Source organism: Nonomuraea sp. NPDC026600 (assembly GCF_040638335.1).
Classification (GTDB): Bacteria; Actinomycetota; Actinomycetes; order Streptosporangiales; family Streptosporangiaceae; genus Nonomuraea.
Genome location: NZ_JBEZYD010000020.1, coordinates 113,555 through 168,321, shown reverse-complemented (window position 1 = coordinate 168,321; position 54,767 = coordinate 113,555). Strand labels below are relative to the sequence as shown.

Here is a 54,767-nt window from a genome sequence, read left to right as displayed (position 1 = left end):
CCTCGTCGAGGATGTAGCCGACCGGGTTGTTGGGGTTGCAGACGTAGATGACCGAGGTGCCGGGGACCGCCAGGTCGCTGAGAGCCTGCAGATCCGGCCGCCAGCCGCGCTCGGGGTCGAGCCGGAAGGCGCGCACGTCACAGCCCCGGTTCCTGGCCAGGCCCCAGACCTGCTGGTATCCCGGCTCCATGACGATGACCCGGGAGCCGGGCGGGCAGTAGGCGTCGACGATGGCGGCGTTGGCCTCGGAGGCGCCGACGGTGACCAGGACGTGGTCCGCCGTGAGGTCGCTGCCGGGATAACCGGCCGCGATGAGCTCGCGGAGCTCCCGTTCGCCGTTGACCTCGGGGTAGTACAGCTCGGTGGCGAGCAGCGCCCCGAGGTCGGCGTCGGGGCCGAGGAGCTCGGCGAGCGAGACCGGGTCGATGGTGCTGTCGGAGAGGTTGAACCGTACGGTCTGCTCGTGGTCGGACTGCCAGTTCTCCAGCTCGAAGCGCTGGTATGGCGGCGAGGTGTTCACCATGCGTATGCCTCCGGTGCGGGGCCGGACGCGGGGAAGACGGCGTCGAGCGCGGCCAGGTCTGAGGGGGACAGGTTCAGTTCGGCGGCGGCCAGCCCGTCCCGCAGGTGCGCCAGGGTGCGGGCGCCGACGACGGGAGCGGTCACTCCGGGCTGGTGGCACAGCCACGCCTGGGCGACGGTGGCGGGCGGGTGACCGAGTTCGCCGCACAGCGCCTCATAGGCGGCGATGCGGTCGCCCCACCGGTCGAGCTGGGTGGTGGCCCGCGAGCTGGCGCTGCGGGCGGCGGTGCGGGTCTTGGCGAGGATCCCGCCGAGCAGCCCGGAGTTGAGCGGGCTGTACGGGAGCACGCCGATGCCATAGGCGCGGCAGGCGGGCAGGACCTCCAGCTCCGCCGCGCGCTCCATGAGGTTGTAGATGCTCTCCTCGGCCACCAGGCCGAACAGCCCGCGGGCCTGCGCCGCCTCCTGCCCTTGCACGATCTGCCAGGCGGCGAAGTTGCTGGTGCCCGCGTACCGGATCTTGCCCGCCTGTCGCAGGTCGGTGAGCGCCTCCCAGATCTCCGGCCAGCCGGTGGCGCGGTCGACGTGGTGCAGCAGGAAGATGTCGAGGTGGTCGGTGTTCAACCGGCGGAGCGACGCCTCGCAGGCTCGCCGGATGTGCCGGGCCGACAGGTACATGTCGTTCGGGCCCGGTCCCATGCGGCCGTACGCCTTGGAGATCAGCACGATCTGGTCGCGCCGGCCCGGACGGTCGGCCAGCCAGCGGCCGATGATCTGCTCGGTGAGCCCCTTGGCGGGATCGTGGTCGGCGATGGTGCGGTTCGCGTCGGCGCCGTAGACGTCCGCGGTGTCGAAGAGGTTGACTCCCGCCTCGACGGCGGCGTCCATGATGAGGCGGGCGTCGTCCTCGGAGGTCTCGGGGCCGAAGTTCATGGTGCCGAGGGCGATGGGGCTGACGCGCAGCCCCGAGCGGCCGAGAGGGCGGTACTCCACGGTCAGCTCTCCTTCCCGGCGAAGCGATCCGGTGAGAACCGGTCGAGAGGGATGTCGCAGGCCCCGTCGAGGGCGAGGTCGACGGTGATGTCCCCGATCCCGGCGGCGTGCTTGAAGCCGTGGCCGGACATCCCGCCGGCCAGGACCAGGGTGGGACCGCCGGAGGGAACGCCGATGACGAAGTCACCGTCGGGAGTCTTGGAGTTCATGCAGGCGGCGGCGGCGACGGCACGCGGGGTGAGGCCGGGGAACGCGGTCCGGCAGAACTCCTCGGCCGGCCGCAGGTCGCTCTCGCTCACCGGGTAGTCGTTGTCGCGGGCGTGGTCGAGCCACCGCTTGGGCGCGGTGGGACCCGCGCCCACCTTCACCCCTCTGCCGTCGACGTCCGGAATGCCCCAGCCGTCGACCGTCCCGCTCTCCCGGATGAAGACGGGAAACACCTCGGGCCGGTACGACTCGCGGTCCGGGCCGGTGAACCAGGAGAGCAGCGAGCGTTGCACGCGCAGCGGAAGGGCCAGGTCGGGCAGCAGGTCGGTGAACCAGGCCCCGGTGGCCACGATCGCGCGCCGGGCGTGAAAGGTGTCCTCGCCGGTCTCCACCCGTACACCGCCGTCGTCGTGACGCAGCGCCGTCACCTGGGTCTGGAAGTGCAGCCGGGCGCCGGCCGCCTCGGCGCGGAGCAGGGCGGCGGCGATGGCCGCCTCGGGGTCGAGGACCCCGGCTCCGGGCTCCAGCACGGCCACATCGTCGGCGATCGTGGCGTGCTGGGGGTAGCGGGCGGCGAGTTCGTCCGGCTCCAGCAGCAGGTGTTCGATGCCGGCCTCCTTCGCGCAGCGCAGCGCGTCTTCGATGAGCGCGCCGTCGCGGGGGCCGATGCACAGCCCGCCGGAGCGGCGGAACAGCGTGGTCCCCGACTCCGCCTCCAGTTGCTGCCAGAGGGTGTGCGCCCGCTCGACGACCGGGATGTACTCGCGGCCTTCGAAGAGGGTCTTGCGGAAGATCCGCGAACCGCCGTGCGAGGAACCCCGGTCGTGGGCGACGCCGTACTGCTCTATGCCGATCACCGAGGCGCCCCGGGCGGCCGCGCGCCAGGCGGCCATGGAGCCCATGGCGCCGAGCCCGAGCACTGCTATGTCGTAGGTGTTGCGGATGGTCATGAGAGAGGACTCCTGGTGGTGCTAGAGCACTTTGGACAGGAACGCCTTGGTCCTGTCGTGCACGGGACTGCCGATGACCTGCGCGGGCACCCCGGATTCGACGACCACGCCGTCGTCCATGAAGACCAGGGTGTCGCCCACCTCGCGGGCGAAGCCGATCTCGTGCGTGACGATGATCATCGTCAGGCCCTCGCCCGCCAGGTCGCGCATGACGTCGAGGACCTCGCCGACCAGTTCGGGGTCCAGGGCCGAGGTGGGTTCGTCGAACAGCATGAGTTTGGGGCGCATGGACAGGGCGCGGGCGATGGCGACCCGCTGCTGCTGGCCGCCCGACAGCCTGCGCGGGTAGGAGTCGAGCTTGTCGCCGAGGCCGACCCGGCGCAGCAGCTCCACCGCCCGGGCGCGGGCGGGCTCCCGCGACTCCCCTCGCACCATGACGGGGCCGGCCATCACGTTCTCCACGGCGGTGTAGTGGGAGAAGAGGTTGAAATCCTGGAACACCATGCCGATCTCGGCCCGCTGGCGGCTGAGCGCGCGGGCGGACAGCTCGTGCAGCCGCTCTCCCGACTGGCGGTAGCCGATCAGTTCGCCGTCGACCCAGATCCGGCCGGACTGGATGCGCTCCAGGTGGTTGACGCACCGCAGGAAGGTGCTCTTCCCCGACCCTGACGGGCCGATGACGCACATGACCTCGCCGCGACGGACTTCCAGGTCGATGCCCTTGAGCACCTGGTGACGACCGTAGCTCTTGCATACGCGCTCGGCCCGCAGCAGTGGTTCGTCGGTCATGTCAGTCCCTCCTGGCGAGGCCGCGAGCGGCGGAAGCGCCGGTCCGGGCGGTCGGCGTCGGGCGAGAAGTGCCGCTCGACGTAACTCTGCGCGACGGTGAGCAGGGAGGTCACGAGCAGGTACCACAGACTGGCCACGATCAGCAGCGGGATGGTCTGGAAGGTTCGCGAATAGACGATCTGGGCGCTGTAGAGCAGGTCCGGGATGGCCAGCACGCTGACCAGGGAGCTGGTCTTGAGCATGGAGATCGTCTGGTTGCCGGTCGGCGGGATGATGACCCGCATCGCCTGGGGAAGGACGATCTTCCGGGTGGTCTGCAGCCCGGTCATGCCCAGCGCGTTGGCCGCCTGGATCTGGCCGGGCGGCACGGACAGGATCCCGGCCCGGACGATCTCCGCCATGTACGCCGCCTCGTTGAGGGCCAGGCCCAGGATGGCCGCCGTCATCGGGGTGATGACCTGGTTGGCGTCCAGGGAGAGCAGATCCGGGCCACCGAAGGGAAGGCCCACGGCGATCCTCGGGTACAGCGCGCTGATGTTGAACCAGAAGACCAGCTGGACCAGGAGCGGGGTGCCGCGGAAGAACCAGATGTAGCCGCTCGAGGTGCTGGCCAGCAGCTTGTTCTTCGACCCCTTCATCACGGCGAGGACGATGCCCATCAGGACGCCGATCACCATGGACACACAGGTGAGCTGGAGCGTCAGCAGCAGGCCGGAGATGATGGTCCCGTCCGTCAGCCACCGCGCCACCACGTCCCACTGGTAGCGGGGGTTGGTGAAGGCGGAGGACACGACGCCGACGATCAGGACCGCGGTCAGTCCCGCCGCCAGCCAGCGGAAGGGGTGCCGTTGCGGGACCGCCTTGATGGTGAGGTCGGGGCGATCTGATGGGTACGCCATGGCCTAGGCGCAGCCCTTCATCACCGGCTGGAAGTAGTACGTGTGGCCGGCCTTGATCTCGTCGGGATTGGTGAAGATCTTGGATTCGATCACCGTCCCGTCCGGTCCCACGCCCCAGGGAGCCGACACCTTCTCGTAGTCCGCGCTCAGCGTGGCCCCCTCGACGGCGACACCCGTGCCCCAGGTCTTGGCGATCTCGGCGTAACCGCCGGATTTGATCAGGGAGTTGATGCTCGCCTGCAGGGCCTTGAGCAACGGGGTGTTGCCCTTGGGGACCGCGATGCCGGCGATGCTGTGGCTGGTCTGGTACGTACTGATCACGCACATCGCGTTGCCGGAGTGAGCTGCGGCGTATTCGACCTGTGGCTTGTCTCCGACCGCGATGTCGGCCCGGCCGGACTGCAGGGTGAGCACCACGACGTTCTGGTCGGGGATCTGCAGGACCGTGATGGGCTTCTTGCCGTTCTTGGTACAGGTGGCGCTGGCGTCGGTGACCGCGTCGACCTGGCTGACCCCCTTCTGGACCGCCACCCGGTAGCCGCAGAGCTGGTCGAAGGCGTTGACCTCGATGCCCGAACCCTTCTTGACGAGGAATCCGCCGCCGGACAGGTAGTAGGAGACGAAGTCCATCGCGTCCAGCCGTTCGTGCTCGACGCTGAAGCCCGCCATGCCGACGTCGTACTTGGCCGCCTGGAGTCCCGGGATGATCGAGTCGAAGGAGATGTTCTCCCAGCGGGCCTTCAGGCCCATGGTCTCGGCGATCGCGGTCCCGAGGTCGATGTCGAAGCCGGTGAGGGTCTTGTTGTCGTCCTTGAAGAACTCAAGCGGCGCATAGGGGGCATTGGTCGCGAAGACCAGCTCGCCGCTGGACTTGTACTTGTCGGGGACGAGCGCCTGGACCTCGGGCACCGCCGCGCTCTTGGGCGCGGCGGCCGACGATGATCCGGTGGCCGAGGCGGTGCCGGTGGCCGGTGAGCTGCCGGCGGGTGCGCCGCAGGCGGTCAGGGCCAGCAGGCCGGCGGCGGTCAGGAAGGACAGGGAACGACACCTACGCTTGTGGGACATGGTGCTTACTCCTTGGGGGGTGTGGGACTTGAAGCAGAGAGGCTCCTGCGCCGTCGGCTGGACTGTTCGCGTCGCGCACCGGCGCTCGTGCGCACGTCATGGTTGGTGATCGGGGTCTAGGGGAGTCTGAAGTCGAAGGGGGCGTCGCGGTCGCAGCTCAGCCGCCCGTCCTCGACGCGCAGGAGAGCCGCCTGGGCGGCGGAGGACTGGGAGGAGGTCGGGACCTGGTCGCCGAAGCTGTCGTGTCCCGACTGGGTGTAGTAGACGAGATAGGCGGCCGAGTCGCCGACCGGGATCACGTCGGGGGAGCGCACCGGCCCGCCGTCCCCCAACCGGCTGCCCGAGGTCGCGACGAACGCGCCGCTCTCCTCCCAGGTCAGCGCGTCATCCGACCGGTATGACGTCAGGCCGGCCCGCGACTCCGCGACCAGCCACCAGAAGCCGCCGAGCCGGAACACCACCGGGCTCTCGTGCCACTGCGGCAGCACGGTCACCGGGGCGGACCACGACGCGGGCGCCAGCGCTTGGCTGCTGACCGAACGCAGGGCCCCGCCCGCCGCCTCGTCCTTGAACCACAGGGTCCACAGCCCGTCGGGGGTACGTGCCACGCACGGGTCCACGGCGTGGTCCGTGCCGAGATCCAGCCGCCCGTGATGCCGCCAGGTCCACAGGTCGGTGCTGCTCAGATGGTGGATCCGGCGCAGCCACGGGCTGGGGCGGCCGTGGGTGTCCCACGCCGGGTCGTCGGGCACACCCCGGATGAACGTGGTGAACAGGTGATACGTGCCGTCGTCCGAGGTGACGACCGCCGGGCCCCAGAAGGTGTTGTGCCCGGGCTCGATGGGCAGGTCGAGGGTTCCCCGGTAGAGCCAGCTCGCGCCGTGGTCGTCGGAGGACGCGAGCCCGAGCGGCGTCCCGTGGCACCTGCCGATGGAGGCGGGGCCGGACAGGCGGACGTTGGCGCGGCGGTGGGCGAAGACGCACCACCACGTGGACGTGGCAGGGTCGCGCACCAGGACCGGGTCGGTGACCCCGTCGAAGAGCGGGTCGGTGATGAGCGGCGCGAGCGGCGGCGCCGCGGTGGGGGTGGTCACTGGTCGGGTGCCTCTCTGTGCGCGTACGCGTCTCGCGCGGCCGCCTCGTAGCCGTTGGTGGTGGCGGAGGTCACGGCGGGGGCGAGCGAGCCGTGAAGGTTACGTGCGACCGCCGTCTCGTTCCAGGACAGACCGGCGACGCAGCGATCGGCGAAGATCCGCGTGGCGGCGCTCAGCGCTGGTAAGCCGGTCAACAGGTTCAGGGTGACCACCGGGGCCATCGCCGAGACCTCCAGCTCTCCCGCGCTGACCGCCAGATGGGCCGTTGTCGCCGCGCCGGCCAGTTGGAAGGCGGTCTGCATCGCCAGCTCAGGGATGACCGGATTGATCTTGCCCGGCATGATCGAACTGCCCGCCTGCATGCTGGGCAGGATCACCTCGCCGATGCCGCCGTCCGGCCCGGAGGCCAGGAGCCGCAGGTCGGTGGCGATCCGGGCGACGACCCGGCCGGCCCGGCTCATCGCCTCCGTCACGGCCGCCAGCGACTCCAGCGACGCCAGCCCGTAGTACGGGTCCTCCGCCCGGCGCACCGGCTTTCCCAGGGCCGCGGCCAGGTTCCGTACCGCCAGGTCCGCGAAGCCGTCCTCGGCGCCGAGCCCCGTGCCCACCGCCGTCCCGCCCAGCGGGACCGCGAGGAGCCGCTCCGCGGTCAGGACGAGATTCTCCACCGCCTGGCCGACGCCGTACGCCTGGGACCGGTGCACCGCGCTCACCGGGAGCGGCACCGCGTCCTGCAGGCAGGTACGGCCCAGGTGCTGGAGCGTGTCGTACTCGTGGGCCTTGGCGAGCAGCACCTCCCGCAGCCGGTTCAGCGCGTCCACCGCGTCCATGGCGGCCGGGTGGATCGCGATCCCGATGGCCGTCGGCATGACGTCGTTGGTGGACTGACCCCGGTTCACGTGGTCGTTGGGGTGGATCTCGGCGTTTTGCAGGATCTGGCTCGCCCGGCGCGCCAGGACCTCGTTGACGTTCATGTGGGTCGAGGTGCCGCCCCCGCCTTGCAGGATGGGGAGGACGAAGTGCCGGTCGTGCCGCCCGGCCAGCACCTCGACCCCGGCGGCGACGATCGCGTCCGCGATCGCCTGATCCACCACCCCCAGCTCGGCGTTGGCTCGCGCCGCGGCGATCTTGACGTGCACCACCGCGTGGACCAGCTCGGGGTGATCGCACAGCCGGGGGCCGGGTATCGCGAAGTTCTCCGCCGCGCGGGCCGTGTGCGCCCCGTACAGAGCGTCCGCTGGAACCAGCACTTCGCCCAGCGAGTCCCGCATGGGTATGGCTGCCGTCACGTATCCCCCAGACCGGAGCAGTTGCCAGGTGGCCTGACCAATTTCTTGGACGCAGACTTCCACTGGCCAGGCCACCTGTCAAGAGGCCGTCGAGGTGATCTCCGGCTGGGCGGGTGGCGCATCGCAGGTCTGTCGTTCACGATGAAGGCCCGGATCCACCATCAACAGGGAAGGTCAAATTTCATGCGTTTATCTGTTCTCCTGACGCTGGGCGCCGTGGTCACCGCCGGTCTGCTGGCGGTCCAGCCCGTGGCGTCGGCCCAGGCGGCGGTGACGTTCTATGCCGACTCCGGCGACTCATGCTTTCGCGGGATCACAGAGGGGACGCTGAACTGGCTGACGGGGCCCGTGATCCGGCCGACCGTCAAGGTCGACGGGTACCTGTCCGACGACGCCAACCTCTCGCCCTGCGCTCGGGACGGCATGTACTCCAGCGCCGTCTTCAACGCCTACAACGGCACCACCCTCGTCGACTCGGAAACCGCCAAGGCGGACGACGCCCAGGTCACGCTCTCCTTCACGCTGTCGGATCCGGCGGGAGTCGCCGCCATCGACCGTGTGGTCGTCCAGGTGTGCCGGTTCAGCAGCTCGCCGATCGGGGTCGGCTACTGCGGCAAGGCCGCAGAATACAAGATGCCCTGAGCCTCGGCCGGATGTCGAGACCGGATGCGCGGCTTAGCGGGTGCCGCGTCGTGCCGCTACACCTCCACGACCAGGCCGTCCTCGGCGAGCTCGAACGCCAGATCCGCACGTCTGCCCAGTACCTGCGGGCCGGCGTGCGTGAGCACCAGCCGCTCGCAGCGCAGCCGGTCGAGGTTGGCGATGAGGTCCGGCAGGTGCAGGTGGTAGGGCACGGCCCGGTCGAAGGTGTACGCCTCGCAGACGAACAGATCCGCGCCGTCGGCGACGTCGATCAGGGTGTCGGTCCAGGCGCCGTCACCGCTGTACGCGATCGTCCGGCCGGCGACGCCGACACGCAGCGCCAGCGGTAGGACTCGGCGCCCGCGGCCCTGTCGCAGCCCGCTCAGACGCGCCCCGGGATCAGGGCGAACAACTTCTTGATGTTGGCCTCTGCCGAGCCGGTCTGGCCGATGAAGCTGTTGCGGGGGTTGAAGGTGACCGTGCTGCCGTTCGCGCGCCGGATGCGGACGTAAGCGTTGCCGGTGTTGAGGCCGGACTTGAGCCACACGGAGTAGGAGCCGTACAGGGCGACCTGGTCGAGCGGGTCCGCCCATGACAATCCCTTGTCGGACAAGGAGAAATACCCGCTGCGGACCACGATCAGTCTGCGGTCGGTCGCGCCTATGACGCGTCGTCGTAAGCCAGCGTTGACGTATGCGGTGAATGCCGTCTGTACGGACTCGCCCGGCTCGATATGGGAGGCGATGATGGTTTCAGGGTCGATCGTCTGCATGGTCGGTGCCCCTTTGCCGTCGTAGTCGGTGGATGAGTATCTCTGACCCGCTTTCGTTCAGCCCGGGGCGCCGAGCCGGGCACGTACCTTGGCGAGGAGATCGTGCGGGAGCGGGGCGTAACCGTACAGGGAGAGGTAGGACTGGCCGCCGTCGCCTGCGGTGTAGCGCAGGAAGGAGCGCACCAGCGGGTCAGAGGTCTTGGAGCAGGCGATCTCGTAGGTGATCAGGATGACGGGGTAGGCGCCCTTGCTTTTCGTCAGATAGTCGAACTTCACCACGAGATCGCCATTCTCGCCGACGATCCGGGCGCCTTCCAGGGCTTCGGTGGCACTCTGGGGCGAGAGCGCGACGAACTGGCCGGAGGCGTTGCGCACCTTGGCGGTGTTCAGGCGGGCATTGCTGGCGAACCCGTACTCCACGTACCCGATGGAACCGGTGGTGCGCTGGACGGCGCCGGCGATTCCGGAGGAGCCCGCAACGCCCTGCCCGGGGCCGGCCCACTTTCTGGACGGCTGGTACGGCCAGCGGCCCGCCGCCTTGAGATAGGTGGTGAAGTTGTGGGTCGTGCCCGACTCGTCGGAGCGGTGGAAGAGCCGGATGCCGGCGTGCGGCAGCTTCCTGCCACGGTTGTCGGCGGCGATCTCCGAGGCGTCCCAGGTGGTGATCCGCCCGCTGAAGATGCCGGTCAGGGTGGTGGGCGAGAGCTTCAGATCTGGCGTGGACGGCAGGTTGTAGGCCAGTGCGATGGGGCCGACCACCATGGGCAGGTGCACCGCGCGGCTGCCGCAGCGCCTGTCGGCCAGCGCCTGTTCGTGGGGTTGCATCGCGACGTCCGATCCGGCGAACGCGGTGGTGCCCGCGATGAAGTCGCGGATGCCGGCCCCTGACCCGTTGGCCTGGTAGTCCACCCGCAGGGCGGGGTGGATCCGGTGGAACTCGGCCCGCCAGGCGTCCATCGCGCCTTTCTGCGCGGTCGAGCCGGAGCCGGAGATGGACGCGGTGATCGGCGGGCTCTTGGGCACTTCGTCGCGGGCCAATATCGCGGTGCCACCCAGGCCGGCGGCGGAGGCGGCCAAGGTGAGGGCGACGAGCACAGCCGACCCCGCGATCCCTGTCAGCTTGTCCATCTCATCGAGGATATGAAGCGATCATGACCGTAGCATTGACTGCCCGTCAAACTTCCGCCGACAAAAGGTCATTTAACCGCCAAGCTAGGGCAACACAGTCGGCCTCTCCGCCTTAACCGTTGCGGTCAGGACGGTGTCTCGGCGCGCACTCGGGTCGCCAAGGTGTGCACCGCGTCGAGCGCCGCGGCGTGGGAGGCCTCATGCTGCTCGCGGAACTGCGCGAGGAAGGGCATGACCGTGGCGTGCGTGAGCTCGGCGTGGACGAACTCCACGTCGTCCAATCCGAGCACGGAGAAGTAGGCGCGCAGGTAGGGCTCCTGGAAGTCGAACTGCTCGCGGGGCGTCCCCGGCCCGTAGCCTCCGCCGCGCGCGCTGAGCACCACGGCCGACTTTCCCTTGAGCGGCAGCCAGGGCAGGGTCACGCGGTCGATCCATGCCTTCAGCGCGGCGGGCACCGAGAAGTTGTACATCGGTACGCCCAGGAGCAGCACGTCGGCCGCGAGCAGTTGCTCCACCAGCGGGCGGGTGGCCGCCCAGCTTCTGGCCAGTTCGGGGGTGCCGGTGGCGACCTCGTCCATGGCCTCGATGTCGCGCACTCCGTTCACGGATGACTGGGTGGCGAGCTGGACGCGGTCCTCGTCGATGGGCGGCACCGGGTCCGCCACCAGGTCGCGGTAGGTGTAGATCCCATCGGGATGGGTGGCCCGCCAGTCGGTCACGAAGGTGCTGCCGAGCCTGCGGGAGAAGGAGTCGCCGCGTCCGCTGGCGTCCAGATGCAGAAGATGCGTCACAGGATTGCCTCACATTCAAGATGATCTGTATTCGCAATCAATATAGAGCAAGATAGTTGTGAGTCAAGAACATCTTGGCTTGCTATCATGCTGCCATGGCCATCTCTTCCGACCCCGACGGCTCTCCCGGTAGCTGGTTGCACCAGGACCTGCACTGGCTGTTCGCGCGGCTGAAGCAAGGCCTGGCCACAGCCGAGACCGCGGCCGTCCGCGAGCACGGCATGACGCTGTGGGGCTACACGGTGTTGATGGCGATCGTCGAAGTCCCGGCCCGTACCCAGCTCGTCCTCGCCCAGGCTGTGTCGGTCGACAAGAGCAAGCTGGTCCTCATCCTCGACGAGCTGGAGAGCGCCGGCCTGGTGCGTCGCCGGCCGGACCCCGCCGACCGCAGAGCGCGCATCATCGAGGTCACCCCCGAAGGGAGCCGCGCCCTCAAAGCCGCCCGCGGCGACATCGAGGCCATCGAGGACCGGCTCCTGGCCGACCTCGCCCCTTCGCTGCGGACCGCTCTGAAGGGCGCGTTGCGAGATCTCGTCGGCGAACCGATCGCGAGAGTCGAGGACGGGCGGCCACACGAAACCGCCTGCGCACCCGACCCAGCCTGACCGCGCCTCGGTGCCCGAACGCCCGGCGGCTCACCGTCCGACGGAGGTGGCCGCTGTTTCCTGGACTTCGGTTGTGGGGTTCCGCAGGTGTGCTCGTCGCGGTCCGCTCCGTGCAAGATCAGCATGCAGGGCAAGGACCGCGAACTGCGACGAACAGCAAGAAGCCCCAGACTCCCGGCATGGGCCATGAGCTGGGGCTTTGTCTCCTGTTTGGAGCGTGGTGGACGATACTGGGATTGAACCAGTGACCTCTTCCGTGTCAGGGAAGCGCTCTCCCGCTGAGCTAATCGTCCTTGGAGGTGGAGACGGGATTTGAACCCGTGTAGACGGCTTTGCAGGCCGTTGCCTCGCCTCTCGGCCACTCCACCGAGCTGGAAGCTCCGAGCGGAAGACGGGATTCGAACCCGCGACCCTCACCTTGGCAAGGTGATGCTCTACCACTGAGCCACTTCCGCGTCGTCTCCGCTGGTGTGCGGCGACGAGAGAACTCTAGCGAATCCTGGCCGAGTCCCCAAACCGGAGTGCTCCCACCTGTTCGGCGTACCAGGTGATCCCGGCCACGTGTTCGGCGATCTCGCGCAGGGTCCAGTTGGGGGAGCGGGGCAGGTCCCAGGCGTCCGGGGCCGTGGCGTAGCGGTTCACGTACGCCTGACCCAGGCGGGTCCAGCGGGAGCGGGTCTCGGCCAGGTCCAGTTCGGTGAAGCGGGCCCAGTCGGCGTCCAGCGTCACCATCCGGCCGTGCCAAAGGCTCTCCTGCGGGGTGGCGCCCGCCAGGAGCGCCTCGACTTCGGCGAGGTGGTCGATGAGGTGGTCCTGGACGCGGCGTACGGCTTTCGCCGGGGTCCACAGGTTCGCGCCGTCGGTGACGATGGGGGTGCCGTCCCAGGCGAGCCAGGTTTCGGCGAGGGTGAGACAGCGGTCGACCGCTCCGGCGACGAGCAGTGCGGGGTTGTCCGTCGCTTCGGCGGTGGGGAGCGCGGCGTTGTCCGTCGCTTCGGTGGTGATGAGCGTGGGGTTGTCCGTCATGTGGTCGATCGTGGCCGAGTAATGGTTGGGCCGGCGTCTAAGCGTGGTCGCCCCTGTGCGGTCGCTGCGGTGGAGCCGCTGCCTGGGTCGGCGCAGAGAGACGGGCCGCTTGTGCGGGGTTCGCGGACAGTGATGGCGGTCAGCCGATGGTGTGACCGCCGTTGACGGTGATGCGTTCGCCGGTGACGAACGCCGCGGCGTCCGAGGCCAGGAAGGACACCGCGCCCGCCACGTCGTCCGGTGTGCCCATCCGGCCGAGCGGGACGTGCGTCCGGTAGGTCGAGAGCTCCTCCGCGTCGATGTCGGCGTGCCGTTCGACGGGGATGAAGCCGGGCGCGACGAGGTTCACCGTGACGCCGTACGGTCCCAACTCGCGGGCCCATGCCCGGGTGAGCTCGAACTGGGCGGCTTTTGCGGCGATGTAGGCGGACATGCCGGGCAGGGCGCGGTCCACGATGTCCGAGCCGATCTGGATCACGCGGCCACCGCCCCGCGCCTTCATGCCCGGCAGCGCCGCCTGGAGGAGGAGCGTGGGGCTCTTGACGAAGAAGTGGAGCTGGTCCAGGTGTGTCTGCCAGGTGAGATCCTCGAACGCGACCTTCGGCTGCGGGCCGGTCGCGTTGAGCACCAGGACCCCCACGGGGCCCAGCCGGTCGGTGATCTGGGCGACCAGTTCGGCCGTCGCGGTCTCATCGGTGACGTCGCCCGCGAACGCCTCGGCGGATCCACCGGCGGCACGGATGCCGGCGGCCACCTGCTGGGCGTTCTCGCGGTCGGAGTGGTAGTTGACGGCCACGGTATGGCCGTCGGCGCCCAGCCTGCGGGCGATCACCGCGCCCAGGCCGCGAGACGCTCCGGTGACCAGTGCGACGCCGTCTCCTGCTGCCAACGGAACTCCCATGGTTAGGCTCATCCGGCAGCTTAGTCGGCCGGTGGTGAGAGAGATTTGGCCGCCCGGTGAGCGTTCCGTGACATCAACGGGGGTAACCGGAGAAAAACCAGAATCTACCGGGGGAGGGTTTCGAACATGGACACCCCGCACACCGGGACGGCGCGATCGGCCGTGCAAGTCGCGGCGCTCATCGTAGGAGCGGTGTTCCTGCTGGCCGGCGTGCTGGGATTCATTCCCGGCATCACCACCGGTTACGGCTCCATGGAGTTCAGCGGCCACCACTCCGGCGCGATGCTGCTGGGCGTCTTCCAGGTCTCCGTCCTGCACAACATCGTTCACTTGATCTTCGGCGTCGCCGGCATCGTGATGTCGCGCACCTGGGCGGGCGCCCGGTACTTCCTCATCGGTGGCGGCGTGATCTACCTGCTGCTGTGGCTCTACGGCTTGATCATCGACCGGGCGAGCGCGGCCAACTTCGTGCCGGTCAACACGGCCGACAACTGGCTGCACTTCGTCCTCGGCCTCGGCATGGTCGTGCTGGGGCTCGCGCTGGCCCGCGGCACCGCGAAGAGCAAGGCGGGCAGCTCGGGCACCCTCTGAGGCGATACTTCGACGGGCGGCGAAATGTTCGTGGGTTAGCGTCAGGTATGGCCGCCGAATACATCGCGCACGACTCCGACATCGCGCCCGTTGCGGCGCTCATAGCCGATCCCACCAGGGCTGCCATCCTCACCGCCCTGCTGGGCGGTCGCGCGCTGGCCGCGGGCGAGCTCGCCAGGCTCTCCGGTGTGAGCGCCGCCACCGCGAGCGCGCACCTGTCCCGCCTGCTCGACGGGCGCCTCGTCGATGTCGTACGGCAGGGCCGCCACCGCTACTACCGACTGGCCGGGCACGAGGTCGCCGAGGTGCTGGAGGTGCTGGCCAGGGTGAGCGCCCGGCCGCCCATCCGGTCTCTGCGCCAGTCGCGCCAGGCCAGACTGCTGGAGGAGGCGCGTACCTGCTACGACCATCTGGCCGGACGGGCCGGGGTGGCGCTGCTCGACCAGCTCGTCCAGGGCGGATTCCTGGTCAACCAGGAGGTCACGGACAAGGGTGAGCGGCTGCTGAGCCGGCTCGGGGTGGACGTGGCGGGGGTGCGGAAGGCCAGGCGCCGGTTCGCTCCCGAATGCCTCGACTGGACCGAGCGCCGGGCCCATCTCGGCGGGGCTCTCGGCGCGGCGGTGACCGCCGTGCTGTTCGAGCGCGGGTGGTACCGGCAGGGGACGGTTCCCCGGGCGGTGGTGCTGACCGACGAAGGCAAGGAGGGGCTGGCCGCACTGTTCTCCGGTAAGGAGCTAACATCGCATACGCCGGTTACCTAAGCGAGAGAGTCACATCATGCGCGACAACGGAGTCGTGAACGTCGGTCCTGAACCCCTCACCTTCGACGACGTCATCAGCGTGGCCCGTCACGGCGCCGCCGTGCGGCTCACCGACGACGCCATGGCCGCGATCTCCGCGGCCCGTCAGCGCGTCGACGAGCTGGCCGAGAGCCCGGTGCCCTCCTACGGGATCTCGACCGGGTTCGGGGCGCTGGCCACGCGGCACATCGACCCGGCGCTGCGCGCCCAGCTCCAGCGCTCGCTGGTGCGCAGCCACGCCGCGGGCAACGGCCCCGAGGTCGAGACCGAGGTGGTGCGCGCGCTCATGCTGCTGCGGCTGCACACGCTCGCCACGGGTCACACCGGCATCCGGCCGACCACCGCCAAGACGCTGGCCGAGCTCATCAGCGAAGGCATCACGCCGGTCGTGCACGAGTACGGCAGCCTCGGCTGCTCGGGCGACCTGGCGCCGCTGGCGCACGTGGCGCTCACGCTGATGGGTGAGGGCGTCGTACGGGATAAGTACGGAAATGTCACCGCAGCGGAGGAGGCGCTCAAGCAGGCGGGCATCGAGCCCGTCGAGCTCGCCGCGAAGGAGGGACTCGCGCTCATCAACGGCACGGACGGCATGCTCGGCATGCTCATCCTGGCCATCGACGACCTGACCAGGCTCGTCAGGACCGCCGACGTGAGCGCCGCGATGAGCGTCGAGGGGCTCCTGGGCACCGACCGCGTCTTCGCCCCCGAGCTGCAGGCGCTACGGCCGCAGCCGGGCCAGGCTCTCTCCGCCGCCAATATGACGAAAATTCTTGATAACTCGGGCATCATGGCGAGCCACCGCGACCCGGCCGCGTGCACCCGCGTCCAGGACGCCTACTCCCTGCGCTGCGCTCCCCAGGTGGCCGGAGCCGCCCGCGACACGATCACCCACGCCGCGAACGTGGCCACCTGGGAGCTGGCCAGCGCCGTCGACAACCCCGCCGTGCTCTCCGACGGCCGCGTGGAGTCCAACGGCAACTTCCACGGCGCCCCCGTCGCCTACGTGCTGGACTTCCTGGCCATCGTCGCCGCCGACCTGGCCTCGATGTCCGAACGCCGCACCGACCGCTTCCTGGACGTGGCGCGCAACCACGGCCTGCCGGCGTTCCTGGCCGACGATCCCGGTGTCGACTCCGGACACATGATCGCCCAGTACACCCAGGCGGCCATCGTCTCCGAGCTCAAGCGGCTGGCCGTACCCGCCAGCGTGGACTCGATCCCCAGCTCGGCCATGCAGGAGGACCACGTCTCGATGGGCTGGTCGGCGGCCCGCAAGCTGCGCAAGTCGGTCGACGGCCTCACCAGGGTGCTGGCCGTCGAGGTGCTCACCGCCGCCCGCGCCCTCGACCTGCGCGCCCCGCTGGCCCCCGCCCCCGCCACCGGCGCGGTGGTGCAGGCACTGCGCGAGACCGTCCCCGGCCCCGGCCCCGACCGCTTCCTGGCGCCGGAGATCGAGTCGGCCGTCCGCCTGGTCGCCGACGGCGGCGTGGTCGCCGCCGCCGAGTCCGTCACGGGCCACCTGGCGTAATTTTTCGCGATATTTCGCCCCGACATACGGCGCCCGCGGTCTCGGACCCGGGCGCCCGCGCGCGTCGAAGGCCGCGTACGGCGGCCCGCGCTACGGCAGCGCGACGATCGCGTCCACCTCCAGCAGCAACCCGGGCATGAACAGCTTCGACACCTCAACGGTCGTGCTCGCGGGCGGCGTCCCCGGGAAGTACTTCCGGCGCACCTGCCCGTACGCGACCCGATCGTCCATGTTCGTGAGGTACGTCCGGACGAACACCACATCCTCGAACCCCGCCCCCTGATCGGCGAGGATCCGCGCCAGGCACTGGAACACGTGCTCGGCCTGCACCGTCATGTCCCCTGCCCCGACCACCTCCCCGCGCGAGTCGAAGGCCGCCTGCCCGGAGACGTACAGCATGTCGCCGACCCGTACGGCATGGGAGTAGAAGCCGTTCGTGGCCGGGACGGTCGCGGGGTTGACCGGCATGGCCCGGTGCGCGGGCCGCCCGCCGACGTGCGCGGCGATCGCCGTCACGTCCTGGTCGCCGAGCCCGGCCGCCTCGGCGTCCTGCAAGCGCTTGCGCGCCGCGGTGGCCAGCGTGGCCTCCGGCCAGGCCGCCAGCGCCAGGTCCTTGGCCGCCAGCCCGAGCGCGTAGCGGGTCTCGGGGGCGGGGGTCCGCAGCCGTTCCGCCAGGACGCCCAGGGGAGTGCCCGACAGCACGCCGGCCAGCGTGTCGCGGTCCACCCCGTGCGCCTCGCCGTACGCGTACGTCTCCGCGATCAGCACCTGGGCCGGCACGAGAGCGCTCATGACGGCGATCTTCACCGCCGCACCCGCCCCCAGCGGCCCGCACTCGCGCACGGTGCCGAACACCGACAGCACGTCGCCCAATCCCGACAGATCGCCACCCGCCAGCACGGTCAGCGTGCCGTCGGCCGCCGGAGCGACGCTGCCCAGCACCGGCGCGTCCACGAGCCTGACGGAGCCGGGCAGCAGCGCGCGCAGCTCCCGGACCGCGTCCGGGCCGATCGTGGACATCTCCACCACCGTCGCGTCGGGCCGCAGCCCCGGCAGCGCGGCCGTCAGCACCTCGCGTACGGCGGCCGGGTCACGCAGCATCGTGATGACCAGATCCGCTCCGGCGACCGCCTCGGCGACCGAGACCCCGGTCCCGCGCCGCCATGTCGTCACCTTGTGCCCGGCCTCGGTGAGTCGCCGGGCCATCGGGACGCCCATGCGTCCCTGTCCGATGAATGCAATCACGTGTCCCAGTTAATCGATAGGCGAGACATTCCGCCAGCGACTAGATTGCATGCCAGCCATGACTGATATGAATGCCTTCGATACCAACGTGCTCCGCCTCTTCGACGAGGTGGCCAGGAGCGGCTCGTTCACCGCGGCCGCCGAGCTGCTCGGATACACCCAGTCGGCGGTCTCCCGGCGCATCGCCGCCCTTGAGCGGGCCACCGGAGGGCCGCTCTTCGAGCGGCTGGCCAGGGGCGTACGGCTGACACCGGCCGGCGTGTCGCTGCACCGGCACGCCATCGCCGTGCTCGACCGGCTCGACCGCGCGAGTGAGGAGCTGGCCGCGATCCACGGCGGCAGCGGCGGCACGCTGCGGGTCGGCGCGTTCTCCACGGCCAACGTCGATCTCGTGCCCAGGACGCTCAAACGGTTCGCCGAGCGGCGGCCGGAGGTCGGCCTGCGGCTGGTCGAAGGGCTGACGACCCGGCTGATGGAGCGGCTGCGGGCGGGAGCGCTGGACGTCGCGGTGATCAGCGACTACCCCGCGGGGCTGCCCGTCGACGGCGGCCGGATCGTGCCGTTGCGCGAGGACCGGCTGCTGGTGGCGCTGCCGCGGTCGCACCGGCTGGCCGCGGAGCCCGACGTGGACCTGCGCGACCTGGCCGGCGAGACGTGGATCGAGGCCGCGCCGCGCGGGCAGCCGACGCTGCTGGTCACCGCCTGCGCCGCCGCCGGGTTCACGCCGCGCAGCGGGCTGCGGGTGGCGGAATGGACGGGGAAGTTCGGGTTCGTCGCCGCCGGGCTCGGGGTGACGCTGGTGCCGGAGCTGGCGGCGCGGGCCGTACCGGCGGATCTGGTGTTGCGGCCCCTGCGAGGGCTGGCCCCCGCGCGGAAGGTCTACGCGGCCCTGCCCGAAGCGCCTTTGGCCGCCGCGCAGGAGTTCGTCCGATTGCTGGGAGAATGGCAGGTGTGTACGACGGCTACGCCCGTGTAGGCAACCTCCTCGCCACCGGCCTGCGCGACCTGACGACCGACCTCGCCGCCCTCGACGGCGACGGTTGGTGGGCGGTGGTGGTCGGCTACGAGGGCAAGGTGACGTGCGCCCGGTTCGACCACGTACGCCAGGCGCCCCTGCCCACGCCCAGGACCCCCTGGCACGGGCCCGCCCCCGACCGATGGCACAGCTCCCTCGATCAGGCCGCCTACGAGCGCGGGGTCCAGGCCATCCGCGACTACATCGAACAGGGCGAGGTCTACCAGGCGAACCTCTGCCGCGTCCTGACCGCGCCCGTGCCCCACGACGCCGACCCGCTGGCCCTGGCCGCCCGCCTGGCCATCGGCAACCCGGCCCCCTACGCGGCCGTCGTCCAGGTGCCGGGGCTGAGCGTGGTGTCGGCCTCGCCCGAGCTGTACCTGTCGCGTGAGGGGGACCTGGTCGAGTCCAGGCCGATCAAGGGCACCGGGGTGACCGTGGACGACCTGCTGGAGAAGGACTACGCCGAGAACGTCATGATCGTCGACCTGGTCCGCAACGACCTCGGCCGGGTCGCCGCCGTCGGCTCCGTCGAGGTGCCGTCGCTCTGCGCCGTCGAGGAGCATCCCGGGCTGGTCCACCTCGTGTCGACCGTACGGGCCAGGCTGGCGCCGGGGGCGGGCTGGCCGGAGCTGTTCGCGGCGACGTTCCCGCCCGGCTCGGTCACCGGCGCGCCCAAATCGTCCGCGTCGCGGATCATCAATGAGCTCGAACCGGAGCCGCGCGGGCCATACTGTGGAGCAGTGGGCTGGGTCGACGCCGACCGTCGCAGGGCGGCGCTGGCCGTGGGCATCCGGACGTTCTGGATCTCCGCCGGCGAGATCCGCTTCGGCACGGGCGCGGGCATAACCTGGGGCAGCGATCCCCGGCGTGAATGGCTCGAGACCGAGCTGAAGGCGTCCAGGCTCATCGCACTGGCATCCTCAGGAGGAAACAGATGACTATCCCTGTATGGGTCAACGGGGAGCTGCTCGACCCCGCGACCGCGACCGTCTCGGTGTTCGACCACGGGTTGATGGTCGGCGACGGCGTCTTCGAGACCATCAAGATCGTGAACGGCGAGTCGTTCGCGCTCACCAGGCACCTCGACCGGCTCGCGCTGTCGGCGCAGCGCATGGACCTGCCCGAGCCCGACCTCGAGGCCATCGCCGACGGCGTCGGCAAGTGCCTGGCCGCCGCCCCCGGCTGGCCGCTCGGCCGCATCCGCATCACCTACACCAGCGGCCCGGGCCCCCTCGGCTCCGACCGCGGTGACCAGGGCACCACCTCGGTCGTGATCGTCGACGAGCAGAAGCCGTTCCCCGGCACCGCGAACGTCACCGTCGTCCCCTGGCCGCGCAACGAGCTCGGCGCCCTGTCCGGCGTCAAGAGCATCTCGTACGGCGACAACGCCAAGGCCCTGGCCTACGCCAAGGTGCGCGGCGGCGGCGAGGCCATCTTCGGCAACCTCGCGGGCAACCTGTGCGAGGGCACCGGCTCCAACATCTTCATCGTCCGCGACGGGCGGCTGCTGACCCCGACGCTCGGCTCCGGCTGCCTGGCCGGCGTCACCAGGGCGCTGGCGCTCGAATGGTGCGGCGGCGAGGAGACCGACGTGCCGATGTCGGCGCTGTACACAGCCGAGGAGGCCTTCCTCACCTCCACCACCCGTGACATCCAGCCGATCAAGCTGGTCGACGAGACCGAGCTGCCGGTGGCGCCGGGGCCGATCACCGCGAAGGCGATGCGGATCTTCGCCGAGCACGCCGCCGCCGACCTCAACCCCTGATCAGGTGGATGCCGGTGCGCTCCGGCCGGGCGATCCGCCGCGGCTCGGCGACTACCTGATCACGGGCCGTCTCGGCCAGGGCGGTCAGGGCGTCGTCTACCTCGGCACGGGTCCCGATGGTGAGCAGGTGGCGATCAAGCTGATGGCGGGCGGCAGGGCGGGCGGCATCGACCGTACGGCCCAGCGGGAGCTCGCCGCCGCCAGGCAGGTCGCCGAATTCTGCACGGCCCGGGTGATCACCGCCGACCTCGGCCACGACCCGCCCTACGTCGTGAGCGAGTACATCGAGGGCCCGTCCCTGGCCGACGTCGCGCCGCTGCGTGGCGCGGACCTCATCCGGCTGGCCATCAGCACGGCCACCGCGCTGACCGCCATCCACCGGGCGGGCGTGGTGCACCGTGACTTCAAGCCGGGCAACGTGCTGATGGCCAAGGACGGGCCGCGGGTCATCGACTTCGGCATCGCCCGGCTCGCCGGGCTCACCGCGACCAAGAACGCGGTGGCCGGGACACCGCCCTACATGGCGCCCGAGCAGTTCGGCGACGGGCCGGTCGGAGCGGCCGGCGACGTGTTCGCCTGGGGCTCCACGATGGCGTACGCGGCCACCGGACGGCCGCCGTTCGGCGAGGACACGATCGCCGCGGTCGCCTACCGGATCCTCCAGGCCGAGCCCGGCCTGGGCGACCTGCCGGAGCCGCTGCGCGGGATCGTGGCGCGCTGCCTGGCCAAGGCCCCCGCCGCCCGTCCCACGGCGCGTGACGTCCTGCTGGAGCTGCTCGGCGAGGACCGGCGCCCGGGGGAGTCCGACGCGCTGGAACAGGGTGCGCTCGCGGCCACCGAAGTGCTGGAGCAGAGTGCGCTCGCGGCCACCGAAGTGCTGGAACATGGTGCGTCGGCGGCTACCGGCCCGGTGGAGGCAGAGGCGCCGACGATCACCGCCACCCGGGTGCTGATGGCGCGCAGGAACGTGCTGACCGGGGCGGGCCTCGCGGCGACGGGTCTGGTGGTCACCGGGGCGCTGCTCTGGGCGCGCTCGGCCGGGCGTACGAACATCACCTCCACCACGGCCGCCGCCACCGGCACGCCGGGGCCGAGCACGTCCTCCTCCGGCACGCCCGAGCCCGCGGTCGCCCCGCCGCCCGCCAAGCCCGCGGAACTGGTCGCGGCCGTGGAGGCGGCGACCATCGTGACGCCTCTGGCCGACTTCACCTACGAGGGCGGCCTGAGCCAGAGCTCCTTCTACGGCGAGGCCCGGGGCCAGCTCGTCTTCGGCGCGACCGACGACATGAGCACGGACTTCAACATGCGGGTCGAGTCGGTCGGCGACACCCGGCAGGTGGTCGTCATAGGGAGCACCGACAAGCCGAAGGTCTACCTCGACGGCAAGCCGGTGACCGGAAAGGAGACGTCGGAGGCGCTCTACTTCGCCGAGATGCTCCCCGTGACCGCCGGGATCGGCGTCCTGCTCGACGTGATCAGCGTGACGCCGCGGATCAGCGGGGAGGCGCGGTCCTACTCCGGGTCCCTGGTGACCACCAAGGGGCCGCGGGTCGTACAGGACAAGATCTCGGAGATCACCGGCGGGTGGACCGCCGACGAGCTCGCCGACACCCAGCTCACCTGGAAGCTGAAGCTGGACGCGCGCGACAGGCCGATCTTCTTCGACCTGTCCTGGCGCGCGTTCAACGAGACCGGCCGGGTGGCCTCCTCCTTCTTCACCACCTACGTCAACTGGCGGGCGGGGAGCATCACGGCACCTCAGTAGGACTTCTGGGTCTGAACGTTGAAGTCATCCATCTTGACCTGCTTGGCCGGGTCGGTCAGCGGGTCGTCGATCTCGATGACGTCCAGGCCGCCGCGGATGTCGCTGGAGTAGATGTAGCCGTTGTAGTAGTAGGCCGACCACGAGCCCGCGACCCCGTCGTACGGTGCCGGGTCGTAGTAGCCGATCTCCTTGGCGTTCGAGGAGTCGGTGAAGTCCCAGATCGACACGCCGCCCTGGTACCACGACTGGACCATGATGTCCTTTCCCGGCACCGGGAGGAGCGAGCCGTTGTGGGCGACGCAGTTCTCGTTCTCCTCCTGCTCGCGCGGGATCTTGAAGTAGCCGCGCCGCTCCAGCCTGCCGTTCACGAGGTCGTAGATCGCGTCTGCGCCCTTGGTCCGCGGCGTCTCCCGGTCGCAGGTCGGCGCGGAGCCGCCACCCAGCTCGTCGCCGAACACGACCTTGGTCGCGTCGTTGTTGAACGTCGCCGAATGCCAGAGCTGGAAGTTCTCCTCGTCGCGTATCTGCTGCAGCACCCTGGGGTTGACCGGGTCGGAGATGTCGAGCAGCACGCCGTCGCCGAAGCACGCGGCCGCCGCCAGCTTCTTCTCCGGGTACGCCGTGATGTCGTGGCACCCGGCACCCGTCTCCTCACGGTCCGGGAAGAAGTTCGGCCTCGCCACGACCTTGGCGGCCTTGGGGTCCTTGGTGGGGATCTCCACCACCTGGAGGAGTTCGTGCGGCGGCGGGCAGGTCTTCGACTCCGGCTCGGGGCCGGGCGACGACACGTACACGTACAGCGTCTCCCCGTCGGGGATCATCGTGTGCGTGTGCGACCCGCAGTCGGTCGCGACGGCTGAGACGTACTTCGGGTTCTTCTTGTCGCTGACGTCGAAGATCCGCAGCCCCTCCCAGGAGCGGCTCTTCGTCGTGGAGGCGCAGCTCTCGTCGCTGCGCGGCTCGTCGATCGACAGGATCAGCAGGTCGCCGTAGATCGAGACGTCGTTCTGCTCCGCCGGGCAGGTGACCTGGCTGACCGTCTTCGGCTTGGCCGGGTCGCTGATGTCGTAGATCGAGAACCCGCCGAAATTGCCCACGTACGCGTAGTCGCCCTGGAAGGCCAGGTCGGTGTTCCAGTCCATGGCGCCGTTGAGCGGCGCCGTGCGGGGCATGTGCGCGACCTTCTTGACGTTCGGGCTCGTCTTGGCGTCACCGGTCGGCTGGGAGGTGTTGACAGGCTCGCCCGCGTCTCCGGAGGGATCCTCCCCTCGCGAACCCGCCTGCGGCCCGGCGCTGCACGCGGCCACCAGCAACACCGCCGCGCACACCACCGCCCCCCGTACCTTTCCGAAGATCACGCGCTTCCCTCTCGTTCGTGGCTCAGTATGGAAGCTATGTCAGTGATGTCCCGTTCGCGTGCGCTCATCGCCACAGTCTCGGCGGCACTCGTGCTGCCCGCGCTGTCGGCGTGCGCCCGGGAGCCGGAACAGCCGTCCGCGATCGGCACCGACGCTCCGGTGATCGTCCCACAGGGCCCGGGAACCCCCGCTCGCACGGCCACGCCCGGCGAACGCCTCGGCCAGCCGCCGCCCGCCCCGGCCGCCGCCGACGTCCGCTTCGCCGAAGGCATGATCCCGCACCACCGGCAGGCCCTGGAGATGACCGGCCTGGTCAAGGACCGTACGACGACACCCTCCGTACGCCGCTTCGCCGACCAGATCGCCGGCGCCCAGCGTCCCGAGATCACCGCCATCTCCTCCTGGCTCGCCTCTCTCGGCCGCCCGGTCCCCGCCGACCACGCCCACGGCCCCGAGGGCTACGGCATGGCCACCCTGGAGGAGATGAACGCCCTGCGCACGGCCCGCGCGGCCGCCTTCGACCGCCTGTTCCTGCAACTCATGATCAGACACCACGGCGGCGCCCTGAAGATGGCCGACGAAGAACGCTCCACCGGCACGGACCCACAGATGAGACGCATGGCAAGAGACGTCTACTCGGGCCAGAACATCGAGATTACGAGAATGAAAGCGGCCCTGACCTCAATACCCCAATAATCCCAGCAAACATCCAGAAACCCGACATACCCCCTACGTCACAGCCCACCGCCACAGCCCACCGCCACGGCGGCACGCGCCAGGGCGTGCAGGGCGGCGTGCGGCGCATGGGGTGCAGCGGATCCCCTGAGGCGAGGCCGCCGCGACCGGGGACGCGGGGCGGGAACGGCTCGGCGGCGGGGTGCGGTGCGCGTGGAGGCGCGGCGGGATCCCGGTGAGGTGCGGTCGCAACCGCGGCAGGACGTGCCAGGGGCGCAGGGCGGGAGTGACGCGGAGAGCGGGGCACGGCGAGTCCCCGCGAGGCGGAGCCTAGATCACGAACGTCAGCCAAATCCCCGGACCGGGGCCAAGAATGCGCACGTCACGGCGCGCAACCACCTCCACCGGAGAAGCGTGCCCCTGGACAGACCTCAGCTCCGTACGGCGGGTGGGGCCCACCGTGCTCAGCCGTAAAAGATCAAAAAGGGTTTAACTGGGCCAGAGCATGTTCGTGAGCTCGGCATCCAGGTCCATGAAGTCGGTCTCGCGCCCGGCCGGCACCTTCTCGTAGGTGCGGTGGAGGAACTCGGTCAACGGCGCCAGCGGCACTTCGAACAGTGCCTGCCCGAACGGTGACGTCAAGCTGATGTGCAGGGTGCGTTCGCCGTCGGCGCGTGCGGGCCATACCTGCACGTCGCCGTCGCCGACGCGTCTCACGATGCCGACTGTCAGCAACTCTCGGGCAAAGATCCACTCGACCGGTTCGTCGTTCCCTACGTGGAAGGCCATGCGGATGGCGTACGGGTCGTCGGCCGTGTAGCTCAGTCCGGCGAGCAGGGGGACGGTAGTACGGTCGGGGACCACAAGCCGAAGGCCAAGCTCGGCGGAGACGGTGGTGCTGTTCATCGTCAGCCAAACCTTTTCGTCGAAGGTCCCCTCTTCGGGGCTATCACTGCTCTGACGGACTTCGTCCTGAGCTATCACGCGGAACGAAGAAACCTGTAGGAAAGATTCCGCTCCTAGGCCCTTCTGTAACGCACATCACAGCTGGACATTTAGGCATCTACCTGGCTAAACGGCATCAATCGGGTCGTATTTACAAGGGTTTTGCGTGTTCATGGAGCCTGTTCCGGCGAGCCCACCAAGAACGTTCCTTGAGAAAAGATCACGATCGACACCTACCGGAACACGACGATGGTATGCCAACGAGCCGCCGCACCGATGGGCAACCGCACCCTTTCCCCGAATCCCCACCCGCGCCTCCCACCGCTTCGCGACCAGTCCCGGAGTGCGGTATGGTTTTCCCGTCGGCGCCGCAAGGGGCCGAGAGCGGGCGATTAGCTCAGCGGGAGAGCGCTTCGTTCACACCGAAGAAGTCACTGGTTCGATCCCAGTATCGCCCACCAGCACGTCAGCAGCCCCATCTTCCATCAGGGAGATGGGGCGTTTTTAATGATCGTGCGTCACCCATCCGGCAAAATTGCTCACTGTGGTGGTTGACGCACCCCGGCACTCGGCCTCCACGCCCGGCTGGACTCCAGATCCAAAACGCACAGTCACGCCGAAGATGAGGCGTCATCACGTTCGTCGGCGCGGCGGCGAGCGCGGGTCCTGTCCGGCGCATGGTGACCGCCTCAGCTCGCTGCCTGAGATCCCCCTTCCCTAGCCCGAGGTGAGGTTGAGCGGGGTGGTGACATGCAGGTTCCAGCTGAGGCCGGGCGGCGCGAGCGCGTGGTCGATCCAGGCGATCACTGGGTCGCCCGCGGCGTTCAGCGTCATGGCCAGTCTTTCCCCGAAGCCGCCCCTGTTCTTGGACACCGGGATGCTCTCGCAACGGCTGCCGGTGCAGACGGCGAGCATGAGCCTCTGGTGTTCGCGGCTCTCGAACGCCACCAGCGGGCGCCCCTGTCGGTCCAGGACCAGTGCTGGGACTGCGTGGTACTCGTCCCCGGCGCCCAGCGTGCGTATGTCGGCCTGAGAGCAGTCCGGGGTGCGGCAGTCGAGCAGTTTGTTCGCCTGGTCGCGCGGGTCCCGGTAAGCGATGGCGGGGCGGCCGTCGGGGCGCACCGCCATGGCCAGGCCGGCCGTCCACGGCAGCTTGTCGACGTTCGTCGGAGCAGGGGGAACGGGCCTGGCCACGCTCGGCCAGTGGCAGGCGGCGTCCAGACAGGAGATCACGTGGATCTGACCTGTGGCGGGGTCGTAGCGGGCGGCGACCGGACGGTCTCCGGGGCCGACGGCGACCGCCAGGTTGCGCTCGGAGGCGGGGTACCCGCCCGCCTCCAGACGGGCGACAACTCGCCATAGCGGCTGTGCGTCAGCTGCCGTGTCGCCGTCGGCATCAGTGGCAGGCAGTCGGCGACGATGATGTCGGTGCCCATCGTCGGTCCGATCGGGTCCATCAGGGTTAGCGCGACCCCGGCGAGCTCGGAGCCGATGAAGAAGGTCAACCGGTCCACACTCCGGTGGGTATCCCCGACGCCGAGGCCAGGTCGCGGTTCCGCACGACGGCGAGCGTGTGCGCGTCGGCCCCCACGGAGGCCCCGAAAGCGGGAAGGGCAGAAGCGGGAAAGACCGGGTTCGACTGGGACGCCGCGGAGAGCGAGGTGGCGGGGATCGTACAGCCCGCCCTGGTCGAGGATCCCGGGGTCCGTCCGGATGACGGGGGCGAGCGTCCTGACGTGACCTTGTCGGACGTCGGCGGGCTGGAGGAGGTGAAACGGCGCCTGGAGGCATCATTCCTCGTCCCTATGCGTAATCCGGAAATGCGTCGTCTTTACGGCCGTAGCCTTCCTGGTGGCCTCCTGCTGTACGGACCTCCGGGATGCGGCAAGACCTTTCTCGCGCGCGCCATCGCCGGGGAACTGGGGGCCGGCTTCTACACGGTCTCGCTGTCCGATGTCCTGGACATGTGGGTCGGTTCGAGCGAACGCAACCTGCATGAGATGTTCGAGATCGCGCGCCGCAACGCGCCGTGTGTGCTGTTCTTCGATGAGATCGATGCGCTCGGCCAGAAGCGCATGCATCTGCGGACGAGCACCGCGATGCGCGGGATGGTCAATCAGCTGCTGACCGAGATGGACTCGGTGAAGAGCGCCAACGGCGGCATCTTCATCCTGGGCGCGACCAACCATCCGTGGGACGTGGACACCGCGTTGCTGCGGCCGGGGCGGTTCGACCGCCTGCTGCTGGTGGCCCCGCCCGACGATTCCGCGCGTGCGGCCATCCTCCGGTATCACCTTCGTGACCGGCCTCTCGAAGGCATCGAGATCGCCACGCTGGTCCGGCGCAGCGAGCATTTCTCCGGCGCCGATCTGGCCCACCTCTGTGACACCGCGGCCGAGCACGCCATGCTGGACTCGGTCCGTACGCGGGAGGCGCGGCCGATCCGGATGACCGACTTCGACCAGGCGTTCGCCGAGGTGAAATCGTCGATCGGGCCGTGGTTGCAGGACGCTCGCAACGTGGTGATGTTCGCCGACTCGGCGGGCAAATTCGACGATCTCCTCGCCTACCTCAGGCGGCGGGGCATCGCATGAACGACAGCCAGAAGGCGATCCTGACCGCCCGCAATCTTGTACAAATGGGCCGATGGCGCGACGCGGCGCACGCTTTGGGCCCCGCGCTGGCCGCGGAGGACACCGCGTACGAAGCTCTCTGCCTGCGCGCCGTCTGCCTGCTCAACGCCCGCTCCGACCTGAACCGTTTCTGGGATTCAGCAGCCCGTGAGGCCGTGGAGTCCGCTCTCCGCCTCGAGCCACACGAGGCGTGGGCGCATGGCCTGATGGCCTCCATATTCCTGGATGGTTACCGGAACGCCGCCGCTCTCCGAGAGGCGACGGAGGCGGCCCGACTGGATCCGTCCGGCGTATGGACACTTCGCGTGCTGGCGCGGTGCCAGCTGGCGGTCTTCAGAGTCGACGACGCACGGCTCACGGCCGAGGCGGCGGTCGAAGCCGACCCGCAGGCGCCGCTCGCCTACCTGACGGTCGCCGACGTGGCGTGCGCTCGAAACGAGCGGGCCCAGGCCGAACGCGCGTACCGGGAAGGGCTCCGGCTCGATCCGAACGACGAGAGCCTCGCCCTGGGCCTCGCCGACCTGCTGTTCCTTCTCCGCCGTCCGCTCGAGTCGGCGGAGGTCTATCTCGCGGCCGCACGGATCAATGCGAGGAGCGCCGCGCTCCCCAAGGCGCTCAGCGAGATCTGGTGGCATCTGCGGATCGCCAGGGACAGCTGGCAGCGGAACCTCCGGTCGATATCCGCTCCGGAGATCGGCGGCCTCCCCGAACTGGTACGACCCGCATGCTCCCCGCCGATCGACGCGGTCGTGCGCGAGTTCCTCGCTGCCACGTCCGGGTCTCGTATCACGGTGGAAAAGCTGCTCGAACGGGCCCTCGACGTGTTCGGCTCGGTCGCCAGACGCCTTGAGGCGCAGCTGTTCGAAGGCTCGCTATCCGGCGGCGAGCTGAAGCGATTCGACTATCCGATGCCGGAGCCGGTCCCGCCTGTCCACGATCCGGAGGACTGGAGCGTCCTGGACATGGAGGGCGATCCCATTCCCCATGACGTCTCTCGTTTCCACCTGGCGGCCTCCACGTTGATCTATGACGCCGAACTCACAGCCGAATACGGCGGCCAGTTCGACGCGGCGGCCGATGGGAGCGCCGATCTGCGTGTGCGAGACGGTGATGATGCCGACTTCCATCAGATCATGGTGGAGATCCACGCGGAGGCGACCAGACTCGCGACCGCTTATCGTGTCTGCGCCGACGCGCTGTCGGACTTCGCCCGCAGTGTGGAACTGGCCAGGTCACAGGCATCCGGTGCGAGGATCTGGGCGGAGAGCGCGCGTCGCGCGCATGCCCAGGCCGTCCGGAGCTTCCGTTCCCTGGTTCCGGCGCCGGTTCCGCCGGACGGCGGCTGGCGCGCCTTGACCGAGTTCACGGCGGAGGAGCTCACCTTCGACCTGTCCGATCCGCACAAGAAGGAACGCTCCGTCGAGGTCGCCCGAGAGGCACGCGAGTGGGAAGAAGAACGCCAGGAGGCCATACGTTCCGCCCTCAAGGCGGTCAGCATCCGCGCTGAGGCCGAAACCCGTTGCGCGGAGGCCATCCGCTCCGTGCTGCCGCCCAGTGCCGCTCGCCTTGCCGCAGCCGATGAGCGAGACGCTGTTCCACCGCTGGTGGAGGATGTTCCACCGGCGGTGGACGAGGTGCCCGCCGCTTCGGAGATCGAGCGACTGCTCATGGGCCTGCACGGACGCTGAAACCGTTACCGATTCCCGTGACCCACGACAACAAGTACGCATCACCAGGACCAAGTCTGGAGGAGACTGCGACGGACAAACCGCCTTACTTCTGGAGCGAACATGACCTGGAAAGACCACGACCTGCCCGTACTCAAGGCGATCGTCCAGATGGCGGATGAAGGCGCGGCGCTGATCCAGCCGCACCAGATCGTCGAACGGCTCGGCATGGACCCGGTGGAAGTGCGGCGGGCGCTCGCCGCTCTTGCCGGCGAACGGCCGCCGTTCTTCCGGTTCACCGATGTCACGGGCGCCGACTCGGCCGGGCGGGAGATCGACGGCATCCACAGCCCGACCGGTGAGGCCCGCCGGGTCGTGGGAGCGTGGCCGGCCGAACTGCTCGCCAGGCAGATCATCGCCGGCCTCGAAGCCGCCGCCGAGGTGGAGCCTGACGAGGACAAGCGCGGCAAGCTCCAGCAGACCGCGCAGTTCCTTGGGACCGGTGGGTGGGGGGTCCTGCTCGGTGTGGTGGGGAACGCAGCGTCCGCGGTCGTCGAGGTTTGACGTGATGCCCAACGCCCTGGCGCCGCACGGCGGCCCCACGGCGCGTGCCCCGGACCGGGCCATGCCGGGGCTGGAGCTGCGGGCCACCATGGGGGTACGGCCCGCAGCAGAGGGCCGGTATGGGTTCTCTACCGGCCGATGGTCGCGGTCCAGTCCCCGCGCCTCAGTGTGATCACCCCAGAGGGGCTGATCTTCGCCCTGGCGGCATGGAATGGCAGCTCGCCGTGGCGGATCATGCGGTCCCGGGACGGCGTCCAGGTACGACCACAGCATGCGGGGGCCGGACTGGTGGACGGTTACGATGCCGTCGCTTTCCTCAGCGCGTGCCCACGACCCGTCCTCGTGGGTCATGACCGCGATGCGGGCGCTGCCGGTGTCCCAGTAGTGGTGCCGGATGCCGGGGGCGATGATCTCCAGCATGGTTCGGACGTCCCACGCCTCGATCACTTCCAGCACGAACGGGTAGCGGCTGGCCTGGACGTCCTCGCCGTCCTCGACGCGGGCGCGTTTGAGGAGGGCGCGGTCGCGCGGAGGGTAGTCGGGGCCGGTCCGGGTGTTCATGAACATCGCCCGGTCGCGCTCGACTCGGCCGACCGCGCTGCCGTCCTTCTGTTTCTCGGCGGTGAGAATCAGCCCCATATTGGTGAGGGTGGTGGCCAGCCGCCCGCCGACGTGCAGGGCTTGCAGCCATGAGGGCGGGACGGTGGCGACCGACACCATGGCGACGATGCGGTGCCATTGCCCCGGGAATGGGCCGGTGGCGTCGGCGGTGATGAGTTGCGGCTGGTAGCCGATCTCGTCGAGCCGGTCCTTGGCCGCGCTGTTGAGGTACGGGTCCACGTCGATCGCGGTGACGCGGGTGGAGCCGAGCCGGGCGCACAGCACGGCGGTGCCGTAGCCGCTGCCGGTGCCGACGTCCAGCACGGTGCATCGGTCGTCGATGGAGGCGTGCCGGTACATCTGGACCACCAGCCCCGGCAGGGTGGCCGAGGAGGTGGGCAGCCCGGACGGAACCGTGCCGGGTTCGGCTTGATCGGCGTGCAGGGCGCCGACACGAGTCACGAGGGTGCGGTTGCTGTAGGCGGCCTTCATCCACATGTCGTGGTCGGACTCGCCGTCGCGGAGCTCCCAGTCGTCGCCGTCGTCCCCCCACCAGCGGGGGACGAACGTGTGGCGGGGGACGGCCGCGATCGCGTCGCGCCACCTGGATCCGGGCGGGGTGGCGGCGGCGGCCAGGGCCTGCGCGTGGTTCTTCCAGTCCATGAGGAAGTATCCGCTGCTGTTGCTCACTGTCCGCCACCCATCGGGCGGAGCTGGGAGGGGATCTGCGGCAGGATGAGCGCGTTGCTCTCGCAGGGGGTCTCGGCCGGTTTGCAGTCGCCGCCGTCCTTGTTTGGCTTGCACTGCTTGAGCGGCGTGCAGTCCTCGTCGTCGTCCGCCGATCGGATCGGGCGGGGCACCTGTGCGAGCAGCTCGTACCAGACGACACCGTCGAGGATGTCGGCCAGTGGGGTGGTACGTACGTTCCCGGCTGAGGGCAGGAACCTGGACAGGACGCACATGCGGACGTCGCCGTCCCAGGAGATGGCGGCGCGGCCGTTGCCGCACTGGCCGCACAGCTCCTTCACGCCCATGGCGGTGGCGGCGCGGCCGACGCCGCGGATCCGGTCGGGAGCCCCGACGCGGGGAACGCCCAGCCTGGTCATCTCTTCGCGGGCCTCTTGGGCGCGTTGGTTGGGGCCGCCGCAGTCCACGATGCCGACCTTGAGCGGGATGTCGCGCATCACCGCTTCCACGATGTTGGCGCGGGTCCGGGCGTGGCTGCCCTTCCGGCCGGTGACCTTGTCGTGCTCGGCGGGCACGTCGCTGTAGTACGACGTGGCCAGGGTCACGTGCGGGTGGGAGAACAGCTCCCACAGCGGGGCGGTGACGCGGTACAGGTTGGAGTACACCTGCACGCTCAGCCCCGTCCCGAGAGCGTGCTCGGCCAGGCGCAGGAAGTCCGGATGCGTGGTCGGCTCGCCGCCGATGAGCTGGACCGTCGTGATGCCGGCGGCGGGGGCGGCGTCGATGAGGGTTTCCCAGTCGGCGCGGGTCATCTCGCCGTGCCCCTTGGTGGGGCCGGAGTCGGCGTAGCAGTGCAGGGGGCATTCGAGGTTGCACTTCTGGGTGAGTTCCAGTTCGAGGAACCACACCGGGTTCAGGCTGGGCGGTGCGGCCTGCGGGTTGCCTCCCTTCAGGTCGATGTTCAGGTCGTGCCGCGGAAGTTGTGGACGAGGGTCTGCCGGCGGGACCGCGCGGAGGCCAGCGTGTAGCAGCTGGAGCTGTGACGGTGGCCTTCACTCCGGCGGCGCGCATGGCTACAGGGCCACGCGCAGGCCTGGCGCGACCTCCATCAGCGCCTTGAATCCGGCCTTGTCGGCCTGGTAGTGGTCCTTGCCGCCCAAGCCGGCGTCGTACCCTCGGGCGGTCGCCTCGAAGTCGTCGAGACCTCGCGGATGTGGGAGGTCGCCGGGAGGGGCGGTGTTCGGCGGCATGTCACGCCGCGCCTCGCAGCCGGGCAGGGCGTGGCGCGCGTTGGGCTTCCAACTCCAGGTGCTTACGCAACTCGTCCAAGGTGGCCCCGCACCGGAGATTGGAGAGCCCGCTGTGTGCGGGGATCGTGGCGATGCGGACTGCGTACCAGCCCCCGCCGGCCGCGTCTGAGATCTCCCAGCCGGGGAACGCGCTGATCAATTCGCGCAATCTCACACTCATGGATACGCACCGGTGATCGCCTCGGACGGCGGGTGCGTGGCGCGCAGGTCCGCATAGCGGAGCGCCACGCGGCGACCGGCGCGCGCAGGGTCCGCTGACGGGTGCCACGCGTAAACGGGTCTCGGGCGTTCTGCGTTCCAGCCGACACGCCACCAAAAGCGAAGCCCGTCGGACCAGACCACCAGGTCAACCCATACGGATACCAGTGCCAGGCCGTACCCGTCGTGCACATCGGCGGCGATGCCCTCTTGCGCGAGTGCCTGCCGTAGCTGGTCGGCCGCGACGATCGGCGAAACGCCGGCGAGTTGCGGTGCACGAGTCGCCACGATGCATTCCTTTGTCCGCAGGTTTTGAAGGTGCCTCCACGCTATGAAGGGAAATAGAGGGCGGGCAAGCTATTCGTGTCATGGAATAAATCTTGAGTCGGAATAATCGCTAGTTCCCATGGCGGAATTTATCGGCCCATTCGGTGAGTAGCTCGATGGCTTCGTCTCCGAACCGCGCATGGCTAACGAAGAGGGAGAACCGCTCCCGGTGGTAGGCGATATCGCGGGGATCCCGCATGATTATCGCGCCGGAGAACACCTCCGCAGTGGCCAGCCGACTGTCGTAGACCGTGAACGTGCTCAGTGGCCCCTCTGGCAGGTGCGGTTGAGCCATGGGGATGACGCCCAATCGGATGTTGGGAAGAGCCGCCAGCGACGCCAGACGGCCGAGTTGGACCGCCATGACATCCGCCGGGCACAGGGGCCAGCGCACTGCTGCCTCGGTGAGGACGAAAGTGAAGCTCTTGCTTCGGTCGTACAGGACAGCCTGCCGCTCCAAGCGCTTGGCGATCGCCTGGGTAAGGTCGCCGGGGTTGCCGGCCAGGCTTGCCCGAGCGTACTCAGGCGTGTGCAGGAGACCAGTGATCATGGTCGGCAGGAAGTAGCACAGCTCGGTCGAGTCCGCTTCGATCGCGGCCAACTCGCGTTGACGATGATGTAGGCCGCGCCGAAGGGTAGAGCGCCAGTCCTGAAACTGCGTGTTCGCCAGCCGCGTGAGAGAGGTGATCTCCTCGATCATGTCAGGTGAAGCGTCCAGGGCGCACAGGATGCGCTCGACGTCGACTGCGGAGGGCAGGACCTTGCCCGTCTCAATCTTGGAGATCTTGCTCTGGCTGATGCCGCTTCGAGCGGCCAGTCGATCTCCGGTCAGGCCCGATGCCCTCCGTAGTTCGCGCAGCGCGGTGGCCAGATCGTTGCGCCGCTGGCCCAGTTCATTCGGCTCGAACACCGCTCCTCAGCCCAGCCTGATACTCATGGAAAGGCACCGAGTGGCCCATGGCTATATCCCGGTATCCGATGAAACGGGCGATGTCTGGACGGTCCAGTAGTTCGCGTCCCGCCTGGACGCCGTTCGGGTCATACTCCATGAGAACCACATGCTTTTCGTCGAACATCCAGAAATCGAAATCCGGTATTCCTGGATTGGGAGTGTCGGTGAGGTCTGCAATCCTGACGTCTTCGCCGGCTCGTGATGTGTGCCTGTACACCGCGAATTCATAGCGCAGGTAATCGGAGAGCGGTCGGGTAAGGGCATGCACTCTACCTATCGTGCGTCCCGAAGCCCTGAAGTCACGCACCCGGGTCAGCCATGCGTCGTCATCTGGGATGTGCAGCCGTCCCGTGGTCAGGAACGAGGTGAACTCCTCCTGCTCGCCCGGCATGGAGTACGCCGCGCGAGTCTCCAACCGCCAGGCCGAGCTCTGGAAGCCGTCGAAGAACTCGCGCCAGGCGTCACCCTCCAAGCGCACGTGCGGCCTCCAGGAGGACCTTGGCCGGAATGCTCACGATCGACTCTCCCTCGGGTGTCTCCCGATCGACGGTGTAGCCCTGAACGGCCACCATGCTGCTGTCGGGCATTGCGAAGACGGTCGGGCAGTCATCCCGCCCGCAGTCGCCGCCCGCGATCTTGACCAGATTCATGGTGACCTCCTGTAGTCGATTGCTCACTCTGAAGTTAAGTTGAGCATTCCTCGCGGTCAAATGCGATCCGGAATATTCGTGAGTTGGAATATCAGTGCGCTACATCATGCCGCCGTGCGGCGCCGGGTTCGATGCTCGTCCAGGAAGCAGAAGAACAGATCAAGTGGCTCCGCATCGCTGCGCCTCGCGTTTGATCTGGGGGCGGATCAGAATCGCCGCTCAGGTTCGCGGTCTGAGTGGTCTGAGTGGGCGGGGTGGTCGGCGGGCTCGGTCGGCTGGCTCCTGGGCGGCGGATGGTGTGGGACGTCGGGATCCGCCGGGAGACGGACGGTGAACACCGCCCCGGCTCCCGGCCGCCCGTCCGCCGTGATCGTCCCGCCGTGCCCGTCCACCACTTCCCGTACGAGGGCCAGCCCCAGCCCGAAGCCCCGGCCCACGAACCGGGTGAACAGCCGCTCGGAGTCGTCCGGATCCAGGCCTGCGCCGTCGTCGCGCACCTTGAGCTCCACCACCTCCGAGTCGCCGAAGACCGTCACCCAGATATGACCCCCCATGCTCGTATGGCCGAGCGCGTTGTCGAGGAGCGCGGCGATCACCCGGCGCAGCGCCGACTGCGCCCCGCGCACGATGTGGTCCTCGAGCCCCTGGCGGCGTACGTCGATCGTCACGCCGAGCGCCGCCGCGCGCGCCGCCTCGGCGACGGCCAGTTCCTCGGCCAGCGCGGCCAGGTCGACCGGGACGAACGGCCGGCGCAACTGCTTGAACTGGGCCGACACCAGCAGGTCCTCGACCACCTCGCCCAGTTGCCGGGTGCCGGTGACCAGTTGGTCGACCTCGTCGATGACCAGGATCTGGTCGGTTCCGCGCCGCACCTGGCGGGCGACGAGCTGGGCGCGGGTGTGCAGGCGGGTCAGCGGGGTGCGCAGCTCGTGGCTGACGTCGGCGGCGAACCTGCGCTGGCGGGCCAGGGCCTCACCCAGCGGCGCGATCGCCCGGCGGGCGAGGACCTGGCCGATCAGCAGCGCGGCCAGCAGCCCGGCGAGCTCGGCGGCGGCGAGCGTGCGGAGCAGCCGTTGCCGCTCGGCGGCCTGGTAGCGAAGGTCCATCACCGCCTGGGTCGCCACGTCACCGTGCCGCTCGGTGCGTACGAGATAGCTCTGCCCGGCCAGCTCGACCTGGTCGACCTGCGGCGCGCTGCCGGCGGCCAGGTACAGCGCGGTGTCCAGGGGCAGCGCCTCCGGTGCCCCTGGAGAGCTCTGTACGGTGCCGTCGCGCAGCTCGAACAGCCAGACGCAGGGGGGAGGGTGGGTGACGGAGCCGTGACGTGTCGCGGCGGCCAGGTCGCGCCGCGCGGAGTCGTGCTGGTCGTTCACGGTGACGCCGTAGACCACCGCCCCGAAGAGGGCGAGCACCAAGGAGATCGCGCCCGCCACCTGTACGGTGATCCGGCGGCGGGCCCCGATCAGCAGCCGCCGCTCCGGATCGGCCGCCTCCCGCCCCTTCACAGCCCACCCAGGCGGTAGCCCACACCCCGTACGGTGCTGACGATGCCCGGTCCCAGCTTGCCGCGCAGATAGTAGACGTAGGTGTCCACGATCGCGCCGGTGCGGGCGCCGTCGAAGACCCGCTGCCGCAGCGAGGCCCGCGTGTGCACCTGACGCGGCCGGCTCGCCAGCGCGTGCAGCAGCCGGCACTCCTGGCCGGACAGCGAGACCTCCTCGCCGGTCGGCAGCCGTACGGTGTGGGCCGCCGGATCCAGCCAGCCCGCGCCGACGGGCAGCAGCCCGGCCTGGTCCAGGTTCCTGCGGTGCAGCGCCCGCACCCTGGCCAGCAGCTCGTCGATCTCGAACGGCTTGACCAGGTAGTCCTCGGCGCCCGCGTCCAGCCCGGCGACCCGGTCGGCGACCGTGCCGAAGGCGGTCAGCAGGAGCACCGGCACGGTGACGGCCTGCCGGCGCAGCCGCCGCAGCAGGTCGATGCCGTCGACCACGGGCAGGCCCCGGTCGACGATCATGGCGTCGTAGGCGCGGCTCAGCCCCAGGTGCAGGCCACGCTGCCCCTCCAGAGCCAGGTCGACCGTGTATCCCTCGTCGGTGAACAGGTCTACCAACATGCCCCCGAGCTCGCGGTCATCTTCGACGAGTAACAGCCGACGGGAGGGTGAGCCGGCTGTACCCGATGTCCCAGCCACGGACCCACCGTGGCATCACTGCCGCAGAATTACCAGGGTCCCAACAAGCATTGACATTTCGCGAAAATGAAGATCAAGCCGAGGCTGCCTCCTCCAGGGGGCGTGGCTCTTCGGGTTCGGTTCTCCTGGTCTGTTCGAGGCGTTCCGGCAGCGCCAGTTTGTACAGCGGCAGGGCCCCCGCGGTCGTGATCACGGCCACGAGCACCAGCATGGCGAACAGCTCCTGCGTGATCATGCCCTGTGCCAGGCCGATGTTGATGAAGATGAGGATCATCAGCCCCCGCGCGTTCATGAGCGCGCCCACCGCGTACGACTCGCGCCAGCCGAACCCCATCGCCCTCATCGCCAGCGAGCAGCCGAAGTACTTCCCGCTGAAGCCCGCCGCCAGGATCAGCGCGAACGCCAGCAACATGGCGCCACCGGCGATGCCGTTGAGATGGGTGTTCAGCCCCGAGAAGGTGAAGAACACCGGCAGCAGCAGCGTCGAGACGACGTCCATCATGCGGCCGTGCAGCACCTTGCGGAAGGCCGGGTCGCGGGGCATGGCCAGCCCGGCGACGAAGCCGCCGAAGACGGCGTACACGCCGATCCAGTCGGTGAGCCAGCCCGCGGTGAGCGGGACGAGGATGACGACGTACATGGCGCCGGGGCCGAGCCGGCCGGTGCGCGCGAAGCTGGTGCCCAGTGGCCGCAGCAGCGGGCGGACCACCGTCAGCATCACCACCGCGAACACCACGGACAGGCCGATGGTGCGCAGGGCGCCGCCGGAGCCCGAGCCGAGGTGGATCGCCGACAGCACGGCGAGGATGCACCACGCCAAGGCGTCGTCGATGGCGGCCGCGATCAGCGTGAGCCGGCCGAGCGGGGAGTTCTCCAGTCTCCGCTCGTACAGGATTCTGGCCAGCATGGGGAAGGCGGTCAGCGACAGCGCGCCGCCGAGGAACAGGGCGAACTCCCACCGGCTGACATCCGGGCGGGAGAGCAGGTCCCACAGGAGCAGGCCGCTGCAGAAGCCCAGGGCCAGGGCGGGCAGGATGCCCGACCCGGCCAGGACCGAACCCCGGCGGACCTCGCCCGGTGACCGCGCGCCGTGGTCCAGCCCGGCGCCGACCAGGAACATGTACAAGGTCAGCCCGATGGTGCTCAGCACGTACAGGACCGGCCTGACCTCCTTGGGGAACAGGGCGGCCTGGGCCTCCGGGAGCAGCCAGCCGAACAGCGTCGGGCCGAGCAGGACGCCGGCCACCATCTCGCCGAGCACCCGCGGCTGCATCACCATCAGCGCCAGCCGGCCGCAGAGGCCCGCGACCAGCAGGATGACGACCAGGGCGGGCAGCACCTTCAGGATCAGTTCGAGGTTCGGGTCACCGGCGGCGACCAGCGCCATAGTGGGCATACCATTTCTCCGCTCGTAATCGGGACGATCAGTGGGAGACCGGCTGGCCGTCCTCCGCGAAATAGCGCGCGCACAGCCGCTGCCGGCGCGCGTCCCAGACCATGTAGCTGCCGAGGACGAGCTGGACGAGGCTGCGCCAGACGTCCTCCCACCGGTCGCGGAACCGCACGAACAGCAGCAGCGACCGGTGGGTGGCCCTCCTGGGGGCGTACCGCGGCGTGAGCAGGCACGGCCCCCGGTTGGGCAGGGACCGGGTGTGGGCGGCGGAGGAGTCCAGGGCGTACAGGCGCAGGATCTCCTCCGCCGCGACCCGCATGGCGATCGGCGCCAGCCGCCAGGCCGGGCAGGGCCGGTTGGCGGCGATGCCGAACGGGATGTGGTTGAGCTCCCGGGCCGCGACGCGGTCGGGATGGAAGCGGCCGGGGTCGAAGCGGCCGGGGTCGGTGAAGCCCGCGCGGTGGAACTCGGGGTAGTTGAAGCACAGCACCGAGCCGGCCGGGATCGCCGTGCGCTCGTCGAGCGGGATGTCGCCGGTGGTGACGCGGTGGGCGACGCCGAAGAGCGGGTAGAGCCGCAGTGTCTCCGAGATCACCTGGTCGAGGTAGCGGGGGCCACTCGTCAGCGCCCTGGCCTGTACGTCCGGGTGCTGGGCGAGGACCATCAGCAGGTGGGCCATGGCCTCCGACAACTGGACGACCGCGGTGTTGAAGAAGGCGCCCTGCAGGTACAGCGCCTGCTCCCTGGCCGACAACCCTTCGGGAAGCGGGTGCCGCACCCGTGGCAACTGCTCCACCAGATACCGGGTCAGCCGGTCGCGCCGGTGCATGTGCCGCAGCCCGCAGCCCTTGAGCGCGGTGACGACGTCGTTCGCGTTGCCGATGATCAGCTCGCGGGCCGCCCAGGGGCACCGCCTGCCGAAGACGAGCTCGTAGGAGAACTCCGCCCAGAGCGGCATCATCAGGTCGCGCAGCCGGACCAGCCCGCGCGCGTCCCGCAGCGTCCGCGCGACGCAGCGGCGGGTCAGCTCCTCCGCTTCCGTACGCGGCAGGGAGAGGAAGCCGCGGGTGGCCCGGGCGACGGCGTCATATCGTTCCCCCGCCTCCAGGTGCTCCTGGTGCATCTCGGGGCCGGGCGCCAGCCAGTACCAGAACAGGTCCGACAGGGCGGCGCCCTTGCTCCGGCCGCCGGCCGCCGGGTGGGAGTAGACCTCCTTGAACCGCTCGACGCCGACCAGGTCGCCGGGTACGGGGATGCCCTCGTCCCCGTTGACCCGGTTGAAGACGCGGAGCCGCAGCGCCACGACCCGGCCGGGCAGCCACCACGGCAGGCTCAGCACCGCGCCGGCGGCGAGCGCCCCAGCCACCACGCCGGCCACCACGGTCAGCATGCGCGTCGCACCATCCCCGGTTCGAGCTCGTCGATCGACGCGCAGCCGCACAGGGTGAGCGCCCGTTCCACCTCCGAGCGCAGCAGGCTGAGCACGCGGCCCGCGCCCCGCTCGCCGTCCGCCGCCAGGCCCCAGATCACCGGACGGCCGACCGCGACCGCCGCGGCGCCCAGCGCCAGCGCCTTCAGCACGTCGGTGCCCCGCCGGACACCGCCGTCGAGCAGCACGGGTACGGCTCCGCCGACGGCGCTCACGATGTCCGGCAGCAGGTCGATGGCCGCCGGGACCGTGTCGAGCTGCCGCCCGCCGTGGTTGGAGACCAGCAGCGCTGAGACGCCGTGCTCGAGCGCCAGGCGCGCGTCGGCGGGATGCGCGACGCCCTTGAGCGCGATCGGCAGCGCCGTCATCTCCCTGAACTGGTCGATGTGCGCCCAGGAGAGCTCTGGTGACATGACGATCGGCCGCACCCGCGCGCCGTCGCGCAGGTTCTCGCAGCACATGCCCTCGGGCAGGTCGTGGAAGCCGTGGCGCCGGTCCCGGGCCCGCGCCCCCAGGGTGGGGGAGTCCACCGTGACGACCAGCGCCTTGCAACCGGCCGCCTCGGCCCGCCGGACGAGCGTCTCGGTGAAGGCCGGGTCCGGCTGGATGTAGAGCTGGAACCAGAGCTCGGCGCCGGGCGCCGCCGCGGCCACGTCCTCGACGGCGACCGTGGACGCCATGCTGACGATCATGATCGTCTCGGCGGTCGCGGCCGCCCGCGCCGTGGCCCGCTCGCCCTCGGGGTCGGCGAGCCGGTGGAACGCGGTCGGCGCCACCAGCACGGGCATGGCCGCGTGGCTGCCGAGCAGGGTGACGTCGAGCTGGAGCTTCCCGGCGCCGCGCAGCACCCGCGGCAGCAGCGCGAGCCGGTCGAAGGCCGCCTCGTTGGCCCGCAGCGTGACCTCGTCACCGGCCCCGCCGGCGAAGTAGTCGTAGTGGGCGGGATCGAGGCGAGAGCGGGCCGCGGCCTCGAACTCGCCCAGTGTGTCCATCACGCCGGTACCGAGGCGGCCTGGGCGGCGAAGAAGGCCCGGAGCGGCTCGAGGTGCACCTCGGGGGAGGTCCACTCGTTCTCCAGGTTCTCGGTGATGTGGTGGACGGCGGGTGGCGTGCCGGGCCGGTGATGCCGGACCACCGGGTGCAGGTAGTGGCCCTCGTGGGCGCGCGCGGAGTCGCTCTGCCGGATCCGGCCGACCGCGATGTCGAAGGGGTCGACCTTGTCGTGTTCCGGGCCGTACTCCAGCGTGATCGCGTAGTGGCCGCCGTCGCCGATCGGCGGGCCCTGCAGATCGACCGGCAGTTCCTCCAGGTAGCGCGCCCCGCCCCGGTCGTCGGGGACGATGACGTCGGCCATCAGGCCGAACTGCTGCCACAGCGCCGAGGAGCGGTTGACCCGTTCGAGCACCGCTGCCGCCATGGCCTCCGGGGCGGCCGCGAGCTCGCGGGCCGGCCAGGGGACGCCGTGGTACCTGTTCTCCAGGATGCGGTGCAGTGAGCGCGTGCCGTAGCGGAAGCCGTGGATGAAGCCGCTGGTGCCGCGCTTGAAGTCGCGCGACTGCGTCAGTGTTCCGGCGAAGTGGAGGCCGGGCACGCTGACCGACTCGTAGGCGGGGGTGAGCGCCGGGAACCTGTCCTGGATCATCAGCTCCGGACGGCACCCGTCATCGAAGATCGAGGCGTCGAACCGGAAGCCGGTGCAGACGATCACCCGGTCGTACGGGATGTCCTTGGTGACCTCGTCGGCGCGGGCGAAGCTCACCGTCACCAGGTAGGAGCCGTCGGCCTGCTGCTCGATCCGCTTGACCGAGCCGTCCAGCACCGCGTTCTGGGACTTGAGCTGGTAGGTGTCGAGGAAGTTGTTGTTGACCGCGCGCAGGTGCCCGACGAAGTGGGTGCGCCACGCCATCCGTACGGAGTTCGGCCCCGCGACGTGGATCACCGCGGCGGTCTCGACCAGGTTGTCGGCCGTCTCGAAGGCCGAGTTGCCCTTGCCGATGACGAGCACCCGCTGGTTCAGGTAGCCGGCCGGGTCGGTGGCGGCGGTACCGTACGGCTCGGCCGTCTCGATGCCCGGTATCTCCGGGATGTTGGGCCGGGTGACCCCAGCCGCGACGATCAGGCGCTTGGCCTCATAGGTCCGGCCGCGCTCGTCGGTCACCTGGAAGGGGCCCTCGCCGGGCGCGCGGGTGACGTGGGCGGCGCGCGCGTCGTAGACGATCCGCAGGCCCCAGGCGGCGGCGAAGTCGGCGAGGTAGCGGACCATGTCGTCGGCGGCGGGGAAGTACCGGTCGCTGTAGCGGGTGAAGAGCAGGTCCTGGTCGTCCGACAGCAGGGAGTTCCAGTCCATCCGGAGGTTGAGCTCCGGGTCGGAGGAGCCGGTGTGCTTCTTGTTGATCGAGATGAGCGTGCGATGGCGGGGGAAGGCCCGGAAGAACATGCCCGGTGTGGGACCGGCTTCGAGGATCAGGTACGACCGCCCCGCCTTTTCCAGGAAATATCCCAACTGCAGCCCAGCCGGGCCGGCGCCGATCACCAGGTAGTCGAGGGCGTTGTCCGGCACGGATGCCTCCGTCACAGCGATGTGGTTGAAGGGACAACAGCAGTGTTGGCCGGCAATTCTCAGAGAATGCTCAGAACATCCGCCCGTCGTGCCGGTCCAGCAGGGCGCGCTTGTCCGGTTTGCCGCTCGCGGCGACCGGGACGGCGGACACCACCGTGATCGTCCGGGGGACGCTGTCCGCGCCGAGCTCGGCGCGGACCAGGGCGATCAGCGCATCGCGGTCCGGATCGCGCCCGGCGGCCGGCACCACGAACGCGTGGACGGCCTCCCCGGTCAGCTCGTCCGGCGCCCCGGCCACGTACGCCTCGTCCACGTCGGGATGCCCGGTCAGCACCTGCTCGATCGGCCCGGCGTACACCACCATCGCATTGACCATGATCACATCGCGGGTCCGGCCGACCAGGTACAGGTAGCCCTCCTCGTCCAGGCGGCCGAGGTCGCGGGTGCGCAGCCAGCCGTCGTCCCGCAGCGTGTCGTGGGTCTCCTCCGGCTGCCCCCAGTAGCCGGACATCAGGTAGGGGCTGCGTACGTGGATCTCGCCGGTCCCGCCTGCGGCCACCTCCCGGTCCTCCTCGTCCCGGACGCTGATCTCGACGCCCGGATGCGGCCGGCCGACCGAGGCCAGCAGGCGGGCCGGGCCGTGGGCGATGTCGTCGGGCGTGAGCATCGCGATATTGCCCGCCTCGGTCTGGCCGTACCCCTGGCAGATCACGGGACCGAGCCGTTTCGCCGCGTCCGCCAGCCGGGACGGGCTGATCGGCGACCCGGAGACCATCAGCGCGCGCAGGCTGCCGACGTCCACCGCCTCATCGCGCAGCAGGCCGAGCATCTGGTACAGCCGGGGCACGGTGATGATGGAGCCGGTGATCCGGTAGCGCTCGATCGCGTACGGGAAGACGGGCCGCCCGTCGTCCTCGGGGATCACCGCCGTGCCGCCGCCCAGCAGGCACGGCGCCAGGAACTCCAGGACGACCATGCTGGCCAGGGTGCCGAACAGCAGGTAGCGCTCGAAGGCGGCGGCGAGTTCGGCCGCGACCGGGCCCCAGACGCGGGGCTGCCACGCCCAGTGCTCGCTCAGCGCGCGGTAGGTGATCGCGCAGCCCTTGGGCTGCCCGGTGCTGCCGCTGGTGAAGGTCAGGGCGGCCACGTCGTCCGGGCGGGCCGTGACGGTGAGGGGCCGGCCGTCGTCGGGGCGGGCCAGCAGCTCCTCCAACGGCAGCACGGGAAGCGGCCCGGCGGCCGTGAGCAGTTCGGGCGTCGCGGTCGACCCATCGACCAGGAGGGCGTCGATCTCCATGCCGAGCACATGGGCGAGCTGTCCGGCCGGGTACCCGGGCCGGACGCCCACGACGCGGCAGCCGAGCGCGTGCGCGGCCAGGTGCCCGGCGAACGCCTCCGGCGAGACGCCGGTCCGGACGGCGACGCCCCGGCCGGGCCCCAGCCCGGCCTCGGCCAGCGCGCCCGCCAGCCGCCGGATCAGCTCCAGCAGTTCACCACGCGACACGGTCCGGGAACCGTGCTCGAAGGCCGGGCTCCCGGGCGAGTCCCGCAGCGCGTCGAGAAGGGGATGCGGGAACAACATGATCGGCTCCTCACCCTTGCAGTGATCGTTTATTGGTCATATAACCGGCTTGTCGTCCCACCGAGACGTTAGGCAGCGCACATCAGAGACCGATCAGAGACGGGAGCGCGATGTGAAGGTGATCGGTGCGGGTTTCGGCAGAACGGGCACGGCGTCGCTGAGGGCGGCGCTGGAAATGCTGGGGTACGGCCCCTGCTACCACATGTCCACGGTCATCGCGGAGCCGTTCCGGGTCCGCCAGTGGCTCGACGTCGGCGAGGGCCGCGCCCGCGACTGGGACGAGATGTTCGCCGGCTTCCGGTCGGCGGTGGACTGGCCCGCCGCCTCCTACTGGCGGGAGCTGGCCGAGCACTACCCCGAGGCGAAGGTCGTCCTCACCGTCCGCGACCCGCGGCGGTGGTACGACAGCGTCAGTGACACCATCTTCGCCAGCGCCCTGGCCGAACGCCGCCCGTTGCCGCTGCGCCGCCGGATCATCCGCTGGCTGGTGGCGCACCGGGTGCCGGACTTCGCCCTCTATCCGCGCATGGCCAGGGCGACCGTCATGGACCGGATCTTCGACGGCCGCATCGACGACCCCGCGTACGTCGTGGAGGTCTTCGAACGGCACGTCGCCGAGGTGCGGGCGACGATCCCGGCCGGGCGGCTGCTGGTTTTCGAGGTCAGGGAGGGCTGGGGGCCGCTGTGCGCGTTCCTCGGGGTCCCCGTACCGGACGAGCCCTTTCCCCAGGTCAACGAGCGGGCGGCGTTCCACCGCAAGCGGCCGGGCCGGCAGTTGCGGCTGATACTCCGCGGGCGCTGAAGGTCCTCGGCAGCAGGCAGAATGAGAGGCGTGCCCCGACGTGACGCGAAACCCGCCTCCGCCCCGTGCCCGTGCGGGCTGCCGGTGACCTACCGGGAGTGCTGCGGGCGGCTGCACCGCGGCCTGGCCGCCGCGCCCACGGCCGAGGCGCTCATGCGGTCCCGATTCAGCGCCTTCAGCCTCGGCGATGCCGGATATCTCCTGCGCACCTGGCATCCGGCGGCCCGCCCGCCACGCCTCGACCTGGACCGGGCGACGCGCTGGACCCGCCTGGAGATCCTCGAGACCACCGGGGGCACCGTCTTCCACACCGAGGGCACCGTCCGCTTCCGTGCCCACTACACCGACCACGGCGAGACGGGATGCATGGAAGAGCACAGCCGCTTCGTCCGGCACGAGGGTAGCTGGACCTACACCGGGGCCGAGCGTTGACCGGCGATCTGCTGTCCTGGCTCCGCGCCACGATCGAGGCCGACAACACGACGGCCGAGGCGGCGACGCCCGGCCCGTGGTCCTACGACCCCGTCAGGGAGTGGTACGACGGCGAGGACTTCGTCACCATGACCAACGGGCAGGAGTTCGTCGGCTTCGGTGACCCGTCGGCCTTCCGGGGCGCGGTCTGCATCACCGGCGATGCCGGTGACGGCCCGTCCATGAGGGACGCCGTGCACATCGCCCGCCACGATCCCCGTGACGTGATGGCCCGCTGCGCGGCCGAGCTGCGGCTGCTCGCCGGGCACGGCCATGGTGAGACCTGTGACCGGGGTTCGGCCTGCGACATTCTGCGGCTCCTGGCCTATGGTTACCGCCACCGTCCGGGCTGGCTGCCCGAATGGGTGCCGCGCTGAGTTCGGTGAGCTCGCCCGTGGGTACTGGCCGCGCACGACCAGGAGGGGCGCATGGGATTATTGGCGAGGCTCAACAGCAGGTTCGGGCGGCGAGGACGGCGGCTGCGGGCGACGGCCCGGCAGACGTTCGACTGGCAGGACCTGCGGCCGGGCCAGCAGGAGGCGATGGAACACCTGCTCGACGGACGTGACGTGCTGCTGGTCATGCCGACCGGCGCCGGCAAGTCGGCGGTCTACCAGGTGCCCGCGCAGCTGCGCGACGGTCCCACTGTGGTCGTCTCGCCGCTCATCGCCTTACAGCGGGACCAGGTGCTGGGCCTGCAGAAGGCCGACGCGGGCGGCGCCGTGGCGGTCAACTCCACCTCCTCGGTCAAGGCGGGGCTGGAGAAGGTCACGGCGGGCGAGGCGGAGTTCGTGTTCCTGTCTCCCGAGCAGCTCGCCAAGCCCGACGTCGTCGCCCAGCTCGCCAAGGCCAAGCCGTCGCTCATCGCGGTCGACGAGGCCCACTGCGTCTCCTCATGGGGGCATGACTTCCGCCCCGACTACCTGCGGCTGGGCAAGGCCATCGAGCGCCTGGGGCACCCGCCGGTGGTGGCGATGACCGCCACGGCGGCGCCGAACGTCCGGGAGGAGATCGTCCGCTCCCTCGGCCTGAAGGACCCGGTGCAGATCGTGCGCGGGTTCGACCGGCCCAACATCCGGCTGGAGGTGCGCCGGTTCGTCAGCGACGACGACAAGAGCCAGGCCCTGGCCGAGCACGCCGCGTCCCTCGCCGGGCTCGGCCTGGTCTACGTCGCCACCCGGCGCGAGGCCGAGGAGTACGCCGCGCTGCTGACCGGGCTGGGCCGCCACGCCGAGCCGTACCACGCCGGAATGCGGATGGCCGAACGGACCCGCGTCCACGGGCTCTTCACGGCGGGCGAGGTGGACACCGTGGTGGCCACGTCGGCGTTCGGGATGGGCATCGACCGGCCCGATGTCCGCTACGTGCTGCACGCGGCGCCGCCCGAGTCGCCCGACGCCTACTACCAGGAGATCGGCCGGGCGGGCCGCGACGGCGGGCCCGCCACGGCCGTGCTGTTCTACCGCTCGGAGGATCTCGGTCTGCGCCGCTTCTTCGCCAGCGGCCGGGCCGACGCGGCGGCGTTACTGCGGGTGGCGACCCTGGTGAAGGAGCACGGCGGCACCGTACCCGTCACCGAACTGCGCGCCCTGCTGGAGGTGAGCGCCTCGCAGCTGACGAGCCTGGTCAACCTGCTGGAACAGGCCGAGGCGGTGACGGTGACCGACTCCGGCGACCTGCGTTACGCGCGCGGCGGCCCGCCGCCGGAGCGGGCCGCCGCGCGGGCGGTCGAGCTCGACGAGATCCGCCATCGCGTCGACGACTCGCGGATCGACATGATGCGCGGCTACGCCGAGACGACCGGGTGCCGCCGCCGCTTCCTGCTGGAGTACTTCGGCGAGCCGTACGACGCGGCCTGCCGCACCTGCGACACCTGCCGGGACGGCGCGGAGCCCATCGCGACCGGGGACGGGCCGTTCCCGCTGCACGCGAAGGTCGAGCACAACGCGTGGGGGCACGGGACGGTCATGCGCCGCGAGCCGGACCGGATCACGGTGCTGTTCGACTCGGTGGGCTACAAGACGCTCTCCCTGGGCGCGGTGGAGGGCGTCCTGCGCCTCGCCCAGCGGGTCTGACGGCCTGACTTCGGGTGTGGGCCGGCGCCGCTGTCCGCCGCGTCAGGCTCCCTCGCCGAGCTCGGCGAGCAGGGTCCGGGCCTGGGCGGCGAAGCCTTCGTCGCCGGATTCGACCGCTCGCCGCAGGTGCTTTCTGGCCAGGTCCAGGTCGCCGTCGCCGTGCCGGATCTCGCCCAGCCGGTACGCGGCCTCGCCCACCAGGTCGGGCTGCCGCGTGTCGGTGGCCAGGGTGAGCTCGTAGTAGCGCACCGCCGAGCCGCGATCGCCCAGCCAGTACGCCAGCTCGCCCAGGTGCGCGGCCGCCAGGGGCGCCTGCGTCTCGTTGCCCGAGTCGATCACCTGCTGGTACCAGCGCAGCGCCTCGGGCCAGTCACGGTCCCGCTTGGCCAGCGCCCCCAGGTACATCTTGGCGACCACCGTCGCCATGCTGCCGGCCTCACCCGCCAGCTCCACGACGCGCAGGTACAGCTCGCGGGCCCGTCCCGCGTCCTCGTCGTGATAGGTCTGGCCGAGCAGGACCAGGGCGCGGCGGCTGAGCCTGCTGTCCACGTCGGCGACGCGGCCCAGCACCTCGCGGGCCTCCTCGACCTCACCCGCGTCCACCAGCGCCTGCCCCAGCGTGACCAGGGCGGCGGGCTCGCCGCTCGCCGCGGCCTGGCGCAACGTGCGCAGCGCGCCCTCACTGTCGCCGTGCTCGTTCTGCATCAGGCCCAGCACGCTGGCCAGCAGGGCCTGCGCGCCCGGGTCCAGCTCGGTCGCGGCGGAGTCGTCCGTCAAGCGCTGGGTGACGTCCGCCAAGCCGGCGGCGTCTCCCGCCACGCGCAGCAACGGGACCAGCCGGCCGCCGGCGACCAGCCGTACGTGGGCGTCGGGGTGGTCGACCAGCCGCTCGTACCTGGCCCGCGCCTCGGCGACCTCGCCGGCGGCGGCGTACAGGTCGGCGAGCTGGATCTCCAGGTCGGGGTCGGGATCGGGCAGGAAGCCCACGGCGCTCTCGATGTACAGCACCGCGCTCGCGCGGTCGCCCGCCTCGGCCAGCTCGGTGGCGCGCTTCCCGGCCACCTTGAGCGCCTCCTGCGCCTCGCCCGCCCGGGCGGCCAGCGCCAGTGCGCGGACCGCCACCTGGTGGTCGCCCTCGGTGAAGGCCCGGTTGGCGACCACGATCACGTTGTCGGCGGCCATCTCCACCAGCTCCGACAGCAGGTCAGGGTCGTCCGGGCGCACCTCGATGGCGGCCACCCGGCCGAACGCCTCGGCCGAGGCCGCCAGGTCGCCGTCCTCGAACGCCCACTTGCCGAGCAGGTTGCCCGCCTGCGCGCGGACATCTGTGTCGCCGATCTCGGCCGCGCTGCCGAGCTCGGCGCGGGCCGCCTCGCCCTCGCCACGGTCGCGCAGCGTACGGGCCAGGTCGACGCGGATCCGCGGGCTGAGCTCGGCGCACTCCATGCCGATGGCCTGCCGGTACAGCCGTACGGCGGCGTCGGTGTCGCCGCGGTGCCGGCGCGCGTCGCCCCACATCCAGTAACCGGCGGCCATCGTCTCCATGTCGCCGCTGGTCACCGCGCGCTGGGCGGTCGCCGCGACGCCGTCGAAGTCCTTCACCTGCAACTGCGCCCGCATCAGGCTGCGCAGCGGGGCCAGCGCGGCCGGATGATCGACCTCGGAGCCCTTGCGGTAGGCGGCGATGGCGGCTTCCATGTCGTCGTGATAGCAGGAGATGTCGCCGAGGTCGTCGTAGGCGGCGGCCACCTCTTCCGGATCGCCGTACGCGACGACCAGCTCCAGCATCGCGCGCGCCTCGGCGGGGTCGTCGTCGACGCTCTCGCGGGCGGCCCGGATGACCTGCCGCCCAGCGGCGCCCGCGGTGGGGGTGCCGGACTGGTTGCGCATCAGCCGGCGCAGGGAGTCGAGCGTGCTCGGGCCTTCCTCGTCGCCGTACGCCTCGAGGATCGAGAACAGCTCGGCCCGGCTCGGCTCGTCGTCCTCGACCTCGACCGTGCTGCCCGGCAGCCCGGCGGGGACGACGATGTCCTGTTCGGGGTGCGCGCCGATCAGGGGGGTTGCGGCTTCGACATCCTCTTGGGCCGGGGGTTGCCCGGTCTCCGGCAGGGGCTGGGGGGACGGGTGGCCGGCGGCGCGGGCGGCGAGTTCCAGGGCCAGGTGCTCCTCGCCCGTCTCTTTGAGCAGCGGCAGCAGTTGTGTGGTCGCCGCCAGCCGTACGCGCGGGTCGTCCGCGGTGGTGAGCGGCTCCAGCAGCGCGCGGGCCTCGGCCGGGGCGCCGTGCTCGGTGAGGAGTTCGGCGAGCTCCAGCAGCAGGCGCGGGTCGCCGTCCGGGGGGAAGGCGGCGGCGCCCTTGAAGTACGTGCGGACGGCGTCCAGGTCGCCTCGCTCGGCGGCGGCCGACGCGTGCTCCTTGGCGAGCTGTACGGCGTCGTCGTGCGCCCCGCCCGCGGCCCCCAGGTGCAGCGCGCGGACGGCCACGGTGTGGTCGCCCGCCTCGGCGGCCTCGTCGGCGACGGCGGCCAGGTTGTTCAGGGCCATCCCGTGGTACTCGCGGTCGTGCTCACCCGGAGCCGGATGGCGCAGACCGGCGGCCGCGGCGGCGCCGAACGCCTCGGCGGCGCCCGCGAGCCGCCCGTCCTCGGCCAGCCAGGCGCCCAGGTGGATGCCCGCGAGCAGTGCTTGGCCGGGGTTGTCGCAGGTCAGCACCGCTTCCATCTCGCGGTGCGCGGCCGTCGTGTCGCCGAGTTGGTGAAGTGCCTGGCCGAGTTCGACCCGGATGTAGGAGACGGCGTCAGGGTCGGCGCCCTCGATCGCCTCGCGGTAGCCCGCCGCCGCCCCCGCGAGGTCGCCGCGGGCCTTGGCCACGTCACCCAGCGTCCAGACGCCCAGGGTGACCGTCTCGGGGTCCCCACTGCCGGCCGCGCGCCGCGCGGCCGCCTCCAGGGCGTCGACGTCCCCTTGCAGCGCCAGTACGCCGAGCAGGCGGCGCAGGCAGGTCAGCGCGGCCGGATGATCGACGGCCGCGCCCAGCGTGAGCGTCTCGCCGGCGGCGTCGGTGTCTCCGGCCAGATCGTAGGCGAGGCCGAAGTTGTCGCAGGCGATGGCCACCTGCTCGGGCGTGCCGAACTCCAGCACCAGCTCGTACAGCTCGCGGGCGCCGTCCGCGCCGGCGCGCAACTGCTTCAGCGCGGCACCCAGGACGAGGTCGGTCGCCTCTGCCCGCTTGACGGCCGTCGTGCGCTCCAGCAGGGGGCCGACCTCCGTGAGATTGCCTTCGGACAGCGTGATGTGCAGCTCGGCGACCTCCGGTGAGCCGTACGCCTGGGTGAAAAGCTCCAGTGCGCCCGCCCGGTCGTTCTCGTGCAGCCGGAGCATGGCCAGTTCCTTCGGGCTCGCGGTGCCCAGGCGCTCCTTGGCGGGCAGCCGGATGGAGGGGTCGTCCGCGGTGGCGGCCCGCTCGTACGCCGTGCGCGCGCCCTCGGTGTCTCCGGCTTCGGTCAGGTAGTCGCCGAGTTCGTACGCGATGAGCGGGATGTTCTCCCCGGAGGACGCGTCACCCGCCGCGGCGAGCCGTTCGAAGGAGGCGATGGCCCGTGCGGCGGCCTCGGCGGCCCGTCCCGCCTCGCCCCGGCGGCCGAGCAGCCGGGCCAGCATGACGCCCGCCGTGGCAGCGACCTCGGTGTCCGTCTCAGAGTCGGCTTCGGTGCCGAAACCAGCACCGGGCTCAAAGCCGGGCTCGGCGTCGGGCTCGCCGTTGATCGCCTGCTCGTACTGCGCGGCAGCCGCGTCGAGCTCGCCGGCCTCTTCGAGCGCGGCGCCGATCACCAGATGCACGTGCGGCCCGTCGCCGGTCGCGGACACCTGGAGCTCCCGGGCCTCGGCCACCCGGCCCGCGGCCACGAGTACCCCGGTCAGGACGTCCAGCAGCCGGACGTAGTCGTCGTCGTCCGGGTCCAGGGCGTCCAGTGCCCGCCGGTAGGCCGTGGCGGCGCCGGCCAGGTCGCCGAGCGAGGCCAGTGCCTCACCGAGCCCCTTCGCGCCCAGCATCGCGTTGTGCTCGTTGTCCCCGTCGGCGGCGACGGTCCACGCCTCGGCGGCGCCGGCGTGGTCGCCCCCGTCGTTGCGCAGCGCGCCGAGGTACAGCGCGGCCTCCTGGACGCGCTCTGGGTGGCCGCACGCCATCGCCAGGGACAGCGCCGCGTCGGCGGCCGTCCCGTCCCCGGCGCGCTGCCAGGCGTGGGCGGCCTCCAGCATGAGCCAGGTGTTCATGAACGAGCGATGGTCGTCACCGCGATCCCCGACGGCGGTCAGCACGGCCGAGGCGCCCGCGAAGTCGTGGCCGAGCAGCCCGCGCGCGAACACGCCGTCGTCGGCGAGTTCCGGATGGTCCTCGCCGACCTGGTCGAAGGCGTGGCGCGCGGCCTCGAAGTCGTCCATGCGGACCCGGGTGAACCCGAGCAGCCAGGCACTGCGCCCCGCCCGGAGCCGGTCGCCGCGGGCCATGATCCGCTCGTGTACGGCCGCCACGCCAGGCAGGTCGCGACGGTTCTCCAGGATGTGGAGCTGCTTCGCCTCGGCCTCGGCGCTCAGGCCCGGATGCTCGCAGGCGGCCGCGTAGGCGGCCAGGGCTCCGTCGGTGTCGTCCTGGCCTTCGAGCGCCGTGCCGAGCGCCTGGGCCACCCACGGCGCCAGCGCCGGATGGCCGTGCACGTGGGCGCGGCGCAGCAGCTCGACAAACTCTTCGTCCTGGTCGCCGTCACGGATGATCGAGGAGATGACGGCGGCGTGCGAGAGCGCCAGCGGATCGCCGGCCGCGGCGGCCTCGCCGAGCAGCTCGATCCCCTGCGAACGCGGCACCCCGAGCGACACGTACACCTGCGCGAGCATGCTCTTGGCCAGCGCGGACACGGCCGGGTCCGGATGCCCGGCGCACTCCTGGTAGGCCGCGATCCCGGCCTCGCGGCCGAGCCGCTGATAGCCGACCAGGGCGGCGAGCATCGGATGCGGGGCGCCGATCTCGGCGATGAGGTGCCGGTTCACGGCGGCGGCGAAGCCGTTGACGTAGTCCTCGCCGTCCGCGACGTACTCGAGCAGCTCGTACGCCTGCTCCACGTCGCCCTCCCCGTACTCGAGGGTGGCCAGCATGGCGCAGGCGCGCGCGGACTGGAGCGGGATGCCGGCGTCGATCACCCGGCGCAGCAGCTCGCGGGCCTGGGCGAGGTCGTCCGCGCGGATCAGCTCCAGGGCGGCGTCGCAGTCGTCGACGGCCTGCTCCAGCGCCTCGTCCGGCCCGCGTACGGCGCCCTCGGCGTACGCGAGCGTCATCTGCGCCTGGAAGGCCACGTCGGAGTCGTCGAGCTCGGCGGCCTGCCCGAGCAGCGCGACGACCTCCGCCCGCCGCGGGTCGTCCCCGGCCAGCCCGTGCAGCAGCAGGCCCAGGCAGGCCACAGCGCCCTGATGGAACTCCGAGTCGCTCCCGAGCACCACCCGCCAGCAGGCGACCGCCTCGTCCACCTCACCGGCCTCGGAGTACACCTGTCCCAGGCAGGCCCGCGCCTCCAGGGCGAACCGCGGGTGGCCCGACTCGACCACGCGCCACAGGATGGCCCGGGCGCCCTCCTCGTCGCCGAGTTCGCGGGTGAACTTCGACTCCTGGATGAGCGCGTCGAGCCGGACCTCCGGGCGGTGATCCTCGGCCGCGCGCCGGTAGGCGTCCCGGGCCTCGACGAGCTCGCCCAGGTCGAACAGGACCGCGCCGAGCAGCTTCTCGGCCACGCCGCGCTCGGCCGGATCGCCGACCGCGATCGCGTGCTCCATGACGCGGCGGCAGTCCTCGAACTCCCTGCGGTCCGCGTAGATCGAATACAGCTCGACGGCCGCCTGGGAGCAGAGCTCGGGCATCCCCTGGGCGAGCATCTGGTTCAGGCCGGTCAGAACGATCTCGTCGTTGGCGCCGTCGTAGTCCTCGTCATCGAGCAGCCCGGTGATCGCGTCGAAGGCGTCCCAGGCCTGGCGCTCGCGCTCGCCGCCGTCCTCCGGCCACCGCGTGTCCTCCAGGCCCTCCGTGAGCTCGGCGATCCCGGGGTGGTCACTGCGCGTGGCCCGCGCCAGCGCCTCGGCGGCGCCGTCGAGGTCGCCGAGCCCGCGCAGCACGCGTACGAGGGCGACGTCGGCCATCACCGAGAGGTCGGCGTCGGCACCCGTGGCGGCCAGCCGCAGCGGGCGGCAGGCCAGCGCCCACTGCTCGGTGTCGACCAGCAGGAGGCCGAGGGAGATCGCGGAGCGCTGCGCGAACACCGGGTGCCCCGAGGCGATCACCGAACGGTGCGCCGCCCGCGCGCCTTCCAGATCACCCCTGTCCTGCAGGAGCAGGCCGAGCAGATGCGAGGCTTCGGGGGCGACGGTTCCGTCGCCGGAGACCACGACCTCCCGAAGCACCGCCGCCGCGCCGTCCAGGTCCCCCTGCCGCCACATGCCGATCGCCGTTTCGAGCCGCTCGGGCCACGAGGACATGCCTTAACCCCTACTGCCGGAATGTGATCAGTGCCGTGCAAACGATGGAACGTACACGATCAGGCTTCGGAGTTTCTGTGGTTTCGTATCATTCGCGGTTTTATGGCCAGTTCTCCAGGCCGCTCGCGGAGAGGGGCAGCGCGGCGGAGAGCACCTCGGTGCCGTCCGCCGTGACCAGCAGGTCGTCCTCGATGCGCACGCCGATCCCGCGCAGTTCGGGCGGCACGGTCTGGTCGTGGGCGTGGAAGTACAGGCCGGGCTCGACGGTGAACACCATGCCCGGCTCGATCAACGCCCCGTGATAGGCCTCGGGCGTGGCCTTGGCGCAGTCGTGCACGTCCAGCCCGAGATGGTGGCCGATGCCGCAGATCAGGTAGCGGCGGTGGTGCTGGCCGCGCTCCGACAGCGCCTCGTCCACCGAGACGGGCAGCATGCCCCAGTCGTCCAGCCCGTGCGCGATGACCTCCATGGCGGCGTGGTGGAAGTCGGTGAACCGGTGGCCGGGGGCGGCCTGCGCGAGTGCCGCCCGGTGCGCCCGTTCGACCAGGTCGTGCACCTGGCGCTGGGCGGGGGAGAAGGTGCCGGAGGCGGGGAAGGTGCGGGTGACGTCCGCGGTGTAGTGGCTGCGTACCTCCACGCCCATGTCGAGCAGCAGCAGCTCGTCCGGCAGCACCGGGCCGTCGCAGCGCACCCAGTGCAGGGTCGGGGCGTGCGGGCCGCTGCCCACGATCGACGCGTAGCCGGGGCCGTTGCCGTAGGCCCTGGCGTAGCGGTCGAACGTGCCCTGCAGCCAGCGC

The 54,767-nt window shown here is 70.5% G+C and carries 54 protein-coding genes, 4 tRNA genes and 1 pseudogene (2 of these 59 running past the window's edge); 18 read left to right on the top strand and 41 right to left on the bottom strand.

The annotated features are described in order from the left end of the window. The 8 genes from AB0F17_RS37435 to AB0F17_RS37400 form a co-directional block, all read right to left on the bottom strand. Positions 1-523 carry the beginning of an aminotransferase class I/II-fold pyridoxal phosphate-dependent enzyme gene (locus AB0F17_RS37435; RefSeq protein ID WP_358032721.1) on the bottom strand. The gene continues 638 nt to the left of window position 1, outside the view, so 523 of the gene's 1,161 nt are visible here — the first part of the coding sequence; its start codon is at positions 521-523; its stop codon lies off the left edge, out of view. Continuing rightward, positions 517-1,515 carry an aldo/keto reductase gene (locus AB0F17_RS37430; protein WP_358032719.1) on the bottom strand — a complete coding sequence of 333 codons (999 nt, stop codon included), beginning with the start codon at positions 1,513-1,515 and terminating at the stop codon, positions 517-519. The genes AB0F17_RS37435 and AB0F17_RS37430 overlap by 7 nt, the downstream gene beginning before the upstream one ends. Before the next feature lie 2 nt (positions 1,516-1,517). Next, positions 1,518-2,672: an N-methyl-L-tryptophan oxidase gene (solA, locus tag AB0F17_RS37425; RefSeq protein ID WP_358032716.1), complete on the bottom strand. Its 1,155-nt coding sequence runs from the start codon at positions 2,670-2,672 to the stop codon at positions 1,518-1,520. 21 nt (positions 2,673-2,693) lie between these two features. Further along, positions 2,694-3,461, bottom strand: a complete 768-nt coding sequence (locus AB0F17_RS37420; protein ID WP_358032713.1) for an amino acid ABC transporter ATP-binding protein — start codon at positions 3,459-3,461, stop codon at positions 2,694-2,696. Beyond that, on the bottom strand, positions 3,458-4,360 hold the full coding sequence (locus tag AB0F17_RS37415; RefSeq protein ID WP_358032710.1) for an amino acid ABC transporter permease: 903 nt from the start codon (positions 4,358-4,360) through the stop codon (positions 3,458-3,460). The genes AB0F17_RS37420 and AB0F17_RS37415 overlap by 4 nt, the downstream gene beginning before the upstream one ends. Before the next feature lie 3 nt (positions 4,361-4,363). Continuing rightward, the gene (locus AB0F17_RS37410) at positions 4,364-5,425 is read right to left on the bottom strand and encodes an ABC transporter substrate-binding protein (RefSeq protein ID WP_358032707.1); all 1,062 of its coding nucleotides are present in this window, start codon (positions 5,423-5,425) and stop codon (positions 4,364-4,366) included. A gap of 116 nt (positions 5,426-5,541) precedes the next feature. After that, entirely contained in the window at positions 5,542-6,519 is a 978-nt protein-coding gene (locus AB0F17_RS37405) for a hypothetical protein (protein ID WP_358032704.1), read from the bottom strand. Beyond that, the gene (locus tag AB0F17_RS37400) at positions 6,516-7,808 is read right to left on the bottom strand and encodes a lyase family protein (protein ID WP_358032701.1); all 1,293 of its coding nucleotides are present in this window, start codon (positions 7,806-7,808) and stop codon (positions 6,516-6,518) included. The genes AB0F17_RS37405 and AB0F17_RS37400 overlap by 4 nt, the downstream gene beginning before the upstream one ends. A gap of 183 nt (positions 7,809-7,991) precedes the next feature. On the opposite strand from AB0F17_RS37400, the gene AB0F17_RS37395 reads away from it, so the two are divergent. After that, positions 7,992-8,450 carry a hypothetical protein gene (locus tag AB0F17_RS37395; RefSeq protein ID WP_358032699.1) on the top strand — a complete coding sequence of 153 codons (459 nt, stop codon included), beginning with the start codon at positions 7,992-7,994 and terminating at the stop codon, positions 8,448-8,450. 56 nt (positions 8,451-8,506) lie between these two features. Here the strand turns inward: AB0F17_RS37395 and AB0F17_RS37390 are convergent, their stop codons facing one another. The 4 genes from AB0F17_RS37390 to AB0F17_RS37375 form a co-directional block, all read right to left on the bottom strand. Then, a complete protein-coding gene (locus tag AB0F17_RS37390) occupies positions 8,507-8,827 on the bottom strand; it encodes an MBL fold metallo-hydrolase (RefSeq protein WP_358032793.1) in 321 nt (106 codons plus the stop codon). A 5-nt stretch (positions 8,828-8,832) separates the two neighbouring features. Then, positions 8,833-9,222 (bottom strand): hypothetical protein, encoded by a 390-nt coding sequence (locus AB0F17_RS37385; RefSeq protein WP_358032697.1) that lies wholly within the window; start codon positions 9,220-9,222, stop codon positions 8,833-8,835. Positions 9,223-9,279: 57 nt separating this feature from the next. Further along, positions 9,280-10,350, bottom strand: a complete 1,071-nt coding sequence (pstS, locus tag AB0F17_RS37380) for a phosphate ABC transporter substrate-binding protein PstS (protein WP_358032695.1) — start codon at positions 10,348-10,350, stop codon at positions 9,280-9,282. Between the two features lie 125 nt (positions 10,351-10,475). Continuing rightward, positions 10,476-11,141 (bottom strand): NAD(P)H-dependent oxidoreductase, encoded by a 666-nt coding sequence (locus AB0F17_RS37375; RefSeq protein WP_358032692.1) that lies wholly within the window; start codon positions 11,139-11,141, stop codon positions 10,476-10,478. Between the two features lie 95 nt (positions 11,142-11,236). Here AB0F17_RS37375 and AB0F17_RS37370 point away from each other — a divergent pair, with 95 nt between their 5' ends. Further along, complete coding sequence (locus AB0F17_RS37370) at positions 11,237-11,746, top strand: MarR family winged helix-turn-helix transcriptional regulator (RefSeq protein WP_358032690.1); 510 nt, start codon at positions 11,237-11,239, stop codon at positions 11,744-11,746. 218 nt (positions 11,747-11,964) lie between these two features. Here AB0F17_RS37370 and AB0F17_RS37365 read toward each other — a convergent pair. The 5 genes from AB0F17_RS37365 to AB0F17_RS37345 form a co-directional block, all read right to left on the bottom strand. After that, a tRNA-Val gene (locus AB0F17_RS37365) sits at positions 11,965-12,039 on the bottom strand. A gap of 1 nt (position 12,040) precedes the next feature. After that, positions 12,041-12,114 (bottom strand) — tRNA-Cys (locus AB0F17_RS37360). A gap of 15 nt (positions 12,115-12,129) precedes the next feature. Continuing rightward, positions 12,130-12,201: transfer RNA gene (locus AB0F17_RS37355), tRNA-Gly, on the bottom strand. Positions 12,202-12,235: 34 nt separating this feature from the next. Next, positions 12,236-12,772: a hypothetical protein gene (locus AB0F17_RS37350; RefSeq protein ID WP_358032688.1), complete on the bottom strand. Its 537-nt coding sequence runs from the start codon at positions 12,770-12,772 to the stop codon at positions 12,236-12,238. A 139-nt stretch (positions 12,773-12,911) separates the two neighbouring features. Then, complete coding sequence (locus AB0F17_RS37345) at positions 12,912-13,673, bottom strand: SDR family oxidoreductase (RefSeq protein WP_358032686.1); 762 nt, start codon at positions 13,671-13,673, stop codon at positions 12,912-12,914. Between the two features lie 126 nt (positions 13,674-13,799). On the opposite strand from AB0F17_RS37345, the gene AB0F17_RS37340 reads away from it, so the two are divergent. The 3 genes from AB0F17_RS37340 to hutH are packed head-to-tail and all read left to right on the top strand — an operon-like array spanning position 13,800 to position 16,592. Continuing rightward, positions 13,800-14,264 (top strand): DUF4383 domain-containing protein, encoded by a 465-nt coding sequence (locus AB0F17_RS37340; RefSeq protein WP_358032683.1) that lies wholly within the window; start codon positions 13,800-13,802, stop codon positions 14,262-14,264. 47 nt (positions 14,265-14,311) lie between these two features. Then, positions 14,312-15,025 (top strand): helix-turn-helix transcriptional regulator, encoded by a 714-nt coding sequence (locus AB0F17_RS37335; protein WP_358032680.1) that lies wholly within the window; start codon positions 14,312-14,314, stop codon positions 15,023-15,025. A gap of 16 nt (positions 15,026-15,041) precedes the next feature. After that, complete coding sequence (gene hutH, locus AB0F17_RS37330; RefSeq protein ID WP_358032678.1) at positions 15,042-16,592, top strand: histidine ammonia-lyase; 1,551 nt, start codon at positions 15,042-15,044, stop codon at positions 16,590-16,592. Positions 16,593-16,682: 90 nt separating this feature from the next. Here the strand turns inward: hutH and AB0F17_RS37325 are convergent, their stop codons facing one another. Further along, positions 16,683-17,837, bottom strand: a complete 1,155-nt coding sequence (locus tag AB0F17_RS37325; RefSeq protein WP_358032674.1) for a Rid family hydrolase — start codon at positions 17,835-17,837, stop codon at positions 16,683-16,685. Between the two features lie 58 nt (positions 17,838-17,895). Here AB0F17_RS37325 and AB0F17_RS37320 point away from each other — a divergent pair, with 58 nt between their 5' ends. Genes AB0F17_RS37320 through AB0F17_RS37305 form a run of 4 tightly spaced genes read left to right on the top strand, consistent with a single transcriptional unit; the run spans position 17,896 to position 22,385 of the window. Continuing rightward, entirely contained in the window at positions 17,896-18,813 is a 918-nt protein-coding gene (locus AB0F17_RS37320) for a LysR family transcriptional regulator (protein WP_358032671.1), read from the top strand. Next, positions 18,780-19,793 (top strand): chorismate-binding protein, encoded by a 1,014-nt coding sequence (locus AB0F17_RS37315; RefSeq protein WP_358032668.1) that lies wholly within the window; start codon positions 18,780-18,782, stop codon positions 19,791-19,793. Before AB0F17_RS37320 ends, AB0F17_RS37315 begins: the two co-directional genes overlap by 34 nt. After that, complete coding sequence (locus AB0F17_RS37310) at positions 19,790-20,620, top strand: aminotransferase class IV (RefSeq protein ID WP_358032665.1); 831 nt, start codon at positions 19,790-19,792, stop codon at positions 20,618-20,620. The genes AB0F17_RS37315 and AB0F17_RS37310 overlap by 4 nt, the downstream gene beginning before the upstream one ends. Before the next feature lie 4 nt (positions 20,621-20,624). After that, the gene (locus AB0F17_RS37305) at positions 20,625-22,385 is read left to right on the top strand and encodes a serine/threonine-protein kinase (RefSeq protein WP_358032662.1); all 1,761 of its coding nucleotides are present in this window, start codon (positions 20,625-20,627) and stop codon (positions 22,383-22,385) included. Here AB0F17_RS37305 and AB0F17_RS37300 read toward each other — a convergent pair. Then, positions 22,379-23,743 carry a hypothetical protein gene (locus AB0F17_RS37300; protein ID WP_358032658.1) on the bottom strand — a complete coding sequence of 455 codons (1,365 nt, stop codon included), beginning with the start codon at positions 23,741-23,743 and terminating at the stop codon, positions 22,379-22,381. The genes AB0F17_RS37305 and AB0F17_RS37300 overlap by 7 nt on opposite strands. 45 nt (positions 23,744-23,788) lie before the next feature. Here AB0F17_RS37300 and AB0F17_RS37295 point away from each other — a divergent pair, with 45 nt between their 5' ends. Continuing rightward, positions 23,789-24,439 (top strand): DUF305 domain-containing protein, encoded by a 651-nt coding sequence (locus AB0F17_RS37295; RefSeq protein ID WP_358032656.1) that lies wholly within the window; start codon positions 23,789-23,791, stop codon positions 24,437-24,439. Positions 24,440-24,907: 468 nt separating this feature from the next. Here the strand turns inward: AB0F17_RS37295 and AB0F17_RS37290 are convergent, their stop codons facing one another. Beyond that, positions 24,908-25,324: an SsgA family sporulation/cell division regulator gene (locus AB0F17_RS37290; RefSeq protein ID WP_020547189.1), complete on the bottom strand. Its 417-nt coding sequence runs from the start codon at positions 25,322-25,324 to the stop codon at positions 24,908-24,910. Between the two features lie 425 nt (positions 25,325-25,749). On the opposite strand from AB0F17_RS37290, the gene AB0F17_RS37285 reads away from it, so the two are divergent. Beyond that, positions 25,750-25,824 (top strand) — tRNA-Val (locus AB0F17_RS37285). A gap of 256 nt (positions 25,825-26,080) precedes the next feature. Here AB0F17_RS37285 and AB0F17_RS37280 read toward each other — a convergent pair. After that, positions 26,081-26,596 carry a hypothetical protein gene (locus AB0F17_RS37280; protein WP_358032653.1) on the bottom strand — a complete coding sequence of 172 codons (516 nt, stop codon included), beginning with the start codon at positions 26,594-26,596 and terminating at the stop codon, positions 26,081-26,083. Then, complete coding sequence (locus tag AB0F17_RS37275; RefSeq protein ID WP_358032651.1) at positions 26,593-26,877, bottom strand: hypothetical protein; 285 nt, start codon at positions 26,875-26,877, stop codon at positions 26,593-26,595. Before AB0F17_RS37275 ends, AB0F17_RS37280 begins: the two co-directional genes overlap by 4 nt. Positions 26,878-26,883: 6 nt before the next feature. On the opposite strand from AB0F17_RS37275, the gene AB0F17_RS37270 reads away from it, so the two are divergent. Continuing rightward, positions 26,884-27,957: an ATP-binding protein gene (locus AB0F17_RS37270; protein ID WP_358032648.1), complete on the top strand. Its 1,074-nt coding sequence runs from the start codon at positions 26,884-26,886 to the stop codon at positions 27,955-27,957. A gap of 176 nt (positions 27,958-28,133) precedes the next feature. Here AB0F17_RS37270 and AB0F17_RS37265 read toward each other — a convergent pair whose 3' ends face one another. Together AB0F17_RS37265 and AB0F17_RS37260 are read right to left on the bottom strand one after the other, a co-directional pair. Continuing rightward, a complete protein-coding gene (locus AB0F17_RS37265) occupies positions 28,134-28,631 on the bottom strand; it encodes a hypothetical protein (RefSeq protein WP_358032645.1) in 498 nt (165 codons plus the stop codon). A gap of 237 nt (positions 28,632-28,868) precedes the next feature. Next, entirely contained in the window at positions 28,869-29,123 is a 255-nt protein-coding gene (locus tag AB0F17_RS37260) for a hypothetical protein (protein ID WP_358032643.1), read from the bottom strand. 663 nt (positions 29,124-29,786) lie between these two features. On the opposite strand from AB0F17_RS37260, the gene AB0F17_RS37255 reads away from it, so the two are divergent. Both AB0F17_RS37255 and AB0F17_RS37250 read left to right on the top strand, forming a co-directional pair. Beyond that, complete coding sequence (locus AB0F17_RS37255) at positions 29,787-30,227, top strand: hypothetical protein (RefSeq protein WP_358032806.1); 441 nt, start codon at positions 29,787-29,789, stop codon at positions 30,225-30,227. A gap of 138 nt (positions 30,228-30,365) precedes the next feature. Continuing rightward, on the top strand, positions 30,366-30,920 hold the full coding sequence (locus AB0F17_RS37250) for a hypothetical protein (RefSeq protein ID WP_358032803.1): 555 nt from the start codon (positions 30,366-30,368) through the stop codon (positions 30,918-30,920). Here the strand turns inward: AB0F17_RS37250 and AB0F17_RS37245 are convergent. The 15 genes and pseudogenes from AB0F17_RS37245 to AB0F17_RS37175 form a co-directional block, all read right to left on the bottom strand. Beyond that, a pseudogene (locus AB0F17_RS37245) lies at positions 30,870-31,187 on the bottom strand (methyltransferase domain-containing protein); the annotation flags it as partial. The gene AB0F17_RS37250 and the pseudogene AB0F17_RS37245 overlap by 51 nt on opposite strands. 326 nt (positions 31,188-31,513) lie before the next feature. Continuing rightward, the gene (locus AB0F17_RS37240) at positions 31,514-32,422 is read right to left on the bottom strand and encodes a radical SAM protein (RefSeq protein ID WP_358032641.1); all 909 of its coding nucleotides are present in this window, start codon (positions 32,420-32,422) and stop codon (positions 31,514-31,516) included. Positions 32,423-32,587: 165 nt separating this feature from the next. Next, the gene (locus AB0F17_RS37235) at positions 32,588-32,764 is read right to left on the bottom strand and encodes a hypothetical protein (RefSeq protein WP_358032639.1); all 177 of its coding nucleotides are present in this window, start codon (positions 32,762-32,764) and stop codon (positions 32,588-32,590) included. A 1-nt stretch (position 32,765) separates the two neighbouring features. Then, complete coding sequence (locus AB0F17_RS37230) at positions 32,766-32,984, bottom strand: hypothetical protein (RefSeq protein WP_358032636.1); 219 nt, start codon at positions 32,982-32,984, stop codon at positions 32,766-32,768. Continuing rightward, complete coding sequence (locus AB0F17_RS37225; protein WP_358032634.1) at positions 32,981-33,310, bottom strand: hypothetical protein; 330 nt, start codon at positions 33,308-33,310, stop codon at positions 32,981-32,983. Before AB0F17_RS37225 ends, AB0F17_RS37230 begins: the two co-directional genes overlap by 4 nt. Positions 33,311-33,419: 109 nt before the next feature. Further along, a complete protein-coding gene (locus AB0F17_RS37220; protein ID WP_358032632.1) occupies positions 33,420-34,259 on the bottom strand; it encodes a helix-turn-helix transcriptional regulator in 840 nt (279 codons plus the stop codon). Further along, positions 34,243-34,779 carry a DUF6879 family protein gene (locus AB0F17_RS37215; protein WP_358032630.1) on the bottom strand — a complete coding sequence of 179 codons (537 nt, stop codon included), beginning with the start codon at positions 34,777-34,779 and terminating at the stop codon, positions 34,243-34,245. The genes AB0F17_RS37220 and AB0F17_RS37215 overlap by 17 nt, the downstream gene beginning before the upstream one ends. Next, positions 34,763-34,951, bottom strand: coding sequence for a hypothetical protein (locus AB0F17_RS37210; RefSeq protein ID WP_358032626.1), 189 nt, complete (start codon positions 34,949-34,951; stop codon positions 34,763-34,765). Before AB0F17_RS37210 ends, AB0F17_RS37215 begins: the two co-directional genes overlap by 17 nt. 206 nt (positions 34,952-35,157) lie before the next feature. Further along, a complete protein-coding gene (locus tag AB0F17_RS37205) occupies positions 35,158-36,456 on the bottom strand; it encodes a HAMP domain-containing sensor histidine kinase (protein ID WP_358032623.1) in 1,299 nt (432 codons plus the stop codon). Then, positions 36,453-37,142 (bottom strand): response regulator transcription factor, encoded by a 690-nt coding sequence (locus AB0F17_RS37200; RefSeq protein WP_358032621.1) that lies wholly within the window; start codon positions 37,140-37,142, stop codon positions 36,453-36,455. The genes AB0F17_RS37205 and AB0F17_RS37200 overlap by 4 nt, the downstream gene beginning before the upstream one ends. A gap of 73 nt (positions 37,143-37,215) precedes the next feature. After that, complete coding sequence (locus AB0F17_RS37195) at positions 37,216-38,538, bottom strand: cation:proton antiporter (protein ID WP_358032619.1); 1,323 nt, start codon at positions 38,536-38,538, stop codon at positions 37,216-37,218. Between the two features lie 28 nt (positions 38,539-38,566). Continuing rightward, entirely contained in the window at positions 38,567-39,925 is a 1,359-nt protein-coding gene (locus AB0F17_RS37190; protein ID WP_358032617.1) for a cytochrome P450, read from the bottom strand. After that, positions 39,919-40,956, bottom strand: a complete 1,038-nt coding sequence (locus AB0F17_RS37185) for an alpha-hydroxy acid oxidase (protein WP_358032790.1) — start codon at positions 40,954-40,956, stop codon at positions 39,919-39,921. Before AB0F17_RS37185 ends, AB0F17_RS37190 begins: the two co-directional genes overlap by 7 nt. After that, the gene (locus AB0F17_RS37180; RefSeq protein ID WP_358032615.1) at positions 40,956-42,524 is read right to left on the bottom strand and encodes an NAD(P)-binding domain-containing protein; all 1,569 of its coding nucleotides are present in this window, start codon (positions 42,522-42,524) and stop codon (positions 40,956-40,958) included. The genes AB0F17_RS37185 and AB0F17_RS37180 overlap by 1 nt, the downstream gene beginning before the upstream one ends. A gap of 70 nt (positions 42,525-42,594) precedes the next feature. Next, complete coding sequence (locus tag AB0F17_RS37175) at positions 42,595-44,106, bottom strand: AMP-binding protein (protein ID WP_358032612.1); 1,512 nt, start codon at positions 44,104-44,106, stop codon at positions 42,595-42,597. A 112-nt stretch (positions 44,107-44,218) separates the two neighbouring features. On the opposite strand from AB0F17_RS37175, the gene AB0F17_RS37170 reads away from it, so the two are divergent. From AB0F17_RS37170 to AB0F17_RS37155, 4 genes are read left to right on the top strand one after another with little or no spacing between them, the layout of a single operon-like run. After that, positions 44,219-44,908, top strand: a complete 690-nt coding sequence (locus tag AB0F17_RS37170) for a sulfotransferase family protein (RefSeq protein ID WP_358032608.1) — start codon at positions 44,219-44,221, stop codon at positions 44,906-44,908. A gap of 30 nt (positions 44,909-44,938) precedes the next feature. Continuing rightward, positions 44,939-45,340, top strand: a complete 402-nt coding sequence (locus AB0F17_RS37165) for a YchJ family metal-binding protein (protein ID WP_358032605.1) — start codon at positions 44,939-44,941, stop codon at positions 45,338-45,340. Further along, positions 45,337-45,756 (top strand): DUF6221 family protein, encoded by a 420-nt coding sequence (locus tag AB0F17_RS37160; protein ID WP_358032602.1) that lies wholly within the window; start codon positions 45,337-45,339, stop codon positions 45,754-45,756. The genes AB0F17_RS37165 and AB0F17_RS37160 overlap by 4 nt, the downstream gene beginning before the upstream one ends. 51 nt (positions 45,757-45,807) lie before the next feature. Further along, positions 45,808-47,454, top strand: coding sequence for a RecQ family ATP-dependent DNA helicase (locus AB0F17_RS37155; protein WP_358032599.1), 1,647 nt, complete (start codon positions 45,808-45,810; stop codon positions 47,452-47,454). A gap of 42 nt (positions 47,455-47,496) precedes the next feature. Here AB0F17_RS37155 and AB0F17_RS37150 read toward each other — a convergent pair whose 3' ends face one another. Together AB0F17_RS37150 and AB0F17_RS37145 are read right to left on the bottom strand one after the other, a co-directional pair. After that, positions 47,497-53,970 carry a tetratricopeptide repeat protein gene (locus AB0F17_RS37150; RefSeq protein WP_358032596.1) on the bottom strand — a complete coding sequence of 2,158 codons (6,474 nt, stop codon included), beginning with the start codon at positions 53,968-53,970 and terminating at the stop codon, positions 47,497-47,499. A 100-nt stretch (positions 53,971-54,070) separates the two neighbouring features. Next, positions 54,071-54,767: the 3' portion of an aminopeptidase P family protein gene (locus AB0F17_RS37145; RefSeq protein ID WP_358032593.1), read on the bottom strand. It continues 617 nt past the right edge of the window; only the last 697 of its 1,314 coding nucleotides appear in the window; the start codon falls outside the window, past its right edge; the stop codon is at positions 54,071-54,073.

What these genes read in the sequence shown, in the direction of transcription:
- solA (WP_358032716.1), bottom strand. Translation starts at nt 2,672, where the DNA reads ATGACCATCCGCAACACCTACGACATAGCAGTGCTCGGGCTCGGCGCC.
- AB0F17_RS37420 (WP_358032713.1), bottom strand. Translation starts at nt 3,461, where the DNA reads ATGACCGACGAACCACTGCTGCGGGCCGAGCGCGTATGCAAGAGCTAC.
- AB0F17_RS37415 (WP_358032710.1), bottom strand. Translation starts at nt 4,360, where the DNA reads ATGGCGTACCCATCAGATCGCCCCGACCTCACCATCAAGGCGGTCCCG.
- AB0F17_RS37410 (WP_358032707.1), bottom strand. Translation starts at nt 5,425, where the DNA reads ATGTCCCACAAGCGTAGGTGTCGTTCCCTGTCCTTCCTGACCGCCGCC.
- AB0F17_RS37395 (WP_358032699.1), top strand. Translation starts at nt 7,992, where the DNA reads ATGCGTTTATCTGTTCTCCTGACGCTGGGCGCCGTGGTCACCGCCGGT.
- AB0F17_RS37385 (WP_358032697.1), bottom strand. Translation starts at nt 9,222, where the DNA reads ATGCAGACGATCGACCCTGAAACCATCATCGCCTCCCATATCGAGCCG.
- pstS (WP_358032695.1), bottom strand. Translation starts at nt 10,350, where the DNA reads ATGGACAAGCTGACAGGGATCGCGGGGTCGGCTGTGCTCGTCGCCCTC.
- AB0F17_RS37370 (WP_358032690.1), top strand. Translation starts at nt 11,237, where the DNA reads ATGGCCATCTCTTCCGACCCCGACGGCTCTCCCGGTAGCTGGTTGCAC.
- AB0F17_RS37350 (WP_358032688.1), bottom strand. Translation starts at nt 12,772, where the DNA reads ATGACGGACAACCCCACGCTCATCACCACCGAAGCGACGGACAACGCC.
- AB0F17_RS37345 (WP_358032686.1), bottom strand. Translation starts at nt 13,673, where the DNA reads ATGGGAGTTCCGTTGGCAGCAGGAGACGGCGTCGCACTGGTCACCGGA.
- AB0F17_RS37340 (WP_358032683.1), top strand. Translation starts at nt 13,800, where the DNA reads ATGGACACCCCGCACACCGGGACGGCGCGATCGGCCGTGCAAGTCGCG.
- AB0F17_RS37335 (WP_358032680.1), top strand. Translation starts at nt 14,312, where the DNA reads ATGGCCGCCGAATACATCGCGCACGACTCCGACATCGCGCCCGTTGCG.
- hutH (WP_358032678.1), top strand. Translation starts at nt 15,042, where the DNA reads ATGCGCGACAACGGAGTCGTGAACGTCGGTCCTGAACCCCTCACCTTC.
- AB0F17_RS37320 (WP_358032671.1), top strand. Translation starts at nt 17,896, where the DNA reads ATGACTGATATGAATGCCTTCGATACCAACGTGCTCCGCCTCTTCGAC.
- AB0F17_RS37315 (WP_358032668.1), top strand. Translation starts at nt 18,780, where the DNA reads ATGGCAGGTGTGTACGACGGCTACGCCCGTGTAGGCAACCTCCTCGCC.
- AB0F17_RS37310 (WP_358032665.1), top strand. Translation starts at nt 19,790, where the DNA reads ATGACTATCCCTGTATGGGTCAACGGGGAGCTGCTCGACCCCGCGACC.
- AB0F17_RS37295 (WP_358032656.1), top strand. Translation starts at nt 23,789, where the DNA reads ATGTCCCGTTCGCGTGCGCTCATCGCCACAGTCTCGGCGGCACTCGTG.
- AB0F17_RS37290 (WP_020547189.1), bottom strand. Translation starts at nt 25,324, where the DNA reads ATGAACAGCACCACCGTCTCCGCCGAGCTTGGCCTTCGGCTTGTGGTC.
- AB0F17_RS37265 (WP_358032645.1), bottom strand. Translation starts at nt 28,631, where the DNA reads ATGCCACCAGATCTCGCTGAGCGCCTTGGGGAGCGCGGCGCTCCTCGC.
- AB0F17_RS37260 (WP_358032643.1), bottom strand. Translation starts at nt 29,123, where the DNA reads ATGGAAGTCGGCATCATCACCGTCTCGCACACGCAGATCGGCGCTCCC.
- AB0F17_RS37255 (WP_358032806.1), top strand. Translation starts at nt 29,787, where the DNA reads ATGACCTGGAAAGACCACGACCTGCCCGTACTCAAGGCGATCGTCCAG.
- AB0F17_RS37250 (WP_358032803.1), top strand. Translation starts at nt 30,366, where the DNA reads ATGGTCGCGGTCCAGTCCCCGCGCCTCAGTGTGATCACCCCAGAGGGG.
- AB0F17_RS37235 (WP_358032639.1), bottom strand. Translation starts at nt 32,764, where the DNA reads ATGCCGCCGAACACCGCCCCTCCCGGCGACCTCCCACATCCGCGAGGT.
- AB0F17_RS37230 (WP_358032636.1), bottom strand. Translation starts at nt 32,984, where the DNA reads ATGAGTGTGAGATTGCGCGAATTGATCAGCGCGTTCCCCGGCTGGGAG.
- AB0F17_RS37210 (WP_358032626.1), bottom strand. Translation starts at nt 34,951, where the DNA reads ATGAATCTGGTCAAGATCGCGGGCGGCGACTGCGGGCGGGATGACTGC.
- AB0F17_RS37195 (WP_358032619.1), bottom strand. Translation starts at nt 38,538, where the DNA reads ATGCCCACTATGGCGCTGGTCGCCGCCGGTGACCCGAACCTCGAACTG.
- AB0F17_RS37190 (WP_358032617.1), bottom strand. Translation starts at nt 39,925, where the DNA reads ATGCTGACCGTGGTGGCCGGCGTGGTGGCTGGGGCGCTCGCCGCCGGC.
- AB0F17_RS37185 (WP_358032790.1), bottom strand. Translation starts at nt 40,956, where the DNA reads ATGGACACACTGGGCGAGTTCGAGGCCGCGGCCCGCTCTCGCCTCGAT.
- AB0F17_RS37175 (WP_358032612.1), bottom strand. Translation starts at nt 44,106, where the DNA reads ATGTTGTTCCCGCATCCCCTTCTCGACGCGCTGCGGGACTCGCCCGGG.
- AB0F17_RS37155 (WP_358032599.1), top strand. Translation starts at nt 45,808, where the DNA reads ATGGGATTATTGGCGAGGCTCAACAGCAGGTTCGGGCGGCGAGGACGG.
- AB0F17_RS37150 (WP_358032596.1), bottom strand. Translation starts at nt 53,970, where the DNA reads ATGTCCTCGTGGCCCGAGCGGCTCGAAACGGCGATCGGCATGTGGCGG.